This window comes from Eoetvoesiella sp. (assembly GCF_035555955.1).
Lineage (GTDB): Bacteria > Pseudomonadota > Gammaproteobacteria > Burkholderiales > Burkholderiaceae_B > Eoetvoesia.
Genome location: NZ_DATMGA010000051.1, coordinates 1 through 54,973, shown reverse-complemented (window position 1 = coordinate 54,973; position 54,973 = coordinate 1). Strand labels below are relative to the sequence as shown.

The 54,973-nt window shown below is 62.8% G+C and carries 50 protein-coding genes and 2 tRNA genes; 31 read left to right on the top strand and 21 right to left on the bottom strand.

From position 1 onward, the window contains the following. Positions 1-265 precede the first annotated feature (265 nt). The 3 genes from VNT00_RS12685 (at position 266) to fusA (ending at position 4,157) form a co-directional block, all read left to right on the top strand. A complete protein-coding gene (locus tag VNT00_RS12685; protein ID WP_325588002.1) occupies positions 266-1,189 on the top strand; it encodes an ABC transporter ATP-binding protein in 924 nt (307 codons plus the stop codon). Further along, entirely contained in the window at positions 1,186-1,947 is a 762-nt protein-coding gene (locus VNT00_RS12680) for an ABC transporter permease (protein ID WP_325588000.1), read from the top strand. Before VNT00_RS12685 ends, VNT00_RS12680 begins: the two co-directional genes overlap by 4 nt. Before the next feature lie 89 nt (positions 1,948-2,036). Beyond that, the gene (fusA, locus tag VNT00_RS12675; RefSeq protein ID WP_325588006.1) at positions 2,037-4,157 is read left to right on the top strand and encodes an elongation factor G; all 2,121 of its coding nucleotides are present in this window, start codon (positions 2,037-2,039) and stop codon (positions 4,155-4,157) included. A gap of 29 nt (positions 4,158-4,186) precedes the next feature. Here fusA and VNT00_RS12670 read toward each other — a convergent pair whose 3' ends face one another. Continuing rightward, entirely contained in the window at positions 4,187-4,669 is a 483-nt protein-coding gene (locus VNT00_RS12670) for a YajQ family cyclic di-GMP-binding protein (RefSeq protein ID WP_325587998.1), read from the bottom strand. A 146-nt stretch (positions 4,670-4,815) separates the two neighbouring features. Between VNT00_RS12670 and VNT00_RS12665 the strand changes: the two genes are divergently transcribed. After that, positions 4,816-6,036 carry an MFS transporter gene (locus VNT00_RS12665; protein ID WP_325587996.1) on the top strand — a complete coding sequence of 407 codons (1,221 nt, stop codon included), beginning with the start codon at positions 4,816-4,818 and terminating at the stop codon, positions 6,034-6,036. Positions 6,037-6,058: 22 nt separating this feature from the next. Here the strand turns inward: VNT00_RS12665 and VNT00_RS12660 are convergent, their stop codons facing one another. Then, on the bottom strand, positions 6,059-6,262 hold the full coding sequence (locus VNT00_RS12660; RefSeq protein WP_325587994.1) for a hypothetical protein: 204 nt from the start codon (positions 6,260-6,262) through the stop codon (positions 6,059-6,061). A 271-nt stretch (positions 6,263-6,533) separates the two neighbouring features. Here VNT00_RS12660 and VNT00_RS12655 point away from each other — a divergent pair, with 271 nt between their 5' ends. Together VNT00_RS12655 and VNT00_RS12650 are read left to right on the top strand one after the other, a co-directional pair. After that, complete coding sequence (locus VNT00_RS12655; RefSeq protein ID WP_325587992.1) at positions 6,534-6,950, top strand: RcnB family protein; 417 nt, start codon at positions 6,534-6,536, stop codon at positions 6,948-6,950. Positions 6,951-7,100: 150 nt separating this feature from the next. Further along, positions 7,101-7,763, top strand: coding sequence for a thiopurine S-methyltransferase (locus tag VNT00_RS12650; RefSeq protein ID WP_325587991.1), 663 nt, complete (start codon positions 7,101-7,103; stop codon positions 7,761-7,763). 98 nt (positions 7,764-7,861) lie between these two features. On the opposite strand, the gene VNT00_RS12645 is transcribed toward VNT00_RS12650, so the two are convergent. From VNT00_RS12645 to VNT00_RS12625, 5 genes are all read right to left on the bottom strand, one after another. After that, a complete protein-coding gene (locus tag VNT00_RS12645) occupies positions 7,862-8,353 on the bottom strand; it encodes a hypothetical protein (RefSeq protein ID WP_325587990.1) in 492 nt (163 codons plus the stop codon). A 261-nt stretch (positions 8,354-8,614) separates the two neighbouring features. Then, on the bottom strand, positions 8,615-8,779 hold the full coding sequence (locus VNT00_RS12640; RefSeq protein ID WP_325587988.1) for a hypothetical protein: 165 nt from the start codon (positions 8,777-8,779) through the stop codon (positions 8,615-8,617). A 15-nt stretch (positions 8,780-8,794) separates the two neighbouring features. Further along, positions 8,795-9,877 (bottom strand): YeeE/YedE family protein, encoded by a 1,083-nt coding sequence (locus VNT00_RS12635; protein WP_325587986.1) that lies wholly within the window; start codon positions 9,875-9,877, stop codon positions 8,795-8,797. Positions 9,878-9,959: 82 nt separating this feature from the next. Beyond that, positions 9,960-10,901 (bottom strand): sulfurtransferase, encoded by a 942-nt coding sequence (locus VNT00_RS12630; RefSeq protein ID WP_325587984.1) that lies wholly within the window; start codon positions 10,899-10,901, stop codon positions 9,960-9,962. A gap of 61 nt (positions 10,902-10,962) precedes the next feature. Next, a complete protein-coding gene (locus VNT00_RS12625) occupies positions 10,963-11,340 on the bottom strand; it encodes a DUF4870 family protein (RefSeq protein WP_325587982.1) in 378 nt (125 codons plus the stop codon). A gap of 262 nt (positions 11,341-11,602) precedes the next feature. On the opposite strand from VNT00_RS12625, the gene VNT00_RS12620 reads away from it, so the two are divergent. From VNT00_RS12620 to VNT00_RS12560, 13 genes are all read left to right on the top strand, one after another. Continuing rightward, complete coding sequence (locus tag VNT00_RS12620) at positions 11,603-12,613, top strand: sulfate ABC transporter substrate-binding protein (RefSeq protein WP_325587980.1); 1,011 nt, start codon at positions 11,603-11,605, stop codon at positions 12,611-12,613. 114 nt (positions 12,614-12,727) lie between these two features. Then, positions 12,728-13,594, top strand: a complete 867-nt coding sequence (gene cysT / locus VNT00_RS12615) for a sulfate ABC transporter permease subunit CysT (RefSeq protein WP_325587978.1) — start codon at positions 12,728-12,730, stop codon at positions 13,592-13,594. Then, positions 13,591-14,493 carry a sulfate ABC transporter permease subunit CysW gene (cysW, locus tag VNT00_RS12610; protein ID WP_325587976.1) on the top strand — a complete coding sequence of 301 codons (903 nt, stop codon included), beginning with the start codon at positions 13,591-13,593 and terminating at the stop codon, positions 14,491-14,493. Before cysT ends, cysW begins: the two co-directional genes overlap by 4 nt. Further along, positions 14,490-15,557: a sulfate/molybdate ABC transporter ATP-binding protein gene (locus VNT00_RS12605; protein ID WP_325587974.1), complete on the top strand. Its 1,068-nt coding sequence runs from the start codon at positions 14,490-14,492 to the stop codon at positions 15,555-15,557. Before cysW ends, VNT00_RS12605 begins: the two co-directional genes overlap by 4 nt. 7 nt (positions 15,558-15,564) lie before the next feature. Next, on the top strand, positions 15,565-16,500 hold the full coding sequence (locus VNT00_RS12600; RefSeq protein ID WP_325587972.1) for a CysB family HTH-type transcriptional regulator: 936 nt from the start codon (positions 15,565-15,567) through the stop codon (positions 16,498-16,500). A gap of 84 nt (positions 16,501-16,584) precedes the next feature. After that, entirely contained in the window at positions 16,585-16,974 is a 390-nt protein-coding gene (locus VNT00_RS12595) for a YbaN family protein (protein ID WP_325587970.1), read from the top strand. A 135-nt stretch (positions 16,975-17,109) separates the two neighbouring features. Next, positions 17,110-20,043, top strand: coding sequence for a monovalent cation/H+ antiporter subunit A (locus VNT00_RS12590; protein ID WP_325587968.1), 2,934 nt, complete (start codon positions 17,110-17,112; stop codon positions 20,041-20,043). Then, positions 20,043-20,387 (top strand): Na+/H+ antiporter subunit C, encoded by a 345-nt coding sequence (locus VNT00_RS12585; RefSeq protein WP_325587967.1) that lies wholly within the window; start codon positions 20,043-20,045, stop codon positions 20,385-20,387. The genes VNT00_RS12590 and VNT00_RS12585 overlap by 1 nt, the downstream gene beginning before the upstream one ends. Beyond that, complete coding sequence (locus VNT00_RS12580) at positions 20,384-22,015, top strand: monovalent cation/H+ antiporter subunit D (protein WP_325587964.1); 1,632 nt, start codon at positions 20,384-20,386, stop codon at positions 22,013-22,015. Before VNT00_RS12585 ends, VNT00_RS12580 begins: the two co-directional genes overlap by 4 nt. Beyond that, a complete protein-coding gene (locus VNT00_RS12575; RefSeq protein ID WP_325587962.1) occupies positions 22,012-22,497 on the top strand; it encodes a Na+/H+ antiporter subunit E in 486 nt (161 codons plus the stop codon). The genes VNT00_RS12580 and VNT00_RS12575 overlap by 4 nt, the downstream gene beginning before the upstream one ends. Beyond that, the gene (locus tag VNT00_RS12570; protein ID WP_325587960.1) at positions 22,494-22,775 is read left to right on the top strand and encodes a K+/H+ antiporter subunit F; all 282 of its coding nucleotides are present in this window, start codon (positions 22,494-22,496) and stop codon (positions 22,773-22,775) included. Before VNT00_RS12575 ends, VNT00_RS12570 begins: the two co-directional genes overlap by 4 nt. Further along, positions 22,772-23,095 (top strand): monovalent cation/H(+) antiporter subunit G, encoded by a 324-nt coding sequence (gene mnhG / locus VNT00_RS12565; protein ID WP_325587958.1) that lies wholly within the window; start codon positions 22,772-22,774, stop codon positions 23,093-23,095. Before VNT00_RS12570 ends, mnhG begins: the two co-directional genes overlap by 4 nt. Positions 23,096-23,215: 120 nt before the next feature. Beyond that, positions 23,216-23,620: a hypothetical protein gene (locus VNT00_RS12560; RefSeq protein WP_325587956.1), complete on the top strand. Its 405-nt coding sequence runs from the start codon at positions 23,216-23,218 to the stop codon at positions 23,618-23,620. A gap of 21 nt (positions 23,621-23,641) precedes the next feature. Here the strand turns inward: VNT00_RS12560 and VNT00_RS12555 are convergent, their stop codons facing one another. The 7 genes from VNT00_RS12555 to VNT00_RS12525 all read right to left on the bottom strand — a co-directional run bounded on the left by VNT00_RS12555 (position 23,642) and on the right by VNT00_RS12525 (position 30,522). Further along, positions 23,642-25,534: a potassium transporter Kup gene (locus VNT00_RS12555; RefSeq protein ID WP_325587954.1), complete on the bottom strand. Its 1,893-nt coding sequence runs from the start codon at positions 25,532-25,534 to the stop codon at positions 23,642-23,644. A gap of 10 nt (positions 25,535-25,544) precedes the next feature. Further along, positions 25,545-26,672 carry a sensor histidine kinase gene (locus tag VNT00_RS12550; RefSeq protein ID WP_325587952.1) on the bottom strand — a complete coding sequence of 376 codons (1,128 nt, stop codon included), beginning with the start codon at positions 26,670-26,672 and terminating at the stop codon, positions 25,545-25,547. A gap of 57 nt (positions 26,673-26,729) precedes the next feature. Beyond that, the gene (locus VNT00_RS12545) at positions 26,730-27,404 is read right to left on the bottom strand and encodes a response regulator transcription factor (protein WP_325587950.1); all 675 of its coding nucleotides are present in this window, start codon (positions 27,402-27,404) and stop codon (positions 26,730-26,732) included. A gap of 229 nt (positions 27,405-27,633) precedes the next feature. Beyond that, positions 27,634-28,128 carry an ExbD/TolR family protein gene (locus tag VNT00_RS12540; RefSeq protein ID WP_325587948.1) on the bottom strand — a complete coding sequence of 165 codons (495 nt, stop codon included), beginning with the start codon at positions 28,126-28,128 and terminating at the stop codon, positions 27,634-27,636. Between the two features lie 2 nt (positions 28,129-28,130). Further along, a complete protein-coding gene (locus VNT00_RS12535) occupies positions 28,131-29,027 on the bottom strand; it encodes a MotA/TolQ/ExbB proton channel family protein (protein ID WP_325587946.1) in 897 nt (298 codons plus the stop codon). 8 nt (positions 29,028-29,035) lie between these two features. Beyond that, on the bottom strand, positions 29,036-29,821 hold the full coding sequence (locus tag VNT00_RS12530) for an energy transducer TonB (RefSeq protein ID WP_325587944.1): 786 nt from the start codon (positions 29,819-29,821) through the stop codon (positions 29,036-29,038). 269 nt (positions 29,822-30,090) lie between these two features. Then, on the bottom strand, positions 30,091-30,522 hold the full coding sequence (locus VNT00_RS12525; protein ID WP_325587942.1) for a MarR family winged helix-turn-helix transcriptional regulator: 432 nt from the start codon (positions 30,520-30,522) through the stop codon (positions 30,091-30,093). Between the two features lie 249 nt (positions 30,523-30,771). Here VNT00_RS12525 and VNT00_RS12520 point away from each other — a divergent pair, with 249 nt between their 5' ends. After that, positions 30,772-32,622, top strand: coding sequence for a feruloyl-CoA synthase (locus tag VNT00_RS12520; protein WP_325587940.1), 1,851 nt, complete (start codon positions 30,772-30,774; stop codon positions 32,620-32,622). Between the two features lie 107 nt (positions 32,623-32,729). Further along, the gene (locus VNT00_RS12515; protein WP_325587938.1) at positions 32,730-33,869 is read left to right on the top strand and encodes an ABC transporter substrate-binding protein; all 1,140 of its coding nucleotides are present in this window, start codon (positions 32,730-32,732) and stop codon (positions 33,867-33,869) included. Between the two features lie 83 nt (positions 33,870-33,952). On the opposite strand, the gene VNT00_RS12510 is transcribed toward VNT00_RS12515, so the two are convergent. Further along, positions 33,953-34,756, bottom strand: a complete 804-nt coding sequence (locus VNT00_RS12510; RefSeq protein ID WP_325587936.1) for an SDR family NAD(P)-dependent oxidoreductase — start codon at positions 34,754-34,756, stop codon at positions 33,953-33,955. Between the two features lie 66 nt (positions 34,757-34,822). Next, positions 34,823-35,689 (bottom strand): pirin family protein, encoded by an 867-nt coding sequence (locus VNT00_RS12505; RefSeq protein WP_325587934.1) that lies wholly within the window; start codon positions 35,687-35,689, stop codon positions 34,823-34,825. Between the two features lie 154 nt (positions 35,690-35,843). On the opposite strand from VNT00_RS12505, the gene VNT00_RS12500 reads away from it, so the two are divergent. Next, complete coding sequence (locus tag VNT00_RS12500; protein WP_325587932.1) at positions 35,844-36,749, top strand: LysR family transcriptional regulator; 906 nt, start codon at positions 35,844-35,846, stop codon at positions 36,747-36,749. An 83-nt stretch (positions 36,750-36,832) separates the two neighbouring features. Here the strand turns inward: VNT00_RS12500 and VNT00_RS12495 are convergent. Then, positions 36,833-36,917 (bottom strand) — tRNA-Leu (locus tag VNT00_RS12495). 156 nt (positions 36,918-37,073) lie between these two features. Here VNT00_RS12495 and rnr point away from each other — a divergent pair. The 5 genes from rnr to VNT00_RS12470 all read left to right on the top strand — a co-directional run bounded on the left by rnr (position 37,074) and on the right by VNT00_RS12470 (position 42,690). Next, the gene (rnr, locus tag VNT00_RS12490) at positions 37,074-39,557 is read left to right on the top strand and encodes a ribonuclease R (RefSeq protein WP_414650932.1); all 2,484 of its coding nucleotides are present in this window, start codon (positions 37,074-37,076) and stop codon (positions 39,555-39,557) included. A gap of 139 nt (positions 39,558-39,696) precedes the next feature. Next, on the top strand, positions 39,697-40,446 hold the full coding sequence (gene rlmB, locus VNT00_RS12485) for a 23S rRNA (guanosine(2251)-2'-O)-methyltransferase RlmB (protein WP_325587930.1): 750 nt from the start codon (positions 39,697-39,699) through the stop codon (positions 40,444-40,446). Positions 40,447-40,557: 111 nt separating this feature from the next. After that, positions 40,558-41,796 (top strand): cystathionine gamma-synthase family protein, encoded by a 1,239-nt coding sequence (locus VNT00_RS12480; protein WP_325587928.1) that lies wholly within the window; start codon positions 40,558-40,560, stop codon positions 41,794-41,796. Between the two features lie 403 nt (positions 41,797-42,199). After that, positions 42,200-42,472 (top strand): HU family DNA-binding protein, encoded by a 273-nt coding sequence (locus VNT00_RS12475; RefSeq protein WP_113931454.1) that lies wholly within the window; start codon positions 42,200-42,202, stop codon positions 42,470-42,472. A gap of 142 nt (positions 42,473-42,614) precedes the next feature. Next, positions 42,615-42,690, top strand: a tRNA-Val gene (locus VNT00_RS12470). A gap of 77 nt (positions 42,691-42,767) precedes the next feature. Here the strand turns inward: VNT00_RS12470 and VNT00_RS12465 are convergent. Continuing rightward, entirely contained in the window at positions 42,768-43,193 is a 426-nt protein-coding gene (locus VNT00_RS12465) for a GNAT family N-acetyltransferase (protein ID WP_325587923.1), read from the bottom strand. A 19-nt stretch (positions 43,194-43,212) separates the two neighbouring features. Then, complete coding sequence (gene sugE, locus VNT00_RS12460; RefSeq protein ID WP_325587921.1) at positions 43,213-43,539, bottom strand: quaternary ammonium compound efflux SMR transporter SugE; 327 nt, start codon at positions 43,537-43,539, stop codon at positions 43,213-43,215. A gap of 244 nt (positions 43,540-43,783) precedes the next feature. Here sugE and VNT00_RS12455 point away from each other — a divergent pair, with 244 nt between their 5' ends. Next, positions 43,784-45,442, top strand: coding sequence for an FMN-binding glutamate synthase family protein (locus tag VNT00_RS12455; RefSeq protein ID WP_325587919.1), 1,659 nt, complete (start codon positions 43,784-43,786; stop codon positions 45,440-45,442). Between the two features lie 267 nt (positions 45,443-45,709). On the opposite strand, the gene VNT00_RS12450 is transcribed toward VNT00_RS12455, so the two are convergent. After that, the gene (locus VNT00_RS12450; protein ID WP_325587917.1) at positions 45,710-46,036 is read right to left on the bottom strand and encodes a YnfA family protein; all 327 of its coding nucleotides are present in this window, start codon (positions 46,034-46,036) and stop codon (positions 45,710-45,712) included. 226 nt (positions 46,037-46,262) lie between these two features. Between VNT00_RS12450 and VNT00_RS12445 the strand changes: the two genes are divergently transcribed. From VNT00_RS12445 to VNT00_RS12435, 3 genes are all read left to right on the top strand, one after another. After that, positions 46,263-46,652, top strand: a complete 390-nt coding sequence (locus VNT00_RS12445) for an RNA-binding S4 domain-containing protein (protein ID WP_325587915.1) — start codon at positions 46,263-46,265, stop codon at positions 46,650-46,652. A 202-nt stretch (positions 46,653-46,854) separates the two neighbouring features. Further along, positions 46,855-48,951 (top strand): putative bifunctional diguanylate cyclase/phosphodiesterase, encoded by a 2,097-nt coding sequence (locus VNT00_RS12440; protein ID WP_325587913.1) that lies wholly within the window; start codon positions 46,855-46,857, stop codon positions 48,949-48,951. Positions 48,952-49,003: 52 nt separating this feature from the next. Beyond that, a complete protein-coding gene (locus VNT00_RS12435; RefSeq protein ID WP_325587911.1) occupies positions 49,004-49,942 on the top strand; it encodes a GAF domain-containing DNA-binding protein in 939 nt (312 codons plus the stop codon). On the opposite strand, the gene VNT00_RS12430 is transcribed toward VNT00_RS12435, so the two are convergent. Continuing rightward, positions 49,933-54,973: autotransporter outer membrane beta-barrel domain-containing protein (locus VNT00_RS12430; RefSeq protein ID WP_325587909.1), on the bottom strand; the 5,041-nt coding region annotated here is incomplete at its 5' end. The two genes, VNT00_RS12435 and VNT00_RS12430, sit on opposite strands and share 10 nt — an antisense overlap.

The following is a 54,973-nucleotide window of genomic DNA, read 5'->3' as shown; positions in this document are numbered from 1 at the left end:
CCCGGCCCGCACAGCACCACGACCCGCCGCGCCCTCCAGCGCTCGCGCACGGCATCGGCAACCGCCAGCCCCGCCGCCTCCATCAGTGCAACCCCGGTAATCCCCTGGGACATGGCGGCCCGGTCGGCGGCCGCCATTTCGGCGGGCACCAGCAAAACACCCTTGTTCATCCCCATACTTGCCACGTCCTCTGTAAACTGCCACTATTTCGGTCAAAGCCAGGCGCCGGGCGCCAAAGACAAAGATATAGTAACGGACGCCGCACATGCCATCTGTCATTTCCGTATCCAATCTTTCCAAGACCTACGCCTCGGGGTTCGAGGCCCTCAAGAACATCAACCTGGACATCGAACGCGGCGAAATCTTCGCTCTGCTTGGTCCCAACGGCGCGGGCAAGACCACGCTCATCAGCATCATCTGCGGATTGGTCAACGCCAGCGGGGGCACAGTCGTCGCCAACGGGTATAACATCGTTACCAACTATCGCCAGGCCCGCGCCTGCATCGGCCTGGTTCCCCAGGAGCTCACCACCGACGCCTTCGAAACCGTGTGGAACACCGTCAGCTTCAGCCGCGGCCTGTTCGGCAAGCGCGCCGATCCCTCCCATATCGAAAAAACGCTCAAGGCGCTGTCGCTCTGGAACAAAAAGGACAACAAGCTCATCACCTTGTCGGGCGGCATGAAGCGCCGTGTCCTCATTGCCAAGGCCCTGTCGCACGAGCCGGACATCCTGTTCCTGGACGAGCCCACGGCGGGCGTCGACGTGGAACTGCGCAAAGACATGTGGGAGCTGGTGCGCTCGCTGCGCGCCGACGGCGTCACCGTCATCCTCACCACGCACTACATCGAAGAAGCCGAGGAAATGGCCGACCGCATCGGCATCATCAATCACGGCCAGATAATCCTGGTCGAAGAAAAAAAGGCGCTCATGCGCAAACTGGGCAAAAAGCAGCTGACCCTGCAATTGCCGGAGCCCCTGGCGCAGATCCCCGGGCAACTGGCGGGCTATGGCCTGGAGCTGTCCGAAGACCGCAAAGCGCTCACCTACACCTACGACATCCAGCAGCAGACCGACATCGCCGCCATGCTGGCCGAACTGCACAAGGGCGGCATCCGCTTCCAGGACCTGAGCACCCGCCAAAGCTCGCTGGAAGATATTTTCGTCGGCCTGCTCCGGGAGAAACCATGAACCTGCAAGCCATACGCGCCATCTACCTGTTCGAAATGGCCCGAGCCTGGCGCACGCTGATGCAAAGCCTCATCGCCCCGGTCATTTCCACCTCGCTGTATTTTGTCGTGTTCGGCGCCGCCATCGGCCACCGCATCACCGAGGTAAGCGGGGTCGGCTACGGCGCCTTCATCGTGCCCGGCCTGATCATGCTGTCCCTGCTGACCCACAGCATCTCCACCGCCTCGTTCGGCATCTATTTTCCGCGCTTTGCGGGAACCATCTACGAGGTGCTTTCAGCACCGGTCTCGTACGTGGAAATCCTGGCCAGCTACGTGGGCGCCGCCGCCACCAAATCGCTGATCCTGGCCCTCGTCATTCTGGGCACAGCCACCTTCTTCGTCCCGATGCGCATCGACCATCCTCTCTGGATGGTGCTGTTCCTGGTGCTTACGGCCATTACGTTCAGCCTATTCGGCTTCATCATCGGCATCTGGGCCGACAGCTTCGAAAAACTGCAGCTGGTGCCGTTGCTCATCGTCACGCCGCTGACCTTCCTGGGCGGCAGCTTCTACTCCATCGACATGCTGCCGCCCTTCTGGCAAAAAGTCACCCTGCTCAATCCGGTGGTCTACCTCATCAGCGGGTTCCGCTGGAGCTTCTACAGCATCGCCGACGTCAATGTCGCGGTCAGCCTGGCCATGACGCTGGCCTTCCTGCTGGCTTGCCTGGGCATCGTGGCCTGGATGTTCAAGACCGGATACCGCCTGCGGCCTTAAGCGCCGTCCCCCGGCACACGCCGTAGTGCGCCGGCCGCCTCGGGTGTAGACTTATGGCAACCCTGTTCCGCGCCTTCAGAGAGGTTGCCGTGGCCCGCAAAACACCTATCGAACGCTATCGCAATATCGGCATCAGCGCGCACATCGATGCCGGCAAAACCACAACCACCGAACGCATCCTGTTCTACTCGGGCGTCAACCACAAGCTGGGCGAAGTCCACGAGGGCATGGCCACCATGGACTGGATGGACCAGGAGCAAGAACGCGGCATCACCATTACCTCGGCCGCCACGACCTGCTTCTGGAAAGGCATGGCGGGCAACTACGACGAACACCGCATCAACATCATCGACACGCCGGGCCACGTCGACTTCACCATCGAGGTCGAACGCTCAATGCGGGTGCTGGACGGCGCCTGCATGGTCTACGACGCCGTGGGCGGCGTGCAGCCGCAGTCGGAAACCGTCTGGCGCCAGGCCAATAAATACCATGTGCCGCGCCTGGCCTTCGTCAACAAAATGGACAGGGTCGGCGCCGATTTCCTGCGCGTGGTCGAGCAGATCCGCCAGCGCCTCAAGGGCAACGCCGTGCCGGTGCAGCTTCCCATGGGCGCCGAAGACGACTTCCACGGCGTCATTGACCTGATCAAGATGAAAGCCATCCGGTGGGACGACGCCACCCAGGGCGTACATTTCGATTACATCGACATTCCCCCCGCGCTGCTCGAGGACGCCAACACATGGCGGGCGCGCATGCTCGAAGAAGCCGCCCAGGCCAACGACGAACTGCTGCAACAGTACCTGGAGGGCGCCGAGCTGAACGAAAACCAGATCAAACAGGGGCTGCGCCAGCGCACGCTGGCCGGCGAGATCGTCCCGGCCTTGTGCGGCAGCGCCTTCAAGAACCGCGGAGTGCAGGCGCTGCTCGACGCCATCATCGACTACCTGCCCTCGCCCGCCGACGTCCCGCCCGTGGCCGGCGTGGATGCGCACGACCGTCCGGCAACCCGCCGCGCCAGCGACGACGAGCATTTCAGCGCCCTGGCCTTCAAGATCATGACCGACCCCTTTGTCGGCCACCTTACCTTCTTTCGCGTGTACTCGGGCGTCATGACTTCCGGCCACGCGGTGCTCAACGCCACCAAGAACAAAAAGGAACGCATCGGGCGGCTGCTGCAGATGCATGCCAACCACCGCCTGGAGCTTCAGGAAGTGGATGCCGGCGACATCGCGGCCGCCGTGGGCCTCAAAGAGGTCACCACCGGCGACACACTGTCCGCCCCCGACCATCCCATCACCCTGGAGCGCATGGTTTTCCCCGAACCCGTCATCTCGCAGGCGGTCGAACCCAAAACCAAGGCCGACCAGGAAAAAATGTCGGTGGCGCTGCACCGGCTGGCCGAGGAAGATCCCTCCTTTCGCGTCGAGACCGACCCGGATTCGGGCCAGACCATTATCTCGGGCATGGGCGAGCTGCATCTGGAAGTGCTGATGGAACGCATGCGGCGCGAATTCGGCGTCGACGCCACGGTCGGCAAGCCCCAGGTGGCGTTCCGCGAAACCATACTCAAGACCTGCGAATCCTCGGAAGGCAAATTCATCAAGCAAACCGGCGGGCACGGCCAATACGGCCACGTGGTGCTTAAAATCGAACCCCAGCCGGCCGGCAAGGGCTTCGAGTTCGTGGATGCCATCAAGGGCGGCGTCATCCCGCGCGAATTCATCCCCGCCGTCGAAAAAGGCGTCATCGAAAGCCTGGGCGGCGGCGTGCTGGCGGGCTACCCCGTCGTGGACGTGAAAGTCACCCTGATTTTCGGCTCGTCGCACGACGTGGACTCCAACGAGCACGCCTATCGCATGGCGGCAGCCATCGCCTTCAAGGAAGGCTGCCGCAAGTCCGAGCCGATTCTGCTCGAACCCATCATGGCCGTCGAAGTCGAAACGCCCGAAGAGAAAATGGGCGACGTCATGGGCGATTTATCGTCCAGGCGCGGCAGCATACAAGGCATGGACGACCTGCCGGCGGACATGGGCAAGGCCATACGCGCCGAAGTCCCGCTGGTCGAGATGTTCGGCTACTCGACCGCGCTGCGTTCGCTGACCCAGGGCCGGGCCACCTACACCATGGAGTTCCAGCGCTACGCCCGCGCGCCCGACGCGCTGGCCGCCGCCATGACGCAGGCCCGCAGCCCCGCGCAAGCCGGGCGCTGACGCGTCCGGGGGAGAAAGCGGCAAGGGACTCAGTCGCGGAAATTATCGAACTGCAGGGGCAGGTCGACGTCGGTCTTGCGCAGCAAGGCGATGGCTGCCTGCAAGTCGTCGCGTTTCTTGCCGGTTACGCGCAGTTTTTCGCCGTTGATCTGCGACTCGACCTTGAGCTTGGCGGCCTTCAGCGCGGCAATGAGTTTTTTCGAAACAGCCTGCTCGATGCCCTGCCTGACCGTCACCTTCTGTTTGGCGCCGCCCAGGTTTTCGTTGGGCTCGGCCACGTCCAGGCAACGCACGTCGATGCCGCGCGCCGACAGACGGCCCCTCAGGATGTCCAGCATCTGCTTGAGCTGGAAGGCGCTGGGCGCCGACGACGTCACGACGAAATCGACAAGCTCGAACTTGGCGTCCGTACCCTTGAAATCGAAACGGGTGGCCAGTTCGCGGTTGGCCTGGTCGACGGCATTGGTCAGTTCATGTTTATCGACTTCGGAAACCACATCAAACGAAGGCATGGCTGATCATCCTTTATTAACGCACAAACAACGGTCGAGTGTACAACCATTCGGCGGAGCCGGCGCCTGGGGCCGCGGCAGGCGCCGCAATCGACAAGCACGAACGTAAATGCCAAAATACGAAATTCCTTGAAAAGCCGCAATACGTGCCAGCCAGCCAGAATTCGTTCAGTTTAAAAAAAATCGCCGTCGCGGCTTTCGGGCCTTCGCTGCTGTTCGGCATCAGCGAAGGGGCCATCTACCCCGTCATCGCGCTCAGCGCCCGGCAGCTTGGCGCATCGGTTGCCGCGTCGGCGGTCATCCTGGCGCTTATCGGCGTAGGCTCCCTGGTCAGCAATATCCCGGCCTCCCTGCTTACGGCCCGCCACGGCGAGCAGCGCGCCATGATCGGCGCCGCCGTTCTAAGCATCTTCGCCCTGCTGCTGTGCCTGTTCGCCCAGTCCGAATGGATGCTGGGCGCCGGCGTATTCATGATCGGCATGGCGCAGTCCGTCTACACACTGGCCAGGCAAACCTATCTGACCGAGGCCGTGCCCATCGCCATGCGCGCCAGGGCGCTTTCCACACTGGGCGGCGTCATGCGCATCGGCCTGTTCATCGGGCCCTTCCTGGCTGCCGGCGTCATGCACAGCATGGGCATACCCGGCGCGTACTGGACGGCCATCGTGGCCATGGCCGCCGCCGGCGCGCTGGCCAGCACACTACCGGATCTGGAGTCCCGCACGGCCGGCGCCGCCGCAAAACCGGGCGCACCGTCCGCCGCGCCCTATACCAAACCCCGGATCGGCCAGATCGCCAAAGCGCATCGCAAAACCTTTCTGACGCTGGGCGCGGGCTGCCTGCTGGTGTCCGCCCTGCGGGGCTGCCGCCAGACCGTCATTCCGCTTTGGGCCGCCCACATCGGGCTGGACGCCACCACGACGGCCGTCGTCTACGGCTGCATGGGCGCCATCGACATGCTGCTGTTCTACCCGGCCGGCCACATCATGGACCGCCGCGGCCGGCACTGGGTCGCCATGCCCTGCATGCTCATCATGGGCCTGTGCTTCGCCCTCATGCCACTCACCCACGGGCTATGGTGGTTCACCGCCGTCACCATGGTGCTGGGTTTCGGCAACGGAGTGGGATCGGGCATCATCATGACCATAGGCGCCGACTCGTCGCCGTCGGTGGGCCGCACCCAGTTCCTGGGCATTTGGCGCTTCATCGCCGACCTTGGAGCCAGCGGCGGCCCCCTGTTGATGTCGGCGATCGCGGCGATCCTGTCCCTGGGTGCCGGCATCGCGGCCATAGGCGGCCTGGGATTCGTCGCAGCCGCGGTTTTCTGGAAATGGCTGCCCCGAACGAACCCGGCCAAGAACCGCTGATGTGAATGCGGCGCTTAGCGCCCTAATTCAGGGCCGCCCTGGCGGCTTCTTCGGGCGTCAGGCCCTCGTAGAACATATCCGTAAACCATTCGGCCTGCTCTTCGATATGCTCTTGCGCCTCGTCCCGGGTCGCGCCTGCCTGCACGAACAGCTCTTCGACTTCGACGCACCACGCCAGCAGCGCCACCTCGTCGGGATCCTCTTGCGGTGTTTTCTTTTTAGCCATGATCCGGAGCTTCCCTTCAAATTGCCGATCAAATGGAACAAGCCTCCATCATAAAGCCTCCGGGAGCGTGGATGGTAGACACGATCCGTAACCTTAATGACCCGGATGCAATCAATTTGAAGCAGTTTCGGTGATTCAATTGGCTCATTCCGGCACGGCATTGTTCGTTGTCGCGTAACGCGGGCATCCCGCCGCGCGCCGGTGGTTGAACCGGGCCCGGCCGGCGCTTTGCCGGCCACGGAACCCGGTCAAACAGCAAGGAGCTTGATCCATGAAGAACAAGATTATCGGCTCAGCCATTCTGGCAGCCTGCACGGCGCTGGCAAGCACTGCGGTGCTCGCCCAGGACAATGGCCGCCACGACCAGAACTGGGATCGCGGCGGCCCCCCGCAACATCAGATGGACCGCAACGATCACGGCCGGCCAGGCCCTGGCCCTCAAGCCCACCGCGGCCCGCCTCCCCATGCGCCCGCGTACGGACGACGCGGCGCGGGCCCCCGGCACAATTTCTACAAAGGCGGGCGTTTGCCGGCGCAATACCGCAGGCATCCCTACATTATCGAAGACTGGCGTGTCCATCATCTTAGCGAGCCGCCCAGGGGCTACTACTGGGTCCAGGCCGGCAATGACTTCCTGCTTACCGCCATTGCCACGGGGCTCATTGCACAGGTCATCCTGAACAACTGAACGCCCCGCACGAAGCGGCCTTCGCAGTGAAGCCCCGGCCCAAGGGCCGGAGCTTCTCCACCACAACACGGGGGCGCTTTGGCGTGTGGTCAGGCGGCCGCTTCACCTACAATGGCTCCGGAGGGCACTTTTTGCCTTGGGAGCAAATCGATGGACGCGAATTTCTGGCTGGCTCGATGGCAGGAGGGGCGCACGGGGTTTCACCAGGACACGGTGATGCCGCTGCTGCAAAAGCACTGGTCATCGCTGTCCCTGGCCAGGGACAGCCGTGTCCTCGTGCCCCTTTGCGGCAAATCCCTGGACATGATCTGGCTGGCCGAGCAAGGCCACCGTGTTCTGGGCGTCGAGCTGTCGCCCCTGGCCGTCGAGCAGTTCTTCGATGAAAGCCGGCTGCGGCCCGAGGTGCACGAATCGCCCATGGGGCGCCGCCATATCGCCGGCAATATCGAGATCTTGTGCGGAGACATCTTCGGGCTGGACGCCGCCACACTGGCAACATGCGACGGCGTCTACGACCGGGCCGCCCTGATCGCCCTGCCGCGCGATATGCGCCCGGGATACGTCCAGCATGTCTACGCGCAGCTTCCGGCCCGCTATCGCGGGCTGCTTATTACACTGGACTATCCCCAGGAGTTGATGGACGGCCCGCCCTTTTCCGTGGACGATGCCGAAGTGCAGGCGCTGTTTGCGCCGCAGTCCAAGGCAAAGCTCGTGGAGCGCCGCGATATTCTCGCCGCCGAACCACGGTTCAAGCAGCGCGGCCTCGAACGGCTGGACACCGTGGTCTACGCACTGGACAAGGCCTTGGGTTAGCGCGCCATAAGCGCGAGCCCGCCAAACAGGGCCAACCAGGCGACGCACACCAAACGGTGAACGCAAACCCGGGCCGGCTCAAGCCGCAACGAAGCGATTTACTCCTGCAGGCCTTCCAGGCGCGTCATCAAGAGGTCGGCGTCTTCGTGGACCTGCAGGTCCAGCGGCGCCACGATGCCCTTCATGCGCAGGCCGATCCTGAATGCGGAGCTGGCGCAGTCGTCGGCCAGCGCGCTCAGGCGCTGCTGGACCTTCATGAGCGCCTCGGCATTGGCATAGGGCAGCAGCAGCCAAAGCATGTCTTCGCGGGTTCGCGTGCAGCGGTCAGCCTCGCGCACCATTTCAATGATGCGGCTGATCAGCGCGTCGGCGAGCTCGCGCTCCTGGTTGCGCAATGCCACGGGCATCGGGGCCGTGTGCCAGCTATAGTCCAGGCGCAGACAAAGCAGCGAAAAGGCCGGAGCGCCATAACGCCGGCTCATTTCCAGCAGCCAGTCCAGGGAATACCGGAAAGCATCCAGGCCAAGCACGCCCGGTGCTTCCAGGAATTCGGAAAAATCGCGCTCTGTTGGAGCTTTACCGCAATACATAACTCAGCTCCTGTGAAAGTCGCCTCGGGTCTAGGAAAACACGCTTCCCGTTGAATGATGGTGATAACGGCAATGGCGGCCAACCCTCTGAACCCGGCCGCCTTTGGGTGAAGGAACAAACGGCGGCGCTCAGGTCGTTACTATTGGTAAAACACGTAAGAGAATAACAGAGCATCAGGAAAATTAGCTTCCTGAGCGCGCTCATTTGCAAGCAGCCACGGCTGGAATCGGCGAATTATTGAAAAGTGTCGCATTCAAGCATCAAAATGTGGAGGCGCAGTGCCCCCCGGAAGGCGCCTGGCCCGAGCCGGCGGCAATGAGCGGAGGCTCCAGGCGCTGGTTGACGGGCGCGGAAACCGCCCAGTCCCAGGCAAAAAAGGCAATCAGCAGCGCCCAGAACACGGCAGCGAGCATCGGCTTTTTCATCGGTTTCCCCAAAAATCAATAGCCAAAATGGCGGCGTATGCGCAGCCCGAGCACGGAGCCGCAAAATGCCAGCGGCACCCAGATCCAGCCATGGACGCTGCCGGTTGAAATGCCGCTGACCATGGCGCCGATATTGCAGCCGAAAGCCAGACGTGAGCTATAGCCCAGCAGGAAGCCCGCGATAATGCCGACCGTCCATTGCCTGGCCGTCAGGCTTGCGGAAGCCGATGTCGACGCCTGGCCCGCCGCGATCCACAAAGCCCCCGCCAGAATGCCGATATTGGTTATGGAGGTGACGTCCAGGAAAACCGATTGCGACAGGGTCGTCAGGTTGACGGGCTGGCTCCAGAACGGGTTGGCGGCAGGGTCGAACACCCCTGTCGCCACGGCGATCTTGGCCACCCAAAGTCCGAAGCCGTAGACGACCCCCCAGGGCTGGCCGGCAATGGCCAGGTTCAAAACAGCCAGAAGCGCCAGCAGCACGGCGCCGATGAACAAACGCCGGTCGAACCAGGGCTTGGCCTTGCCGCACCACAGCCGTGCCGCCGCCCCCAGGATCGCCAGGCCAAGGCAAGTCAGGCCCAGCGCCTCCCAGGGCCCGAACCGCCCTACCAGCCCGACCGGAGCGACCGCGCCCAGAGTCAGCCATTGCTCGAGCTGAGCCGACCCAAGAAAACTGCCCAGGGCAAACACCGGCAATATCGCCATGTTGAGGGGAATGCCCAGCCCCGCCTTGTACAGGGTTCCCGAGCCGCAGCCGTCGGCCATCTGCATGGCCGCGCCGAACACGAAGGCGCCGACGACGAGGCTGATGCTGGGAGGACCCAGCGCCGCACCCAGATCATGCGGGAAAGCGGCAAGCAGAGGCATGGAGACCGCCGCCGCCAGGGCCATGAGAAACAATTGCGCCATGACGCCGCGCGGATCGCGCTGCTCGATGAGGCGGCGCCAGCCCGTGGTGAAGCCGAACCGGGCGCCGGCCAGCACGCCGCCCATGCCCACTCCCACCAGGAACAGGACAGCCTGGCGCATCGACACAAACCACACCAGGGCCAAGAAAAAGGCGGCCATCGCGGCCGCAAGAGAAGTTCGGTTCATGAGTTGTCTATTTATGGTCGGCGGGAAAAACCCGATCCGCGAGCTCAAGGCGCGGGCAAGGCCGCCATGCCCGCGCGGAGAATCAGGAAACCTTGCCGATCAGGTTCTTGAGGTCGTTGAGGATTTGCGAGCCGCGTCCCGGAACATTGTCCATGGGCAGCGCCTCGGGCGATTGCGTCCATTCGACCAGGGATGCCGGATAAAGCTTGACGTTTTTCTGGCCGACCACTTCGGACAGGGCGAACCAGTCGATGGCGGCCCAGTGCCCCGTATTGCAGAACGAAATGGTTTCATCGGCAGGCTTGGCCAGATCGCGGGCGGCGATTTTGCGGGCTTCCTCGGTGGACACGAAAATGGACGTGCCGGGCTTGAACCACCGATCGAACGAAAGGCTGACCGCCGTGTGTATGGTGCCGGGCACCTTGGCCGCCGGCGCCTTGACCTTGCCCTCGAAGAAATTGGCCGGACGCGCATCGATGAGCCGGGTCTGCGGATTGCCGATCTGGGCAGCAACCTGATCCTGCGTGGCGATGAGCGCCGTGTTCAGGACGGGCGTATAGCTGCTGGCGGCAACCTGCGGAACGGCCTGATTCTGGGGCAGGCCCGCATCGCTCCAGGCCTTGACGCCGCCGTTCAGAATGGAAAGATTGTTCAACCCCAGGTACTTGAGCGTCCAGTACACCCGCGCGGAAGCGCCGAAGTCGGTCGAGTCGGCGCCCGAGGACACTACGACCGCATGGCTGTCCTTGCCAAGGCCCAAGCGGCGCACCAAGGAGGTCAAGGCGTCGACTTGCGGCAGCTGGCCGGGATTGGTGGCCGGGCCGCGCCATTGCCCATATGGCGCGGACACCGCCCCGGGGATGTGATCGGCGCTGTAGTCCTGGGCAGGCCGGATATCGACGATGCGCACCGCCGGATCGGAGGCCAGGGCGTTGAGTTCGGCGGGAGTAAGCAAAGGCGCGGCAAAGCCCGCCGCGCTATAGACAAAGGCCGCGGCGGCGGCAAGGCTGGCAAGGAGTTTCATGGCGAACCACCTGAAAAAACAGAGGATTCCACCATTTTCTCATAACTCGGGAAGGCCGGAGCTACACCGCATACATGGGCTTGCCGTCGACAAGCCGCAGCCAGCCCTTGACGATGCGGTAGATGACCCAGATCAGGTTGGCGACAAGAATGAAATAGCCGATCACCGCGAAAAACAGCAACACGCCGATGATCGACCACAACAGACTGTACCAAAAGGTCCGGATCTGCCACTTGAAATGCGAGGCCAGCCAGGTGCCCTGAACATCGCCGCGCTTCACGTAATTGATGATGATGGCGACGATGGCGGTGACGCCCACGATGAACGCCACGGCCTGCAATCCGTATACGACCATGGTTATCGTCTTTGCCGATTTCAGTTTTTCGTCGTCAGGTCCCGGCGCCGCGGTGGTCGTGACGATTGTCGTATCTTCGTTCATTGTTAGATTTCCTTATGAAATGAATGGCCCCTGCATAGCCCCGCGCCATGATGCCACAGTCCCCAAAAAAGCAGGCGCCCGAATCCGCTCCTGGCCCCCGGCAAGGCGTTCGCTCCGCCCCATATGCGAAAAACGAATTAACAATCGTGAAACCATTCGTTTTCCTTGAGGCACCGGCTGGATAAGCTGAAGGCTCTGAAACTTTCAGTTCCAAGAAATTTCCGCGCACAGCGCTCGAACCACTGCTTCCAAGGTAACGCATATGTTGGCAAAAAAAATAGCACTATCCGCTTTGTTCCTGGCTTTCGCCGCCTCGCCCGCCGTTCATGCGGCGCAAATACAACTCTTGAACGTTTCCTATGACCCCACCCGCGAGCTGTACCAGGAATATAACAAGGTCTTCGCCAAGGAATGGAAAGCCAAGACCGGCGACGACGTCGTCATTCGGCAATCGCACGGCGGTTCGGGCAAGCAGGCGCGCACCGTCATCGACGGCATCTCGGCCGACGTCGTTACCCTGGCGCTGGCCTCCGACATCAACGCCATCGCGCAGCGTGGCCTCATCGACAAGAATTGGCAGGAACGCCTGCCTCACCATAGCTCGCCCTATACCTCGACCATCGTCTTCCTGGTGCGCAAGGGCAATCCCAAAGGCATCAAGGACTGGAACGACCTGACCAAGCCGGGCATCCAGATCATCACCCCCAATCCCAAGACCTCGGGCGGCGCTCGGTGGAACTTCCTGGCGGCCTGGGGCTATGCGCTCAAGCAGCCGGGCGGCAGCGTGGACAGCGCCAAGCAATTCGTCAGCCAGATCTACAAGCATGTGCCGGTGCTGGACTCCGGCGCACGGGGATCCACCACCACCTTCGTCGAGCGCGGCATCGGCGACGTGCTGCTGGCCTGGGAAAACGAAGCCTTCCTGGCCATCAAGGAACTGGGGCCGGACAAAGTGGAGATCGTCGTGCCGTCGGTCAGCATCCTGGCCGAACCGCCCGTGGCCCTGGTGGACAAGAACGTCGACAGGCACGGCACGCGCAAGGTGGCGCAAGCCTACCTGGACTACCTGTACAGCGATGCCGGCCAGGATATCGCAGCCAGGAACTACTATCGCCCGACCTCGGAAAAGATCGCCCAGAAATACGCTTCGCAATTCCCCAGGATCAAGTTGTTCACCATCGAGGACGTGGCCGGCCCCTGGAGCAAGGTGCAAAAGGAATTCTTTGGCGACGGCGGCATCTTCGACCAGATCTACATTCCCGGCAAGCGCTAGGCTGGCTTTATTTGATTTTCTTCTATGGACATAGGAAAAAAATCGTTCTCTTTATAACGACGCAATGCAACCATGCATGGGTTCCGTATCCGTTCCGACCCACCCAAGCCATTTATGACCGCCGCAACACTTCCCCTGCGCAGAAACCCGCCATTCCGGATCATGCCGGGGTTCAACATCACGTTGGGCTTTACCATTTTCTACCTGAGCCTCATCGTCCTGATTCCATTGGCGGCCATCTTCCTGAAGACCTTTTCGCTGAGCTGGGACGAATTCGTTCAGGCAGCCACCGCGCCCCGCGTCATGGCGTCGTACCGCCTGAGTTTCGGCGCGTCGCTGATCGCGGCGGCGGTCAACGTGGTGTTCGGCGGCATCGTGGCCTGGACGCTCGTGCGCTATGAGTTTCCCGGCAAGAAAATCATCGACGCCCTGGTCGACCTGCCCTTCGCTCTGCCCACGGCGGTCGCCGGCATTGCGCTGACGGCCCTCTATGCACCCAACGGCTGGCTGGGCAGCGGGCTGGAGCAACTGGGCATCAAGGTCGCCTTCACGCCGTTGGGCGTGGTCGTCGCGCTGACGTTCATCGGCCTGCCCTTCGTGGTTCGCACCGTCCAGCCGGTGCTGGAGGAGTTCGAGGCCGAATACGAAGAAGCGGCGGCCAGCCTGGGAGCAAGCCGCCTGCAGACTTTCGCGCACGTCATCTTTCCCGCCGTCATGCCATCGCTCATTACCGGCTTCGCCCTGGCTTTCGCCCGCGCGGCCGGCGAATACGGCTCGGTGATCTTCATCGCGGGCAATATGCCCATGGTGTCGGAAATCACGCCCCTGCTCATCGTCACCAAGCTCGAACAATACGACTATGCCGGCGCCACGGCCATCGCCATGGTCATGCTGCTGGTTTCATTCACCATGCTTTTCGCCATCAACCTGCTGCAGGCCTGGTCCCGCCGCCGCGGCCAACGCCTGCGCACGCAATCATGAACAGCACCGCCATCGCCCTGCCCATCGTCCTGGACAAACCCGCGCGGGTTCCATCGGCCACGACCGAGCCCGTCTGGGTCAAGGTCCTTCTGATGGGCGTCGCCCTGGCATTCCTGACCCTTTTTCTCTTCATTCCGCTGCTGGCCGTGTTCACGGAAGCCCTGCGCAAGGGCGTGGATGCCTACTTCGCCGCCATCACCGAACCCGACGCGCTATCGGCCATCAGGCTGACTTTGACGACCGCCGCCATCGCCGTGCCGCTGAACCTGGTATTCGGCGTGGCTGCCGCGTGGACGATCGCCAAGTTCGAGTTCCGCGGCAAGAACCTGCTGCTTACGCTCATCGACCTGCCCTTTTCGGTGTCGCCCATTATCTCGGGCCTGATCTACGTGCTGATCTTCGGCGCGCAGGGCTGGATAGGGCAATGGCTGATCGACCACGACATCCAGATCCTCTTCGCCGTGCCGGGCATCGTCCTGGCCACCGTCTTCGTCACTTTCCCGTTCGTGGCCCGCGAGCTCATTCCGCTCATGCAGTCGCAGGGCGTGGAGGAAGAAGAAGCCGCGCTGGTGCTGGGCGCCAACGGCTGGCAGACCTTCTGGAAGGTCACTTTGCCCAATATCAAGTGGGGCCTGCTGTACGGCGTCATTTTGTGCAACGCGCGCGCCATGGGCGAGTTCGGCGCCGTATCGGTGGTGTCGGGCCATATCCGCGGCGAAACCAACACCATGCCTCTGCACGTGGAAATCCTCTACAACGAATACAACTTTTCGGCCGCGTTCGCCGTCGCGTCGCTGCTTGCCCTGCTGGCCCTGGCCACGCTGGCCATCAAATCCTTCATCGAATGGCGCATCTATCGCGGCGCGCCCGAAGCCCTTCAAGGGGAGAACGCAGCATGAGCATTGAAGTCCGTCACATCAACAAGCGTTTCGGCGGTTTCACCGCCATCGACGACATATCGCTCAGCTTTCCCAACGGCGGCCTGACCGCCCTGCTGGGTCCCAGCGGCTGCGGCAAGACCACCCTGCTGCGCATCATCGCCGGCCTGGAGCAGGCCGATAGCGGCCAGGTGCTGCTGGACGGTGTGGACGCCTCGTCGCATCACGTGCGCGAGCGCCAGGTCGGCTTCGTCTTCCAGCACTACGTGCTTTTCAAGCACATGACGGTCTTCGAGAACATCGCCTTCGGCCTGCGCGTCAAGCCGCGCAGCACCCGGCCTTCGGAACAGGCCATCCGCGAACGCGTCACGCAATTGCTCAATCTGGTCCAGCTGGACTGGCTGGCCGACCAATACCCCTCCAGCCTGTCGGGCGGCCAGCGCCAGCGCATCGCCCTGGCCCGAGCCCTGGCGGTCGAGCCGCGCGTCCTGCTGCTGGACGAACCCTTCGGCGCCCTGGATGCCAAGGTGCGAAAAGAACTGCGCCGCTGGCTGCGCAGATTGCACGACGAGCTGAACGTCACCAGCATCTTCGTCACCCACGACCAGGAAGAAGCGCTTGAAGTGGCCGACCAGGTGGTCGTCATGAACAAAGGCCACGTCGAGCAAACCGGCGCGCCGGCCGAAGTCTACAACCATCCCGCATCGCCGTTCGTCTACGGCTTCCTGGGCAACGTCAACCTGTTCCGCGGCCGCATCCACCATGGCGTGCTGGAAGCGGGCTCGGCCTCGTTCCGCGTGCCCGATCACGCCCAGGTCGATGACGCCCAGGGCATCGGCTACGTCAGGCCGCACGACCTGGAAGTGCGGCGCTACCAGCCCGGCGGCGACGGCATCGCGGCCAGGCTGCGCCACGCCCACGCCATCGGCCCGCTGGCGCAGCTGGAGCTGGTGCGCGAAGACAACGACGAAGTCATCGAAGCCGTCATCTCGAACGAGCTGTTCCGGGAACAGGCTTTCAAGGAAGGCGAAAGCCTGTTGGTCAGCCCGCGCCAATTGCACGTCTTCGTCGAACAGGTCGGATAAGGCCTTCATGAACTTCCAGCAATTGCGCTCCATACGCGAGGCGGCCAAGCGCGGCTACAACCTGACCGAGGTGGCCAATGCCCTGTTCACCTCCCAACCGGGCGTAAGCCGGCAGATCCGCGAGCTGGAGGAAGAGCTGGAGGTCGACATCTTCGAACGCAACGGCAAGCGGCTGACCGGCCTGACTTCGCCGGGCAAGGAGATCCTGCCGATCATCGAACGCCTCCTGCTGGAGGCCGAGAACCTGAAAAAAGCCGGCCAGGACTACGCCCGCGAAACCCAGGGCACCCTGGCCGTGGCCACCACCCACACGCAGGCCCGCTATGCCCTGCCCCGCGCCGTCCAGGCCTTCCGCGAGAATTTCCCCGATGTGCGCATCGCCTTGCAGCAGAGCTCGCCCGAGCACATCGCCGACTGGGTCATCTCCGGCAAGGCCGACATCGGCATCGCCACCGAAGGCCTCAGCGAATTCGACGAGCTCGTGTCGTTCCGCAGCTACGAATGGACTCACGTCATTGTGGTGCCGCAAGGCCATCCTCTGCTGGCGCTCGACACGGTAAGCCTGCACGACCTGGCCGCCTACCCCATCATCACCTACGACAAGGGCTTTACCGGACGCAGCCATATCGATGAAGCCTTCGACAAAGCCCAGGTAGCCGCCGACATCGTGCTGACCGCCATGGATTCCGACGTCATCCAGCAGTACGTGGCGCTGGGCATGGGGGTCGGCCTTATCGCCTCCATGGCCATCGAACACCACAACACCCACCACCTGCACCCCATCCAGGCCACGCATCTGTTTCGCCCCAATATCGCCCGGATCGCCGTGCGGCGCGGCGCCTACCTGCGCTCGTACATGTACGACTTCATCCAGCAACTGGCGCCGCAATTGTCGCGCGAAGACATCCGCTCGGCGTTAAGCGACAATAACGGCAAAGGCTGACGGCACACCGCCCCGACACGGCGGGCCCGACGCCAAGGCCAGTACCGCGTCCGCGCGGGCCTCAACCCGATCCCGGCCTCACCCATGAAAGCATTCTTCATCATCGTCGGCACCCTCGCCGTCGCGCTTGCCATTGCCGGCGTATTCCTGCCGCTGCTGCCGACGACGCCGTTTCTGCTGCTGGCATCGGCCTGCTATATGCGCGGTTCGACGCGCCTGCATCGCTGGCTGACCAGCAACCGCCTGCTGGGCCCGTATATTGCGGCCATCGAAAACCGGTCGGGCATGCCGCGCCCGGCCAAGGTCGTGGCCTTGCTGCTGATGTGGGCGTCGCTTTCGTATTCCATTTACATTGTGCCGCCTGCCTGGGCCAAGGCTGGCCTGGCCGCAATGGGCGCGGCCATAAGCCTTTACATCGTGTTCGGCATCCCGACCATGAAGCCGCGAACGGACAAGGGCGCGCCGGATCGTTGACGGCGCGCTCGGCCATCGGCGCACAAATACCGCCAGAGCACGCCAACCTGCGCCTATTTATGCGGATTTCCCCCGGAACGGCGGGAAAAATATCGTATCATTGCAAGCACACCCGCCCTCCACAAACAAGACTCGATGCTGCTCATCCTCATTCTCGCACTGCCCTTTGCGGGCAGCCTGGTCGCTGCCCTGTTGCCGCAAAACGCGCGCAATCTCGAGGCATGGCTGGCGGGAACCGTGGCCCTGGGCAGCGCCGCGCTGGCCATCTCGCTCTACCCGTCCATCGCCGACGGCAGCGTCGTCCAGGTGGCGCGCCCGTGGATCCCCGCGGCGCTGGACATCAATTTCGTGCTGCGGCTCGACGGCTATGCCTGGCTGTTCACGCTCCTCATCACCCTCATGGGCGCGCTGATCGTCCTGTACGCGCGCTACTACCTGTCGCCCCAGGATCCCGCGCCGCGCTTCTTCTCGTTCTTCCTGCTGTTCATGGGCTCAATGCTTGGCGTCGTCATGTCGGGCAACCTGCTGCAACTGGTCGTGTTCTGGGAAATGACCAGCCTGTCGTCCTTCATGCTCATCGCCTATTGGCATCACCGCCTGGACGCGCGGCGCGGCGCGCGCATGGCCTTTACCATTACCGGCGCCGGCGGGCTGTGCCTGCTAGGCGGCGTGCTCATGCTGGGCCATATCGTCGGCAGCTACAACCTGGACACCGTTCTGGCTTCAGGCGACCTGGTTCGCAGCCACCCGTGGTATCCCACCATACTGGTGCTCATCGCCATCGCCGCGCTTACCAAAAGCGCGCAATTCCCCTTCCACGTCTGGCTGCCCAACGCCATGGCGGCGCCCACGCCGGTGTCCGCCTACCTGCATTCGGCCACTATGGTCAAGGCCGGCGTCTTCCTGCTGGCGCGCTTCTGGCCCGTGCTGGCCGGCACCGACGAATGGTTCTGGATCATCGGCGGGGCGGGGCTTTGCACGCTGGTGCTGGGCGCCTACGCGGCCATATTCCAGCGCGACATGAAAGGCGTGCTGGCGTACTCCACCATCAGCCACCTGGGCTTGATCACGCTTTTGCTGGGCCTGAACACCACGCTGGGGCTGGCCGCCGCCGTGTTCCACATGATGAACCACGCCACGTTCAAGGCCTCGCTTTTCATGGCCGCGGGCATCGTCGACCATGAAACCGGCACCCGGGACATGCAGCGCCTGTCGGGGCTTTCCAAGGCCATGCCCATCACCGCCACCCTGGCCATCGTGGCCGCCGCCGCCATGGCCGGCGTACCGCTGCTCAACGGCTTCCTCTCCAAGGAAATGTTCTTCGCCGAAACCGTCTTTCTCAGCGGCGATGCCTTCACCGAATTCGTGCTCCCGCTGGCCGCAGTGGTAGCCAGCGCCTTCAGCGTTACCTATTCGCTGCGCTTCATCTGCCAGGTGTTCTTCGGCCCTCCCGCCGCCGATCTTCCCCGAGCGCCGCACGAGCCCCCTTTCTGGATGCTGGTTCCGAGCGGCCTGCTGGTGCTTACCTGCCTGCTGGTCGGCATCCTGCCCAAATACACGCTGGGGCCTTATCTGCACTCCGCCGCCTTGTCCATACTGGGCGGCAGCACACCCCACTACGACCTGAAAGTCTGGCACGGCCTGAACCAGCCTCTCTTGATGAGCCTTACCGCGCTCGCCGGCGGCATCATCCTGTATGTCGTCCTGCTGCAGCGGCATCGCGAACACCCCGATAAAACCCCGCTCATCTATCGCCTGGACGGCCGCCGCAGTTTCGACGCCCTGCTCGAGGGCATCGACATCGCCAGCGCCTGGCTCCTGAACCGCGTCTATTCGCCGCGCCTGCAACGCCTGCTGCTTCTGACCGTAGTGGCCACATTCGCCGTGGCCGCGCTTCCCTTGCTGGGCGGCGGCTGGCTGAAGCCGGCATTGGCCACCCCGGCCAATTTCTTCCTCATCGTCCTGTGGCTGGCGGGCGGCGCCTGCGCCATTGGATCCGCCCACCAGGCCAAGTACCACCGACCCGCCTCACTGGCCCTGGCGGGCGGCGCGGGGCTGGCAACCGCCATCACGTTCGCCTGGTTCTCGGCGCCCGACCTGGCCCTTACCCAGTTGGCCGTCGAAGTCGTCACCACCGTCCTCATCCTTCTGGGGCTGCGCTGGCTGCCGCCCCGGGTCGAAAGCGACGACGCCATTACCTCGCCCACGGCGGCCCGCCGCTTGCGCGACCTCCTGGTGGCCGTTGCGGGCGGAGCGGGGCTGGCCATCCTGGCCTATGCGGTCCTGACTCGCCCCAGCCGCGGCGGCATCGCCGATTTCTTCATCAGGAACACCGTGCCCGAAGGCCACGGCGCCAATGCGGTAAACGTCATCCTGGTCGATTTCCGCGGCTTCGACACGCTGGGCGAGATCACTGTGCTGGCCATCGTGGCGCTGACCGTCTACGCCTTGCTGCGGCGCTTCCGGCCGCCACCCGAAACCATCACCCAGAACCCGCTGCGCCAGCAGCAAGGGGCCAACCCGGGCCGCCCCGCCCCGGCCGAACCCGACATCGACGCTCTGGTTCCGTACGGCATCATGCAGGTTCCGGCAATACTGCTGCGCTTCCTGCTTCCCATCGGCGCGCTCATCTCGCTGTACTTCCTGCTGCGCGGGCACAACCTGCCTGGCGGCGGCTTTGTCGGCGGCCTGGTCATGGCAACCTCCATCATCCTGCAGTACATGGTCGGGGGCGTAAGCTGGGTCGAATCGCGCCAGGGCATCCGGCCGCAATACTGGATCGCGCTCGGGCTGCTGGCCGCCGGCGGCGCTGCGATAGGCGCCTGGTGGAGCCTGCGTCCCCTGCTGTTCTCCATGGAGCTGGAACTGGCCGTGCCGGTCATCGGCCACATCCACCTCTCCAGTGTGCTGCTCTTCGACCTGGGCGTATACATGCTGGTCGTGGGCGCCACCGTCATCATGCTGGTGGCCCTGGCCCACCAGTCGCGCCGCTTCCGGCGCAAAGCCGCGCCCGCAGCCGCCCCCACGCCGCCGCCCGCCCCGCATGCCGCCCACGAGGGAGTGAACTAATGGAACTCATATTGTCGATTGCCATCGGCGTGCTTGCGGGTTCGGGCATCTGGCTGATTCTGCGTCCCCGCACCTTCCAGGTCATCATGGGCCTGTCCCTGCTGTCCTACGCCGTCAATCTGTTCATCTTCAGCATGGGACGTCTTCGCATCGGCGCCGCGCCCATCATCGACGCCGGCAAAGCCGCCGATCCGGCCCTGTATGCCGACCCCGTGCCGCAGGCGCTGGTGCTGACCGCCATCGTCATCGGCTTCGCCACCACCGCCTTGTTCCTGGTTGTGCTGCTGGCCGCGCGCGGCCTGGCGGGCAACGACCACGTGGACGGCAGGGAGGCCAATCTGTGATCGACTGGTCGGCCCATCTCCCCGTCCTGCCCATAATCATTCCCCTGCTGGCGGGGGCCTGCCAGCTTCTGCTCAAGGATTCGCGCCGGCGCGTGCGCATCGGCATCTCGCTTGCCTCGGTACTGGCGCAGTTGCTCGTCGCCGTCGAGCTGCTGCTCATCACCTCGGGCATACAGGCTTCGCCCTGGTTCGGCCACATCGCCGTCTACCTGTTGGGCGACTGGCCGGCGCCGTTCGGCATCGTCCTGGTGGCCGACCGGCTGGCCGCCATCATGCTCACCCTGAATGCGGTACTTGGCATCGCCACGCTCGTCTACGCCACCGCGCGCTGGGACCGCGCGGGCGTGCATTTCCATCCCTTGTTCCAGTTCTTGCTCATGGGAATCAACGGCGCCTTCCTTACCGGCGACCTGTTCAACCTCTTCGTGTTCTTCGAAGTCCTGCTGGCCGCCTCCTACGGCCTGATGCTGCATGGCTCGGGCGAGGCCCGGGTCACGGCCGGCCTGCACTACATCGTCACCAACCTCGTGGCCTCCTTCCTGCTGCTGATCGCCATGGCCCTCGTCTATGGCGTGACAGGCACCCTCAACATGGCCGACCTGGCCGTGCAGGCGGGACGCCTGGCCGGCCCCGACCGCATTCTGTTCGAGACCGCCGCCGCCATCCTGGGCATCGCCTTCCTCATCAAGGCCGCGGCATGGCCGCTCAACTTCTGGCTGCCCAATGCCTACGGCAGCGCCTGCGCGCCCGTGGCGGCGATCTTCGCCATCATGACCAAGGTCGGCATCTATGCGCTGCTGCGCCTGGGATCACTGCTGCTGCCCACCGGCGCGCCCGCCGCGTTCGGCGGCGAGTGGATGTTCTCGCTCGGCCTGGCGACCCTGATGTTCGGCATTATCGGCATGCTCGCCACCCAGCAGACCGAACGCCTCATCGGCTACTGCGTCATCAGTTCGTCGGGCACCCTGCTTACCGCCCTGGGCATGCCGGGCGTCACCGTGACCGGACCAGCCCTGTTCTACCTCATCAATTCAGTGCTGGCGCTGGGGGCCTTCTACCTGCTCATCGAGATGGTCGAGCGCACGCGCAGCTTCGGCGCCGACGTGCTGGCCATCAGCCTCGAGGCCTTCGAGCTTGACGATCCCGAATCCCCCGATCATTCCGACGACGTCGTGGGCGTCGCCCTCCCGGCCGCCATGGCCTTCCTGGGCATGGCTTTCATCGCCTGCAGCCTGCTGGTCATCGGCCTTCCCCCTCTTTCGGGTTTCGTCGCAAAATTCTCACTCTTGTCCGCCGCCCTGCAAACCTCCAGCACCGACTCGCCCTCGCTGGATACCTGGCTTCTGGTTGGCGCCATCCTGGCGTCGGGGCTGGCCGGCATCATCGCGCTTACCCGGGCCGGAATCCGCCTGTTCTGGAGCACCGAAGATTCCGTGACGCCGCGCCTGAGCATCAGCGAAGCCGCCCCGGTCGCCTTCCTCGTCCTGTGCTGCGTAGGCCTGGCCGTGTGGGCCGGGCCGGTACTGGCCTACCTGAACGACACGGCGCTGGCGCTGGACAATCCCCAGTCCTACATCCAGGCGGTTCTGCGTCAGCCCGCCCCGCTCCTGCCGGGGGGCGCGCCATGAAATCCATTCTCTACTGGCTCCTCATGCCGGCCCTGCTGCTCGTCATCTGGCTGCTGCTGAACGAAACCGTTTCCATCGACCATATCGTGCTCGGCTCCGTCCTGGCGCTGCTGCTGGCCTGGGCCGCCATGGCCCTGCGGCCTCTGCGCTCCACCCCAAAAAAGCCGCTTACCCTGATCCGGCTGCTGGCCAACGTCGTCGTCGACATCACGAAATCCAATGTCGCCGTGGCGCGCCTCATCTGGCTGGGCGCCGAATCGCACACCCCGGGCTTCATCCGCATTCCCATAGAACTGCGCGACCCGCACGGCCTGGCCGCGCTGGCCTGCATCATCACCTACACCCCAGGCACGGTCTGGGCCGGGTTCTCCGAACAGAAAGGCGTGCTGACGCTGCATGTGCTGGATCTCAAGGATGAAAACCACTGGATCCAGCTCATCAAGCGGCGCTACGAACAACCGTTAAAGGAAATATTCGAATGAATGCCGTACTTTACTGGGCGGGCATCTTCGCACTGGGCTGCTTCGCCCTGGCCCTGGGCTGCGCCACGCTGCGCCTGCTGCGCGGCCCCACCCCGCAGGACCGCGTGCTTGCGCTGGACACCATGTATATCAACGGCCTGCTCATCCTGCTAGTCCTGGGCATCCGGTTCGGCAGCAGCATCTATTTCGACATCGCCCTGCTCATCGGCCTGTTCGGCTTCGTGGGTTCGGCGGCTCTGGCAAAATTCCTGCTCAAAGGCGAGGTAATCGAACCATGACGACACTGCCACTCTGGGCTTCCATTCCTGCTTCCGTTCTGCTGGTGCTAAGCGGCATCCTCACCCTGACAGGCTCGGCCGGCCTCCTGCGCTTCAAGCGCTTTTATTCGCGCATGCATGCGCCCACGCTGGGCAACACCCTGGGCGTCGGGTTCGTGCTGCTGGCATCGATTCTGGTTTCCTCGGCCGTCGAGGGACACATCGTCATTCACCAATTGCTGATCACTTTTTTGCTAATCATTGTTTCGCCTGTAACCGCGATTTTGCTCATGCAGGCGGGTCTGCGGCGCGATGCGCGGCGGCCTGTGCCCGAAGAATAAGCAGCGAAAGCCGGACAGTTCAAGGCAAAACATTTTGTTACGAATGGGCGGCGGCATTCTTCTATACTGATTCATGACTGTTCCAATCCTCATGATTGCCACGTTTTCAAGGAAACGACCATGAATCGTCAAAAACATATCCTGCCCCGTTCCGCCTCCATCGTGCTGGCTCTGGGCCTTGGGCTGGCCTCGGCCTCGGCGCTGGCCGCCGGCAGCCACTCTACAAACAGCCCCGAAGCGCAATACCAGCGGGACATGGCCGCCTGCAAAGCCGGCCAAACCCAGGAAAGCAAGGCCACTTGCGAAAGAGAAGCCGGAGCCGCCCTGCAGGCCGCAAGGCATAACCAGCTTGTCAGCGACAGCAACAGCACCTACCAGGAAGACGCCACCCGCCGCTGCATGAGCCTGCCCGCCGGCCAGCGGCAAGACTGCATGACCCTCATGAGCGACCCCAACGCCACAACCAAGGGCAGCGTGAACGGCGGCGGAATCATACGGGAAACCACCATTACCATTCCCGGATAAGCCGCTGCGCCCCGTACGGCGTCACAACTCCAGCTGCATGCCCATTTCCACGACCCGGTTGGGCGGAATCTTGTAGAACCGCGTGCTGCGGCTGGCGTTGCGCGCCATGAAGGCGAACAGGCTGCGCCGCCACCGCATGCGGAACGGCAGCTTGCGCACCACGATGATGGTCTGGCGCGACAGGAAAAAAGAGGTTTGCATGGGCTCGAGATTGAGCTCGGGGTGTTCGTGCGCCAGCAGTTCCAGCAATTGCGGCACATTGGGCTCTTGCTTGAACCCCCATTTGGCCACCACCTGCCAGCTGCTGCGGCCCAGCCTTTCCAGCGTATAGCGCTCGTCGAACGACACATAGGGCACATCGGCGCTTTGCACGTTCAGGAACAAAACCTGCTCGTGCAGCACCTTGTTGTGCTTGAGATTGTGCAATAAGGCGGGGGGCACCGTATCGACGATCATGCTCATGAACACGGCGGTTCCGGGCACCCGCACGGGAGGGTATTGCTCGATGGCGTCGACGAAATCCTTGAGCGGCTGCTGATCGCCGGCCAGGGTCTGGTGCATTTTGTCGCGCCCCTGCTTCCAGGTCAGCATCAGGGTGAACAGGCCCAGGCCCACCACCAGCGGCAGCCAGCCGCCATCGACGATTTTCAGTGTATTGGACGAAAACAGCAAAATATCCAGCACCAGGAACACGCTCAGCAGCGCCATCCACAAACCGCGCTTTGCTCCCGTGCTGTGGCGCGGCAACACCGAGAACGCCAGCAGGGATGTCATCAGCATGGTGCCGGTTACCGCAAAACCGTAGGCATGGGCCAGGTTTTCGGATGACTTGAACCCCACCACCAGGACCAGCACGGCCAGGCACAGCAATTGATTGACCCTGGGCAGGTAGATCTGCCCCTCCTCCTTGGCCGAAGTATGCAGGATGACCATGCGCGGCCACAGGCCAAGCTGCACGGCCTGGCGGGTAACCGAGAACGCCCCCGAAATGACGGCCTGCGACGCCACGATGGTCGCCACCGTGGCCAGGCCAACCAGAGGGGCCAGCAGCCACCCTGGCGCCAGCAGGAAAAAGGGGTTGCGGATCGCAGAGGGATCGCCGAGCAGCAGCGCGCCCTGGCCAAAATAGCACAGTACCAGGGCGGGCAGCACCACGCCGAACCAAGCGCGCCGGATCGCCGGCCGCCCGTAATGCCCCATGTCGGCATACAGGGTTTCGGCGCCCGTCAGCGCCAGCACCACCGCCCCAAGCAGCAGGAAGGCCGTCCACGGGCCCTGCGCAATGAATTCCAGGGCCCACATGGGATTGAACGCCTGGATTATTTGTGGAGTCTGCACGATGCGGTAGGCTCCCAGGGCGCCAATGCTGAGGAACCACAGCAGCATGATGGGCCCGAACAGCTTTCCGATGGCGCCCGTGCCATGCGACTGCACCATGAACAGGCCAAAGATGATGACCACCGCCACGGGCACCACCCATGGATCCAGCGTGTGCGACACAATGCCTATGCCCTCTATCGCCGAAAGCACGGAAATGGCGGGAGTGATCATGCTATCGCCATAGAACAGGCTGGCTCCGATAAGTCCCAGAACGACCAGCACCCAGCGCTTGCGTCCCGAACGGCCGCGCGCGGCCAGTTCCATCAGCGCCAGCGTGCCGCCTTCGCCGCGGTTGTCGGCGCGCAGAATCAAGGTCACGTACTTGAGCGACACCACCAGCATCAGCATCCAGAACAGCAGCGAAAGCACGCCCATGATGTGCGACGGATCCAGCACGGAAAAACCGCTGAGCGATGCTCGTATGGTGTAAAGCGGGCTGGTTCCGATGTCGCCGTACACGACGCCGAGCGCTCCGACCAGCACAGCCACCCCCGGCGGTCCCGCTTGTTTCACGTCGTTCTGTTCTGTTGTCATGATGGGCTGTCTATCCTTCGTGCCTCGTCAGGTTGGCCCCTTTGCGGGGCCCTGGAAATACGATGTTGATCCGGGTGCCGGCAAACTCGGGACGGCTCGCCAGCCGCCACCAGGCGCCATGCGCCAGGGCGATTTCACGGACAATGGCCAGCCCCAGCCCCGAACCGCCCGCGGTTGCCCGGGGGGAACGGTAGAACGCCTCGAAAACCCGGTCGCGGTCGTCGGCGTCGATGCCCCGCCCGTCGTCCTCGACCATCAGCGAAGGCGGCGTGGCGCCGACCTGGATGCGGATGTAGGTGGCCCCGGCTCCGTAGCGCAATGCATTATCGATGAGGTTGCTCAACATTTCCTCGAGCAGCAGCGGGTCGGCATCGACCCACACGGCGTCGTCGGGCGCCGACAATTGCAGGTCGACGTGCCCGGCCCGTGCGGCGGGAATCCATTCCGAAGCGCTCAGGCGCGCCCATTCGGCCAGGTCCAGCCTTTGAAAGCTGTCCTGGGGACGAACCGACGAATCGGCTCGCGCCAGCACCAGCAACTGCTGCCCAAGCCGTATCATGCGGTCGGTGACCGACTTGATCCGTTCGGCGCGCTCTCGCACGTCGGTGGGCAGATTGCCGGCCAGCATCAGCTCGGACTCCAGCTTGAGTCCGCTCAGCGGCGTTCTGATCTGATGCGCCGCATGGCCGATGAAGCGCTTTTGCGCCTGCATCGAATCGTCAAGCCGGATCAGCAGGTCGTTGATGCGGGTCACGACGGGCGTGATCTCGGTGGTCAGGCCGGCTACGCTGACCGGCTGCAGATCGTCGATGGAGCGCTGGTTGATTTCGTCCGACAAGCGATTGATGGACCGCAGGCCCGAACGCACGCCGGCGATCAGCACGCCGGCGATCAGCAAAACCAGCAGGACCTGGCTGAGCAGCAGCACCCAGAAAATATCGTGGAGCACCCAGACGGACAGGTTGATGCGGCTGGTCACGACCCACGTCACGATAAGGTCCAGGGCGATCAGGATCAGAACGGGAGGAACCAGGCGCAAGATGAGATGGCGCGCCAGGGAGCCCGGCTGCAGCAATGCAGCCAATCGGGCATGAGGAGCCAGCTTTCCGGCGGCGGGCCGCACCGAGGGAGATGTCATGGGAGCCGTATCCGGATCGCCCGGATATCACTGCGATACCCGCGCATCTTGAAAATGCTACGCGGCACTTTCGACGTCGAGCAGATAGCCGAACCCGCGCACGGTCTGTATGCCCGCACCGGTGCCTTCGAGGCGCTTGCGCAGGCGGTAGACGTAGACTTCGACGGCGTTCTCGCTGAAATCGGCGTCCCATGCCGACAGCGAATTGACGATCTGGCGTTTGGTAACCACGCGCCCGGCCCGGCCCATGAGCATTTCAAGCACGGACAGTTCGCGCACTGACAGCGCCAGGCGCTGCCCGTTGACGCGCACCTCGCGGCCCACGCTGTCGAACACCAGCGGCCCGGCTTCGAGCAGCGGCTGCACCTGGCCTGCGCGGCGCCGGGCGAACGCCCTTACCCGGGCGGCCAGTTCGGCCAGCTCGAAGGGCTTGGTGACGTAGTCGTCGGCGCCCGCATCCAGGCCCGCCACCCGGTCTTCCACCCCGTCGCGCGCCGTCAGGATGAGAACGGGAACCTGCTGGCCTTGGGCGCGCAACTGCCGCAAGACATCGAGCCCGCTCATGCTGGGCAGGTTCAGGTCCAGCAGCAGGAGATCGTAGGTTTGTCCGGTGACGGCGCCAAGCACCGGCTCGCCGTCCTGCAGCCAATCGACGGCATACCCCTGCCCCATCAGGAATTCCTGCAAGGCATGGCCCAAAGTCGTATCGTCTTCAATAACTAGTACTCGCATGCCGTGATTCTATATCGAACCGGCCGCTTTGAATAATGCCGGGTGGCTTAAACGGATGCGGGGTTACAAAGCTGACGAAAGCCTGACCAAAATGAAAGATGAAAGGTGTCTCGGGCGCGGGCGTTCGGACGGTAGAAAACAAATCCCCGCCGCCTTGGGGGCGGTCGGGGATGGAAGCTTGAATCAGGCAACCGGCTTGCCAGGTTTGCCTGGCGAGCCTGAGCTGCCGCTACGGCTTGACGGCGGGATTAACGCCTGTAGCGGGAGCATTGCCGCCTGCAGCCGGGGGATTGCCGCCAGCGGCGGCGTGTTCGCCGGGGCGGGTGATGAAGCCCAGCTTCTTCAGGCCCGCAGCCTTGGCGCTGCTCATGATCTGGGCCAGAATTTCGTAGCGCGTGTTCAGGTCGGCGCGGATGCGCAATTCGGGCTGAGGGTCTTTGCCGGATTCGGCGGCGAAACGCTGCTGCAGATTTTCCATGAGCACCGGCTGCTCGTCCCAGAACAGCTGCCCCGCCTCATTGACGGCAAGGTCGATGACCTGCGGCTTCATTTCGACCGGCTGGGCGGTGGCCTGCGGCAGATTGATCTTGATGGAGTGGCTGAGCAGCGGCGCCGTGATGATGAAAATGACCAGCAGCACCAGCATGACGTCGATCAACGGCACCATGTTGATCTCGGACATGGTGTGGTTGTCACCCTTGTTGTCGAAGCTTCCGAAAGCCATGATCAGTCCTTTTTGCCCGCCGCCAGCGAAATGCCGCGCATATTGGATCTGGATTCGATGGCCTGCCCGGTGGACAGGAAGGTGAACAGATCGTGCGCGAAGGCATCGAGCTGCGCCAGGTAGACGCGATTGTTGCGCACGAAGGCGTTGTAGGCCAGCACGGCGGGAATGGCCACCGCCAGGCCCAGGCCGGTCATGATCAGGGCTTCGCCCACGGGGCCGGCGATGCGGTTGATGTTGACGCCATCGGAAAGGCCGATGCCGATCAGGGCATGGTAAACGCCCCAAACCGTGCCGAACAGACCGATGAACGGCGCGGTGGAACCGATGGAGGCCAGCACGGTAAGCCCGTTCTCGAGCTTGGCGGTTTCCTCGTCGATGACCTTGCGGATGATGCGGGTGACGAAAGCGCTGGTCGAGCCCTTTTCCTCGAGCTTTATGGCGCCGTACTTGGCATGGTGGTTGCGGGCATGGATGGCATGACTGGCCACGTGCGCAAACGGCTCGGTCGCACCGTGCGTGGCGATTTCGTTTTCAACCTGCTCGAGCGAGCTGGCCGCCCAGAACTGGTTCAGGAAGCGGCGCGAATGCCGGTGAGTGCGCAGATTGCTGAACGACTTGACGAAGATCAGATACCAGCTGATCAGGGACATGAGCAGCAGAATGCCGAACAGGCTCTTGCCCACGATATCGCTTTGTGCGATGAAGTGGGTAATACCGCTTTCCGTCGTGATGGTGGCGGCCGGAGCCAAAGCCGGCGCAGCAGCAGCAGCAGCAGCAGCAGCCGGGGCGGCCGCACTGCCCAGCGCGGCGGCTGCGGGCGCTGCCGACTGCGCATCGGATGCCGCCTGGCCTACTTGCGCAATGATATGCAATGCGCTGTTTACGAGATCGAACATGGTGGTTCCTATAAAACGAAATCAAATGGGATGTCGGCCAGTGCGGGATAGGCAATGCCGTTTTCGGTATATGGCTTGAACTTCGCGGTGCGCGCCGCTTTCAGCGCCGACTCGTCCAGGCGCGGATAGCCCGACGAGGTGCGCAGCGTAGCCTTGGCGACGGAGCCTTGCGGCGAAATCAGCACCCGGACCACAACCCGGCCCGCTTCGCCCCGGCGCTGGGAAAGCCGGGGATATTCGGGACTGGGGCGCTGCCCAAGATAATCGACGCGCCCGATGAGCCGCGGCGTGTTGGGGTCGCGCGGCGCGGTCGGCGCCTTGGGCGCAGCTACCGTCGCGGCGGCGCCGCTGGGCGGCGCGGGCGGAGTGTCCGGCTTGGGAGTTTCGTGGCGCTTGACGACCGGCTTGGGCCGGGGCTTGGGCTTCGGTTTGGGCTTGGGCGGTTCAGTGATCGTCTCGGGATCGGGCTCTTTGACGACCGGCTCGGGCTCGGGCTCCGGAGTGGGCTCTTCGACGGGATCGGGCTCCACCTGAGGTTCGGGCTCGGGGGGCGGAGGCTCCTCGACAGGTTCCGGAGGCGTAGCCTGCGGTTCAGGCTCGGGCGCCGTATCGACAACCTCGGGCCCTATTTCGACGAACTGGATTTCGTCCGATTGGGGCATCGAGATATCGGGCTTGACCGGGGCGGCAATAATGGCGCCGATGACGGCCAGGTGCACCCCTATTACGCAAACAGCGGCTGCAAGCTTGATTTGTACAGAGCGGGATTTAGGGTAAAGACGAAGATGCAGCATGCGTCCAACGGCAAAAAGTTCATTAATCCAGACGAAAGGATGCTCTGCATAGCCTGCGCGAGCAGTGCATCCCTATAACGGCACGCACTCCCGGAACGCGTTCAGGCCACCCCTTGAATGGTTTCAACCACGACAGACCGCTACATTATCAGAAATGCGAACCATTCGCAATAATATTTATCATTAATTATTGAGCGAGCGCGCATCACGACGCAGAAGCTCTGGCCCCCGGGCCGGGATTCTCCACAAGAAGACAGGGCTGGCAGACCCTAAAGCGTCAGTATGCTCAGTCCGCGCACCATGGTCTTCAGTTGCGCATACAAGGCCCCATGCTCGGCCTCGCCGATCTCGGCCAGCATGGCGGCCTCCACCTCGACGACCGCCGCGTCGCATTTCTTCAATAGGTTCAGGCCTTCGGGCGTCAGGCCGATTTGAATGATGCGTCCGTGGGTCGAAGGCGCTTTCCGGGCAATCCAGCCTCGCTGTTCCATGGTCTTGACCATTTCGTTGGCAGACTGGGGAGAGACCATCGACCGCTCGGCCAATTGCGCATTGGAAAGCTGGCCGTGCTTGCGGAATACGGACAGCGCCGTGTACTGCGCCGCGGTAATCCCCATTGGAGCAATGCTGTCGCGTATGCGACGGCTCAGCATATGGTCGAGCCGCCCGATTAAATAGGCAATGCCGCTTGGTTTGTCCACTCGTAACTCCTTTGGCTATTCATTCTGCCGCCTGGCTAATTCTACTTGCCAGTCGATTTTTCTCGGTGTAGTATAAGCTAAGTATCAGGTAAGTTGATAATCACTGCTCCAAAAAAACGTGGCGCATATTGCCCGCGCTACAAACCGCGGCAAAAAATCAACAATCCCGAAAGCGGTGATCCCACGCGCCTGATTGCCAGAAGAATAATGTTGCAACGCCTTTGCGGGCAAAGAATTCAGAGAGACAAAATGACAGCACAACCCCGTTATCGCAGCGTGGCAATTGGTGCCCTGCCTGTCGAGGCAACACCCGGCGAAAACGGCCAAGTCCATGTAAGAACGCCTGTGCCTCTGCAGGATTACCCACGCCGCCTCACCGACCGCCTGCACTACTGGGCCAAACAGACCCCCGACCGCAGCTATATCGCCAAGCGCGACGAATCCGGCGAATGGCGCCACATCACCTATGCGCAAGCGCTCGACATGGCGCGCCACATCGGCCAGGCTCTGCTCGACCGCGGGCTGTCGCCCGAGCGGCCGGTGCTGATGCTCTCCGAAAACGACCTGGAGCACGCACTTCTTGCCTTGGGCTGCCAATATGTCGGTGTGCCCTATTCACCGGTATCTCCCGCCTATTCGCTGGTTTCCAAGGATTTCGACAAGCTGCGCCATGTGGTGCAGGTACTGACCCCGGGCCTGGTCTTCGTTTCCGACGCGCAAAAATACGCGGCGGCCGTCGCCGCCACGATCGATGACAGCGTCGAGTACGTCGCCACGCGCGGCTCGGCGCCTCAGCGTGCCAGCACCACGTTCGAATCGCTGCTGGCAACACCGGTCACCGATGCCGTGGATGCGGCCTACGAGGCCACCAGCCCCGACACCATCGTCAAGTTCCTGTTCACCTCGGGCTCCACCTCGCTGCCCAAGGCGGTCATCAACACGCAGCGCATGCTGTGCAGCAATCTGCAAATGATTCTGCAGGTCTGGCCCTTCCTGGCCGAAGAGCCGCCCATCCTGGTCGACTGGCTGCCCTGGAACCACACTTTCGGAGGCAACCACAACCTGGGGCAGATCCTGTTCAACGGCGGCACGCTCTACATCGACGACGGCAAGCCCACCGAACAGGGCATGGCCATCACCCTGCGCAATCTGCGCGAGATCTCCCCCACTCTGTATTTCAACGTGCCCATAGGCTGGGAAAAAATCGCCAATGCGCTCGAAACGGACGAAACCCTGCGCACCAGCTTCTATCGCCGGCTGAAAATGCAGTTCTATGCCGGCGCGGCCCTGGCCCAGCCGGTCTGGGACAAACTGCACGCCACGGCCGAGAAAGCCTGCGGCGAACGCATCATCATGACGACCGGCCTGGGCATGACCGAGACTTCGCCCTCCGCCATGTTCGTGCTCGAGGAAAGAGCGCTGGCCGGGCAAATAGGCGTACCGCTGCCCGGCATGGACCTGAAGCTCATCCCCAACGGCGACAAGATCGAGGTTCGCTATCGCGGCCCCAACGTCACGCCCGGATACTGGCGGGCCCCCGACAAAACGGCCGAGGCCTTCGACGAAGACGGCTACTTTTGTTCGGGCGATGCCGTGAAATGGCTGGATCCTGACAATCCCAACCGTGGCTTCGTGTTCGACGGGCGCGTTGCCGAAGACTTCAAGCTCGACACCGGAACCTGGGTCAGCGTGGGCTATCTGCGCACCCTGATATGCCGCGAGGGCGCACCTTATCTGCAGGACTGCGTCATTACCGGCCACGACCGCCGCGAGGTCGGCATGCTCATCGTGCCCAATATGCCTTTGTGCCGCAAGCTGTCGGGTCTGGACGACGACGCCCCGGACCATGAGGTGCTCGCCTCCGCCGCCGTACGCCGATTCTTCCAGGACCTGACCGACCGCCTGCATCGGCAAGGCACGGGCAGTGCCACCCGCATTGCGCGCGCGCTGATCCTCACTCGGCCCCCTTCGCTGGATCTGGGCGAAATCACCGACAAAGGCTCCATCAATCAACGGGCTGTGCTTACCCACCGCCAGGACCAGGTCGAAGCTTTGTACGACGGCACGGATCCGGCCGTCATCATCCCCGCAAATAGATGAAGAACCGGGCAGGCGAAATCCTGCCCACTTCCGTCGGGCGGGCAATCCTGCGCCCAACCGGCAATACAAAAGCAATTCAAAGCAGTTCACAACAGAGGAGATTGAGAATGAAGAAAGTATTCCACGCAACCCTGCTGGCCGCCGCACTGGGTCTGGCCGCTACGCAAGCCAACGCGGACATCACCATCGGCGTCGATCTGTCGCTGACCGGCCCCGCTTCCGGCCTTGGCATTCCCGTCAACAGCGGCTTTGCGCTGTGGCCCGACAACATCGCCGGCGAGAAAGTCAAATTCATCACCCTGGACGACGCCAGCGACCCGGCCAAGGCCCAAAAAAACGCGCAACGCCTGATCAGCGAAGACCATGTCGACGTCATCATCGGCTCCAGCACCACCACCCCGGCCATCGCCATGGGCGAGGTCGCCGCCGAAGGCAAGACCGTGCAGTTGGCAGCCGCGCCTGCCGAGTTCCCCGAAGGCAAAGGCACATGGACCTTCCGCTTGCCCCAATCCACGGCGGTCATGGCCGGCGGTGTCATCAACCACATGAAGAAACACGGCGTAAAAAGCTTTGCCTTCATCGGCTATAACGATGCCTACGGCGAAAGCTGGCTGCGCGAGCTGACCAATCTGGCCAAAGCCAACGGCATCAAGGTGACCGATGTCGAGCGCTACGCGCGAGCCGACACCAGCGTCACGGCGCAGGCCCTCAAAGCCATCGCCTCCAAGCCCGACGCCATCCTCATCGTCGCCTCGGGCAGCGGCTCCGCCATGCCTCATACCACGGTCGTCGAGCGCGGTTTCAAAGGCAAAATCTACCAAACGCACAGCGCCGCCTCAAAAGACCTGATCCGTTTGGGCGGCAAGGCCGTGGAAGGCTCGTTCGTGGTATCGGGCCTGGCCGTGTATCCTGAAGGCTTGCCCGACACCCACCCCTCCAAGAAGCTGGCGGTGGACTTCGTCAACGCCTACGAAAAGAAATACGGCCCCGGGTCGCGCAGCCAGTTCGCCGCCCACGCTTACGACGCTTACATCATCCTGAGCCACGTCGTTCCCATGGCGCTCAAAAAGGGCAAGCCCGGCACACAAGAATTCCGCACGGCCCTCAAAGACGCCCTGGAAACCTACGGCAGCATTCCGGTCACCCAAGGTGTCCTCACCTACACCAAGACCGACCACTTCGGTTTCGACAACAAGGCCCAGATGATGCTTACCATCAAGAACGGCAAGTTCGTCGCCGCCGACTAAAAGCGCCGGTCCGCGTTCCGGCAGGCATTTCCCTTGCCGGAACCGGAACGCAGCGGGCGCAGCACCGCCCGCTCACAGCGCCTTCAACGCGCATTCACGGTAAGCCCGCCATCCAGCGCAATCTTCGCGCCATTGACGTAAGCGCCGCGATCCGATGCCAGAAAGGCCGCCATGTCGCCGATCTCTTCCACCTTGGCCAGGCGCCCGGCCAAAATCCCCTTGTCCCGGCAAAACCCGCTCAGCCACTGCTCTTTCGTCTTGCCCTCTGCCTTGGCCATGTTCTGGGCCCAGACTTCCCGCCACTCGGTCAGGACGACGCCGGGCACGATGGTATTGACCTTGATGCCCTCCTTGCCCAGATCGGCCGCCAGGTAGCCCGCCATGTGCATCAGCGCCGCGTTGTTCAAGCCGTAGGTCAAAGCCGGCATCCAGGCCATCGCGCCCGAGGCGCCGGCAATATTCAGGATGCGGCCGGTGCCGTCGCGAGCCAGCAAGGGCAGGAACTCGCGTATCACGCGCAAAGCGCCAAGCGTCTTGATCTGCACCTGGCCCAGCCAGTCCGCATCGTCCCAGGTAATTTCCCTGTCCTGGCGCTTGATGGCCTCGCCCGCGTTATTGACTACGATATGAACGGTCGGGAAATGCGCCCTTACCGCCTCGGCCGCGGCACGTACAGAATCATGCTGCGTGACGTCGCAAGCCAGGGGCAGCGCCTGCACACCGAACTGCGCCGCAATATCCCGGGCAACGGCCCGAAGTCCGTCCAGCCCCCGCGCCAGCAGCACGACGTCGACGCCCTCCGCGGCCAGTGCGCGGGCAACACCTTTGCCCACGCCCTTGCTCGCTCCCGTCACCACGGCAACACGTCCTTTCAGTCCTAAATCCATGTCCATCTCCTCAAAGAGCGGCCCGCACCGGGCCCGCAAATATCCGCCGCGCCCGAAACGGTCCAGCTAGCCAGGCATAGCCCCGAACCGGCCGCTGTTGAAATCGTCGATCGCCTGCTCTATTTGCCGCTGGCTGTTCATGACGAACGGCCCATAGCCCACGATGGGCTCGTCTATCGGTTCTCCGCAAAGCAGCAAGACGACGGCATCGCCATTGGCTTCCAGAACGAGGCTTTGGCCGGCCCGATCCAGCACGGCCATCTGCGCCTCGCGGACGATGGCGCTGTCGTTCACCTGCACGGTGCCGTGCAGGACCACCAGCGCCGCCGCCCAGCCGTCGGGCAACTCAAAGGTGCTGAACCCGCCCTGCTTCAACCGCAAGTCCCAGACGTTCATCGGCGTAAAGGTATGCGTCGGGCCCGTGCGGCCGTCGAATTCGCCAGCGATGATCCGCGCGACGCCCGCGTCGTCCGGCAAGGCAACGGCAGGAATTTCGCGATCAAGAATGGCCTGGTAGCCGGGAGCCGTCATCTTGTCCTTCTCGGGCAGATTCACCCAAAGCTGCACCATTTCAAGCGGGCCGCCCGACTGGCAGAACGCCGGCGAGTGAAACTCCTCGTGCAGTATGCCCGAGCCCGCCGTCATCCATTGCACGTCGCCGGGACGTATCACCCCGCCCTTGCCGGTCGAATCACGATGCGCTACCTCGCCCTTGTAGACGATGGTCACCGTCTCGAACCCGCGGTGCGGATGCTGGCCCACCCCGCGCGGCTTGCCTGCCGGCGCGAAATCCTGCGGGCCGGCATAGTCGAGCAGCAAAAAGGGGCTGAGCTGCCTGCCGTGGCTGCCGTAGGAAAACAAGGAACGCACGGGAAAGCCATCGCCAACCCAATGAGCGCGCGGAGCGCTATAAACACCCAGAATCTTTTTCATGCCATCTCCTGCAGGCCGACCAATTGGTCCATGGGATTAAGCATAATCGCGGGACGGACCCGCGAGTAGCGTGCTAAATTAGCTCGCAGAGTCCCATTCAGGGAACGATGAAACCGGGACACTTGCCGACGCCACAGAGGAAGCCGTAGCCGCCATGCAGGACCTGAACGACCTCTACTACTTCGTCCAAGCCGTGAATCACGGAGGCTTCGCACCGGCAGGCCGGGCGTTGAATATTCCCAAGTCCAAGCTCAGCCGGCGCATCGCCTTGCTGGAAGAGCGCCTGGGGGTTCGATTGATCCAGCGTTCGACGCGCCACTTTTCCATGACGGAGGTCGGGCGCAGCTTCTACGAGCACTGCAATGCCATGCTCGTGGAAGCCGAAGCGGCGCAAGAGGTGGTCGACGCCACACGCGCCGAACCACGCGGCGTGATTCGCATGAGCTGTCCGGTTGCGCTGCTGCATGTGCATGTGGGCGGAATGCTGGCCGAATTCATGAATCGCCACCCCCAGATCACGGTGCATCTGGAGGCCACCAACCGCCGCGTCGACGTCGTGGGCGAGGCCCTGGACCTGGCAATCCGCGTGCGCCCGCCGCCATTCCAGGACAGCGACCTCGTGATGCGCGTGCTGGCCGACCGAGGGCAATGCCTGACGGCCAGCTCGGCCCTGGTCCAACGCCTGGGCATGCCGGCGTCTCCGGCAGACCTGGAAGGCTGGCCCAGCCTCGGGCTCGGAACACCGCATCAAACCTATACCTGGCCGCTGCATGGGCCGGACGGCGTCCAGGCCGTCATCCACCACACTCCCCGGCTCGTGACGACGGACATGATTGCGCTACGCAACGCGGCAATAGCTGGCGTGGGCATCGTGCAACTGCCCCTGCTCATGGTGCAAAACCATCTGGCCGAGGGAGCGCTGCTCAAGATACTGCCCGAATGGACGCCGCGGCGCGAGATCATCCACGCCGTGTTCCCCACCCGGCGCGGCCTGCTTCCCTCGGTGCGGGCTCTGGTGGACCACCTTGCGGAAAGCTTCGCCGCCATCGACGAGGAATAGCTTCAGGCAATAAAAAAGCCCGCTGCCGAGCGGGCTTTTTTCAACTGCTAGGGAGCTTTGGTAGTAGCTCCCTGAAAATAGGGTGGTGCCCAGAAGAGGACTCGAACCTCCACACCTTGCGGCACATGGACCTGAACCATGCGCGTCTACCAATTCCGCCATCTGGGCACAATGAGAGTATGCTAATGTACTGCCTTGCGCATTTACTGGGATTTAACCCCGGGGACTGAACCCAACAACTAACTGTTCAACAACCCTTTAAAACGCTGCTGTCTCTCAAAGAGAAAAGAATTATACACTATTTTATTTACAAGGGAAGTCTTCTTGACCAAACGATCTAAAAACAAGAAAGAATCCGGCGAAGACGAGTCAAAAAACTCGTCAACAGGTTCACAAGCAAGTGCTCCCGCTGGTTCGCCAGCACTGCCTCCCGACTTCGATCCCGCGGTGCCAAGCCGGGAAGCCATTCTTCAAGTGTTGCGAAACTCCGACAAGCCGCTTGCTCCCGAAGCGCTGGCCAAGGCCCTGGGCGCCCGGGTTCCGCTTTCTGTCGGTTATGAACGGCGCATTGGCGCCATGGAACGCGACGGCCAAATAACACGCACGCCCAAAGGCGAGCTGGCCATCGCCAGCAAATCGGAATTCATCGCCGGGCGCGTGCAGGGACATCGCGACGGCTTCGGCTTTTTGGTGCGCGACGACGGCGGCCCCGACCTGTTTCTTTCGCCGCGCGAAATGCTCAAGGTGCTGCACGGCGACCGCGTGCTGGCCAAGCCCGACGGCGAATACCGGGGCAAGCCCGAGGCCGCCATTGTCGAGGTGGTCGAGCGCCGCACCAATAAACTGGTGGGCCGCTTTCTGCGCGAGCGCGGGGCATACATCGTTGCGCCGGAAGACCAGCGCATCAAGCACGATATCCTCATTCCGGCGAGCGATACCGGCGGCGCCGAGCATGGGCAGGTAGTAACTGTTGAAATCGTGCAGCAGCCCACCCGGCATACCCAGCCCCTGGGCAAAGTCGTGGAGGTGCTCGGTGAAATCGATGATCCAGGAATGGAAATCGAAATCGCCGTGCGCAAGTTCGACGTGCCGCTCGACTTTTCCGACGCCACGCTCAAGCAGGCAGCGCAAATTCCGGCTACCGTCAAAAAGACGGAGTTCAAGGGGCGCATCGATTTGCGCGACCTGCCCTTCGTTACCATCGACGGTGAAGATGCACGCGATTTCGACGATGCGGTTTTTTGCCTGCCCATAGACCTGGGCACTGAAAAGCGCAAACGGCCGGGCTGGCGCCTGCTGGTCGCTATTGCCGATGTCAGCCATTACGTAAAGCCGGGCGAACCCCTGGACGACGATGCACTGGAGCGCGGCACCAGCGTCTATTTTCCGCGCCGCGTCATTCCCATGCTGCCCGAGGCCCTGTCCAATGGCATCTGCTCACTGAATCCCGATGTCGACCGGCTGGTGCTGGTATGCGACATGGTCATTCCGGCCAATGGCGCCAAGGCGGGCACGGTAACCGCCTATCAGTTCTACGACGCGGTCATCCATTCGCATGCGCGTACCACATATACCGACGTGTGGGCGGCCCTGCAGCAGCCCACGGGGCCGGCGGCGCAGGCCATGTCTTCGGTATACCCGCATGTGCGGGACCTGTACGAGCTGTTCCAGTTGCTGTCGGGCTCGCGCGTCAAGCGCGGAGCCATCGATTTCGATACGGTGGAAACCAAGATCATCTGCAACCCGCTGGGGCGCATTGAAAAAATCGTTCCGTACGAGCGCAACGACGCGCACAAGCTGATCGAAGAATGCATGCTGGCCGCCAATACCTGCGCGGCCGACTTCATGAAGCGCAACAAGCGCATCGGCCTATACCGCGTGCACGAGGGTCCCACACCGGAAAAGCTCAAGGCCTTGCGCGACTATCTGCGAAACCTGGGGCTCACCCTGGGCGGCGGCGACGAGCCAACCACACACGACTATGCGCGCCTCATCCAGGAAACACGCGGTCGTCCCGATCACGAAGTATTGCAGACCATGTGCTTGCGCTCCATGCAGCAGGCGCTTTACAGCCCGGAAGAATCCGGACACTTCGGCCTGGCCTACGAGCACTACGCGCATTTCACGTCGCCCATACGGCGCTATCCGGATCTGCTCACGCATCGCGTCATCAAGTCAATCATAAAGGGCCAGCGCTATGTGCCCGCCATCGACGATGTGTCGTCGGTGGCCGCCTTGCCGCGTGGCGAGCGCGAGCACGCCATCTGGGAAAAACTGGGCCTGATGCTGTCCGCCTGCGAACGGCGGGCCGACGATGCGTCGCGCGACGTTGAGGCGTGGCTCAAGTGCTGGTTCGTCAAGGAGCACGTGGGCGAGGTGTTCAGCGGCCGGGTGACGGGGGTAGCGACCTTCGGCATTTTCATTACGCTGGATACCTTGTTCGTGGAAGGCATGGTGCATGTTTCCGAACTGGGCTCCGACTATTTCCAATACAGCGAATCCCTGCATGAGCTGCGCGGCGAGCGAACGGGCATCCGCTACCGCCTGACCGACGCCGTGCAGGTTCAGGTGGCACGGGTCGATCTCGAGGCCCGCCGCATCGAGTTTCGCCTGGTCAAGGGCACGACGTTCAAGGCCTTGAACAAGGCGGCCAAAGAATCGGGCGAGCCTGTCCGGAAAGTCAAACGGGCGGCGCCGGCCAAGCCTGCGGCGCTCAAGGGCACGACTTCGCGCGAGCGCCGCGCCGAGGCCAAGCGCAGCACGCGGCAGCCTCCCGCGGGCAAGAAGTCGACGCGCGCGCGCCATTAGTCATTATCCAAGCAGGAACCCGCTGCGGCCTGGCATGCTGCGGCATGTTCCTGATTGGCGCAGCGTGGGCCGGACTTGGCGGGGCGAACTGTGCGAAAATTATTCCGGCCGCCATTTCGGCCGTCATTGAAGGAATATTATGCCGTCCCACCAGGTTTTGGCAGGCTTTCACGCCGTAACGGCGCGTCTGCGCCACGCGCCATCGTCCATCAAAGAGCTCTATTTCGAGGCGTCCCGCCGCGACAAGCGCATGCAGTCGCTGATAGACCTGGCCCAGGCAGCCAATGTACGAACTCATCCTGTCCCGGCCGACAGGCTCGATGGGCTGGCGCGCGGCACCCGGCACCAGGGCGTGGTGGCTCTGGCCGACGAAAACCAGTTGGCGGTCGACATCGACGAAGTCCTGGATATGCTCGAAGACAAAGGGCAAACGCCCTTGCTGCTGATTCTGGACGGTGTTACCGACCCGCACAATCTTGGCGCCTGCCTGCGCACGGCCGACGCGGCGGGGGTGCATGCGGTGATCGCCCCGCGCGACCGCGCCGTGGGTCTCAACAGCACGGTACAGCGGGTGGCTTGCGGCGCCGCCGAAACCGTGCCCTACATCATGGTTACGAACCTGGCCCGCAGCATGCGCCAACTGAAAGAGCGCGACGTCTGGCTGGTGGGCACCGACGACCAAGCAAGCGGCACCATGTATTCCGTGGATGCGCGCCGCCCCATGGCCTGGGTCATGGGCGCCGAGGGCGAGGGCATGCGGCGCCTGACGCGTGAAACTTGCGATGAACTCGTCAACATTCCCATGACGGGCTCGGTCGAAAGCCTGAACGTGAGCGTCGCCAGCGCCGTGTGCCTGTACGAATCGGTGCGCCAGCGCGCCAGCGGCTAGGCTTGCGCGGCCCGATATATTTGCTTACACGGCCCGCGCCAGTTCGAAGCGAGGGCCTTCGAGCCCGCGATGTGCAGGCTCCGCCCTTCCAACCTGATTTCGTATATTGTCATGACCAACAACAGCAGCAATGGTTTTACAACCAGCATTCTTCACGCCGACAGGCGCTCATCGGTAGAGCACGGCGCCATCCACAAGCCCCTGCATCCATCCTCCGAATATGCGTATGCCGACTCGCGCGAGTTGGCGGCGGTGTTCCAGGGCAAGGCGGGCTTTACCTATGCACGCCAGGGCACTCCCACGACCAACGCGCTGGAAGCCAAGATCACGCACATGGAAGGCGGCATCGGCACGGTTTCCTTTGCGACCGGCATGGCGGCCCTCAATGCCGTGTTCTTTACCCTGTTGCGCAAGGGCGACCACCTCATCGCCAGCCAGTACATTTTCGGCAACACCAATAGCCTGCTCGGCACGCTGGCCGGCCTGGGCGTGGAGGTGACGTTCGTCGACGCCACCGACGCGGCCAATGTGAAGGCGGCATGGCGTCCCGAAACCCGCATGGTCTTCGTCGAGTCCATTGCGAACCCGGGAACGCAGATCGCCGACCTCCTGGGTATCGGGCAGTGGTGCACGGAAAAGCACCTGGTATATGTGGTCGACAGCACCTTGTCCACCCCCTGGCTTTGCCGGGGCATCGACGTGCAGGCCAGCCTGGTGGTCAACTCCTTGTCCAAGTATATTGGCGGCCACGGCCATGCCCTGGGCGGCGCGGTTACCAACACGGGCCTGTACGACTGGTCGGACTACGACATCATCGCCCAGCCGTACCGCAAGGGACCGCCGCAAACCTGGGGGCTGACACAGATCAAGAAAAAGGGGCTGCGGGACATGGGAGGCACCTTGTCGGCCGATTCCGCGCACCGCATTTCCGTCGGCTCCGAAACGCTGGCCCTGCGCATGGAGAGGGCCTGCTCCAATGCTCTGCAGTTGTCCAACTATCTGTCGGCGCATCCCAAGGTCTCGGCCGTGCATTATCCTGGCCTGGCCAGCCACGCCCAGCATCAACGCGCCGATCAGCTGTTCCAGCATCGTTTCGGTTCCCTGATGGGCGTGGAGCTGGTCGACGGCATCGATGTCTTCGAGTTCCTGAACCGCCTGGACGTGCTGATTCTGGCCACCCACCTTGGCGACACGCGAACCCTGGTCCTGCCCGTGGCGCATACTATCTATTATGAGATGGGCGCCGAACGGCGCGCGCAGATGGGCATCGCCGACAGTCTGCTGCGGGTATCGGTGGGCATCGAGGACATCGAAGACCTTATCGAGGATTTCCGGCAGGCCCTTGGCTAGGCCCCATCCTGTTCAACCCTGTGCAGCAGCCCGGCAAAACCGCCGGGGCGTCGGCCGGGCAAAGCTGAACATGATCTGGTATTTTTTTGCAACTTGCGGCGTAAATGCAGCGGCGTGTGGCGTGGCTGTGGCCTGGAAACACATTCATGGCGCGCTGCGAAAGTTAAAATTTGAAAAAAGTCAGCAACCGTGCGGGTTTTGGACGATTTTCGCTTGACAGCTGTGTGTTTCAAAGGCTTAATACGCGTTAGTCGTGTTGTTGTGTGCAGCTACTTGCCGGCTTGCATCCGGCGCGTGTCTCCACATTGATTTCGAGTAGTAAAAAATGGCACCTAGGGTGCTGCTTTTTTTGATCAGTTGTCAGGCGTTGCCTGGCTATAATAATTTTTAGGGGTAATCCTTAATGAACAAAACAGAGCTCATCGAACACATCTCCACCAAAGCCGATCTTTCCAAAGCCGACGCCGGCCGCGCCCTTGAGGCTTTCATCGGCGCCGTCAAGACCACGCTCAAGAAAAAGGGCTCGGTCACCCTGGTCGGTTTCGGCACGTTTGCCGTTTCCGAGCGCGCCGCCCGCACCGGCCGCAACCCCCGCACCGGCGAAGCCATCAAAATCAAGAAAGCCAAGGTGCCCAAGTTCCGTCCCGGCAAGGCACTGAAAGACGCCGTCAACTAAACAATGCCTTATTTGCGCGGGTAAATATAGTCCGCTATAATTTGCCCCGCGTTTTGCAAGAAGTGAAGTAGCCCCAAAGCTTTGTAAACACGGTGGTTTCAAGCCGCCGCATTACAGGCTTGGTGTCAGCCAAGGCTGAAAGGGGTGCTTAGCTCAGTTGGTAGAGCGGCGCCCTTACAAGGCGTAGGTCACAGGTTCGACCCCTGTAGCACCCACCAAACTTTTTGCATCATTAAAAAAACCACTCGAATTGAATCGGGTGGTTTTTTTATTTCTGCTTGGCATCGCCCCGGCGCTACAACACGCGCCGCATCGTAATATGCTCGATGCCCGCATCCATGTAGGTGCCGCCTTCGGCGACAAAACCATGGGCGGCATAGAAGGCCCGGGCGTGGCATTGGGCCGACAGCACCGCGTGGCCATGGCCGCGCCGCCGCGCTTCGTCAACCAGGGCAAGCAGCATGGCCGACCCCACCCCCCGCCCGCGCCAGGGCCGAAGCACCGCCATGCGCCCGATATGGCCGTCGCCCAGCAAGCGGCCGGTGCCCACGGCAATGCCACGGCCGTCGCTGGCCAGCACGTGAATCGCGCGGGCGTCCTCGTCGTCCAGTTCTTCCTCGAGCGGCACGTTCTGCTCGTTCACAAAGACTTCAAAGCGTACTGCGCCGGCCTGACGGCCGATTTCGTCCCAGCCCGCCAACTTGATCGAATAGTTTTCCATGCTTGAATCCAAAGCCGATTCAACTGCTAAGCTTCAGCCCGATGATTCCGATCACAATGAAGCCCATGCTGAGCAATCTGGCGAAGGTGGCGGCTTCGCCCAATAAAAGTATGCCCAGCGCCACGGTGCCGACCGCCCCGATGCCCACCCATACCGCGTAGGCGGTGCCCACGGGCAGGTATTTCAGTGCCAGGCCCAGCAAGGCGACGCTAACGACCATGCTGACCACAGTGCCCGCGGTCGGCCAGAATCGGGTGAAACCCTCGGTATACTTGAGGCCGATGGCCCAGCCCACCTCGAACAGGCCGGCCACAACCAGAACAACCCACGAGAACGACGCAGACATTGCTTGCTCCAGAAAACATGGGGTCGTCCCCGTTGCTCGGCAAAACAGCGGGGTCGTCCCCGCCGCCGATGAAAGAAGTACCAGTTTAACCGTTTGACGCGCTGCAATAAAGGCGAGCCCGAACGGCGCCAGGCCGGCGGCCGATCAAGCCTTGCAACAGGCACCCAGCACGCCCGCATGCGTCCAAGCCGTAAGCAGGGAAATTGCTTCCGGCATGAAAATACCAGGCATGACAAGGAATCCTATGACTCGACTGCTAACCCGACACACCGCCTTCTACATCGTCATTGCAGGAACCATACTGTTTCTTGCCCTTTCCGTCTTCCTCAGCGCCTGGTGGCTGCCGCCGGCGCTCGTCTGCCTGGCCCTCGTCGTGCTGGGCATCATCGATCTTGCGCAAACCCGCCATGCCATACGCCGCAACTATCCGGTCATCGGGAATCTGCGCTATTTCTTCGAATTCATCCGCCCCGAGATCCGCCAGTATTTCTTCGAGGACGATACGCAGCAACTCCCCTTTTCGCGCGCCAACCGCTCCTTGGTGTACCAGCGCGCCAAGCAGGAAATCGACAAGAGGCCCTTCGGCACGCAAGGCGACGTCTACGGCAATGAATACGAATGGATCAACCATTCCATGAGCCCGACACACCCCGAAAACAGCGATTTCCGCATTACCGTGGGCGGGCCCGACTGTACCCGGCCCTATTCACTGTCGGTCTTCAATATTTCGGCGATGAGTTTCGGTGCGCTGTCCGCCAACGCCGTGCTTGCCCTGAACAAAGGCGCGGCCATGGGCAATTTCGCGCACGACACCGGCGAAGGCGGCATCAGCCTGTATCACCTTGAACACGGCGGCGATCTCATCTGGAACATCGGCTCGGGCTATTTCGGCTGCCGCGACAAGGACGGCCGCTTCTCGGAAGAAGCCTTTACCCGGCGCGCCCGGCACGACAGCGTCAAGATGATAGAAATCAAGCTGTCGCAAGGCGCCAAGCCCGGCCATGGCGGCATACTTCCGGCCGCTAAAGTAACGCCCGAGATCGCGCGGGCACGCGACGTGCCGCCCTGGACGGAATGCGATTCGCCCTCCACCCACAGCGCCTTCAACACGCCGGTCGAACTCATGCAGTTCGTGGCGCGGCTGCGGGAGCTCTCCGGTGGTAAGCCCACGGGCTTCAAGCTGTGCGTGGGCCACCCATGGGAATGGTTCGCCATTGCCAAGGCCATGCTCAAGACCGGCATTACCCCGGATTTCATCGTTGTGGATGGCGCCGAAGGCGGCACGGGCGCCGCGCCCATCGAATTCGTCGACCACGTGGGCACGCCCCTGCGCGAAGGGCTGCGCCTGGTGCACAACACCCTGGTCGGCATCGGCCTGCGCGAAAAAATAAAGCTGGGCGCATCCGGGAAAATCATCAGCGCGTTCGACATGGCCCGCATCATGGCCCTGGGCGCCGACTGGTGCAATGCCGCCCGCGGCTTCATGTTCGCGGTCGGCTGCGTACAGGCCCAGGTCTGCCATACCGGACGCTGTCCCACCGGCGTCACGACGCAAGACCCAAAGCGCCAGGCCGCGCTCGTGGTCGAGGACAAATGCGTGCGCGTCAAGAACTTCCATCACAATACCTTGCAGGCCCTTTCGGAACTGCTGGGGGCCGCCGGCCTGACGCACCCCGACGAACTGCGCCCGCACCATATCGCCCGCCGCATATCGGGCAGCGAAGTGCGTGTTCTTTCCGCCCTGTTCCCCGACCTGCAAAAAGGCGAGCTGCTCGAAGGCAAGTTCCGGCAGACCATTTTCCGCGTCAGTTGGCCCATGGCCCAGGCTGAATCCTTCTCCCCTTTGTACAGCCTGAGCGCAGCCTTGTCGGGCCACGGTCCCACCCCGGTTCCAGAAGCTTGATCTGCAGTTAAATTTAATAACAATTTTTTCCGGCAGGCGAAGGGCGGATTGGTAGTAATCCTAGTTGGCCCGAAGCCCGACTCGAACTATCGTTACCTTACTGCCACACGAGCAGTACAACTGCCCTCGAGGCAGTTCCCATACACCACGTCATCGTAGGTGTCCACTGCCCCAGCGGCAGCAAGGCCCCGCCAAAAGGCGGGGCCTTTCAGTTTTCGCAACGCAATATCCGCACCCTGCCAGCCTGTAGTTCTATATGCGCCTGCCTCATGAAGGCTGCAAGGCAATCACCGCCATGCCGGCCAGGGCAAGCGCCGCCCCCGAGACATCCCAGCGCGTCAAGGGCACTCCATCGACAACCCGCAGCCAGATCAAGGCGGCCACGATATACATGCCGCCATAAGACGCATATGTCCTGCCCGCCGCGGACGGATGCAAAGTCAGCAGCCATGCGAAAAGCGCCAGGGAAACGGCGGCGGGCAAAAGCAGCCACAAGCTGCCTCCCTGCTTCAGGACCAGCCATGGCAAGTAACAGCCGACAATTTCGGCCAAGGCGGTAAGCGCAAACAAGACACTCAGACGCAACAATTCCAATTTCCAGCCTCCATCCAGATAATCCGGATTCTGCCACAATGCCGCAAACCATCTTGCAGATCGCTACCGGCCAAGACGGCATGCCGTGACACTGCAGCAAACGTAAAAACCGACGCACGGGGTTGGCAGGATTAGAATTGCACTATTCCTATATATTCCACGCACACCTCTTCCCGCGCCCTCATGAATATCGTCACATTCCCCACCCCATTCTGCAAGCATCGCCATGCCTGAACAGATCCGGCTGGACAAATGGCTTTGGGCGGCTAGGTTTTTCAAGACCCGCAGCCTGTGCGCCCAGGAAATCGGCAAAGGGCGAATACTGCTGAACCGGCAATTGCCCAAGGCGTCGCGCGAAGTAAAGCCGGGCGACCTGGTGGAGATACGCCGGGGCGACGCCACCGTCACGGTAATCGTCCAGGCGGTCAGCAACGTCCGGGGTCCGGCGCAGGCCGCGCAGCAGCTCTATACAGAAACCCCCGAAAGCATCGCTGCGCGCGAACGCGCCGCGGAACTGCGCAGGCTGGCTCCCGAACCCGCTCGGGACCTCGATGCCGGCCGCCCCACCAAACGGGACCGGCGCGCCATCGAGCGCCTGCGCGGCAGCGGCCAATAAAAAGCCGCCGAATTCAAGTATTCACCCACGATGCCGTTATAGCCGGTGACAGCTGCATGACCTTGCCTTCGCCGTATATATATTTAGACATATAATGTCGAGTTCCGCAAACACTTGCCCAGTATCATTCTTCTCCCACCCATACCCTGCAATGCACCGCTCCCCGGGCTATCCATCACTTTCATAAAGACGCGAAACCACAATGCTCGCCACCAGCTACAGCAGCTCATTTGTTCTGGTCTCGATCTTCGTCGCCATATTGGCCTCATATACGGCCCTGGACATGGCGGGACGCATCACCAAGACATCAGGGCGCGCGGCGCGGCTGTGGCTGGCCGGAGGCGCCTGCGCCATGGGCGTGGGCATCTGGTCCATGCATTTTGTCGGCATGCTCGCGCTGAGCCTGCCGATTCCCCTGGGCTACGACCCGACGATCACCATGCTCTCCCTGTTGATCGCCATCGCCTCGTCGGCATTCGCTCTGTGGATAGCCTGCCAGGCAACCTTGCCCTGGCGCCGCCTCGCCGTCGGCGCGCTGCTGATGGGCATGGGGATTTCCGGCATGCACTACTCTGGCATGGCGGCCCTGCGCATGGAACCGGGCATCCAGTACATACCTTCCCTGTTTCTGTTGTCCATTGCAGTCTCGATGGTGATATCGGGCGTGGCGCTATGGATAGCGTTCAGGCTGCAACGGCATTCCATGCATATTCGAAGGCTGCGTGCCATCGCCGCTTGCGTCATGGGATTGAGCATCGTCGGCATGCACTACATTGGCATGGCCGCCGCCGAATTCCCGGCGGGTTCGATTTGCGGCGCGGCAGGCACCGGCATCGAGATCGGCTGGCTGGGGCTGGTCGTCGTCGTCGCAACGCTTAGCGTGCTCACGATGGCGCTGACCATCTCGCTGCTGGATCAACGCCTGGAATCCAGGACCACCGTCCTGGCAAGCTCGCTGGCCCAGGCCAACAAGGAACTCACCTATCTGGCGCTGCACGACAACCTGACCAAGCTGCCCAACCGCCTATTGCTGGAAGACCGGCTGGAGCGCGCCATGGAGGGGACCAGTGACGAATCCCCCCATTTCGCCCTGATGTTCATGGATCTGGACGGCTTCAAGGCCATCAACGACGGCTACGGCCACCATGTCGGCGACCTGCTTCTCGTCGAGATCGCCAACCGCATCAAGCACAGCATCCGCGCGCAAGACACCATCGCCCGCGTAGGCGGGGACGAGTTCGTCCTGCTGGCCAACGTTTCCGAGCCTTCCGATGCCGCTTCGCTGGCCGACAAGGTCGCCATCGCCATCCGCATACCGTTCTCCATTGCCGGCCGGGATCTGCGCGTATCGACCAGCATCGGGATAGCCATGTATCCGGGCGACGGCTCCACCGAGCACGAACTGCTGGCCAACGCCGATGCCGCGATGTATCACGCCAAGACCCTGGGACGCGACACCTACTGCTTCTTCGAGGCATCCATGAACGCCAATGTCCACAGGCAGCTGCAACTGACACTGGATCTGCGGCTGGCGCTGGAACGCGACGAGCTGGTGCTCCACTATCAACCCAAATTCATCGCGCCTCATGGCCCGATTACCGGCGTCGAGGCGCTGGTGCGCTGGGCTCACCCCGTTCACGGATTGATTCCTCCGGATGAGTTCATTCCGCTTGCGGAAAAAACCGGACTCATCGTGCCCATCGGCACCTGGGTGCTGAACGAGGCCTGCCGCCAGCTCAAGGTGTGGCACGAAGCGGGCTTCGATACGCTGGTCATTTCCGTGAACCTGTCGGCCCATCAGTTCCGCGACGAGGCGCTCGTCCAGACTGTCGGCGAAGCTCTGGCGAAACACGATGTCGAGCCGCGCTACCTGACGCTCGAGGTCACCGAGTCCACGGCCATGCACGACGTCGAGGCGAGCCTGCGCATCCTGCAGGAGCTGGACAATATGGGCGTGCGCATTTCCATCGACGATTTCGGCACCGGCTACTCCAGCCTCCTGCACCTCAAGCGCCTGCCCGCCAGCGAACTGAAGATCGATCGGGGCTTCGTCAACGACCTGGCCAGCGGCACCGAAGATGCCGCCATCGTCTCGGCCATCATTGCCCTGGGCCAGGCGCTGGACCTGGATATCGTCGCCGAGGGCGTGGAAACCGATACGCAGCAAGGGTTTCTGACCGACCTGGGATGCGATGCGCTGCAAGGCTTCCTGCTTGGCCGTCCCGTGCCCGCCGAGAACCTGAAGGAAGCCCTGGTGCAGGACAAGGAACGCTTCGGCCAAGCGGCAAACCGAAGCTGAGGATGCTACATCCGATATAGGCAGTAGCCGTAAGAAGCAGCAGGAGTCGCGCATGCAGAACGCAAGTCAATACACGATTTACACCGCAACCGACCTTGAACCCGGCTCATTCGGCAACTGGATCTATCACTGCGCCATGAGCCTGCTCACATACCCGGTCGACGAAGCGATTGCGGAACAACTGGCCTTCATGGGCAAGACCGCCGATGCCGACCGTGCATGGATGCTTGAATACCGCCCGGACATGCTGCGCTTTTGCAATACCTATGAATGGTGTCGGGGCCAGACCAAACCATTCGTGACCGAACTCCAGGACGTTCCGACGACCTTGATCGCCTGGCTGCACCGGCACATGGTGAAAGGGCATGCCGTGGCCGTGCACGATGTCAACGACTTGCCGCGCAACGCGCGGGCCATCCAGGCCGAATTCCAGCGCCAGGGAAACAAAAGCGTCCTGAGCGTGCCGATATTCCATGAAGAAAAGCTGCGCGGCATCATCGGCTTCGACGCCACCACCCGTCACAGAACCTGGTCTTGCGGCGAAGTCGGCGCGCTGTTCCAGTGCGCGGGCCTGGTCGGGCAGGCAAAGTACCGGAACCAGCGCAACCACGGCAGCACCGCGTACGAAAGCTCGGCGCCCCTTGTCTACCTCAGCATGCGCGGCGTGGTTCGGGGCGTCTCGCCCGAAACAATCGTCGGCGTGCGCTCGGCTGGAAACTATAGCGAGATATGGCTCGAGAACGGATCAATGGTGCTCGACTCGCGCACGCTTGGAATGTGGTCGACCCTGCTGCCGGGGCAGTTCTTTTTCCGGGTGCATAGAACAGCCATCGTGAATGCGCTGCATATCGTCGCGGTCGACCGAAGAAGCCACGACAAGTGGCTGATCGAAATGCGGTCGGTGGCCAATGCCTGGCCGGTGTCGCGTTCGTACCGGAAGAGCCTGCGCGAGCGCATGGGAATCTGGCCCCGATCGACGGATCAAAAATGATAGGCCGCGCGCAGGGTAAATGATTGATCCCTGTATTGCCCATTGACGCGCAATGAATACTCCGTCTTCAGCTCCAGCCCCTTGGGCGTGACATACTCCAGGCCGGCCGACAGATTCGCGTACGTCTTGGGCATGCCCGACCTCAACGAGAACGGCTCCGAGCCCAGGCTGCTCAACTCCATGGTGGTTACGACGTCTCCGCTATTCAAAAAGCTTGCTCCACCCGCCAGGTAGGCGCGCAGCGTCGAGCCGCTGGCAAGATTCCTGCGCCCGCCAATCTCCAGCATGGGCGAAACCATGTACGACGTGGTGTCGTTGCCGTGAACCTTCAGGTCGAACAGGCCGGAGCCCTCTTCCTGATAGCCGTTCTGGCGAATATGGTTCACATCGAAGTCGACATAGGGGCGCAGGTACCAGGACGGCCGGCTGACCTCATAGGCAAGCCGCAGCCGGCCTGCCAGAAAGGATGATTTCGGCGTGCTTTTCGCCACCCCGTCAAGGGTGCTGCGCGACATCCGGCTCTGTTCCATGCCGCCATACACGGCAAGCGCGGCCTGCCATGGCGCACGGTTGTATTTGAGGGCAAGACCGCCCGAGAATGTGTCGCTATGGTTCGACACACTGGAGGACGAGGTGGTTTCACCATACGCATAGCCTAGCGCCCCGCCCAAAAACCAGTTGTGCGATATTTCGCGCTGTGCACCGATCGTCACTGTTTTCTGGCGGACCCGATAGCCTTCGTCATCCGCCGTCGTATCGCGCGCGATCCAGTTCGCCTCCAGGCGCGCCCAGGTGCAATCGCCTTCCCGCAGCATGGTGCTTTCCCCGACAAACCCTGGGCAGCTCATCATGCGATTCATCGAAGCGTAGGATGCCTGCATCTGATTGCTGGCGCGGGCGAACTGGCCATCATGGGCAATGCTGTTCAGGGCATCCCGATATTGGTCCTGCGTCTGGACGCCGGTGAGCTTGTCGAATGCCGGGCCGGTGCTTGCATCGCCCCGGTTCCATAGCTCCTGCAGCGAACGGGCGATATTTGCACGATCCGCGCTAAGCGCAAACACCGAAGGCGTAAAATCGGCATCGACCGAAATCAGCGGATCGCGCCAGGCCTGGGGACCATTGTTCTTCAGCATGTAACGGAATAAGGGGGAGTCGCCTTCGGCAACCGGCACGCTGGTTTGCGGTGTATCGAAATGCGCTATGCCCAGCCAGATGTTTTTCACGGGATTGTGCAGCACAGGCCGAACCGTGCCGGCGAAAACCGACGCCCCGGACACCGAAACAAAATCGCTATTGTGGTTGGAAAAACCAAGATCCGGCCGGTAGGCGCCCGTATTGTTCAGCGTGCCGGTAATCCGCGTCGTCACATAGGCGCCAGGCCCGCCGGGATTGAGCACGCCGCCATTGTTCAGATCGCCCTGGAACCGCAACCCGCTGTACAAGCTCCCCCCCGCCTCGTTGTTGAAAACGCTGCCGCTTCCCATGAGCACGTCGCCCGCCACGGTTCCAGTATTGGTGACGACCGTGTGCCCAAGGGCGTCGATCGCCGTCTTTGCCTGGATGACGCCGGCATTGGCGATGGTCGTGCTTGCCAGGGGAGACACCGCCAGGATGGCCGTTCCGGACGAAAGATCGGCGCCCAGAAGCGCCTTCGACGCCAGATCGATCGTGATGGGCCGCCCGCCTCCGTTGGCGCCATTACTGACGGCTACGAGGGCGGGAGTATCTGCGCCGCTGGCCACGACCTTGGCGGCCTGTCCAATAGCGATGGAAATCGGTCCGCCATAGGCCAGGTGATTGTCGGGCGTGCCGTATTGATAAAGCGTACCGTCCTTGAACACGCCTCCACCGCCAATGCTCATCGCCAGGATGGCCGGAGCATTCGCGCCTGTAGTCTGGACGGTTCCCCCGGCCCCGACGGAAACATCGATGGCGCCGCCGTTGCCATCGCCGGCGGTCAGCCCCGCCTGTTGTATGAGATTTGCCGTGTAATGCGCGGACGACTGGTCGCCCGTGAGCCCCCCGCCACCGCCAACGCTCTGGGCGAGAATACCGCTGGCGCCTGCCCCCGACGTCGCCACCGTGCCGGAGATGGAAAGGTTGACCGCGCCGCCATCGCCACCGGCGGCCTCGGCCCCCAACGGCTTCAAGGTTGTCAGATTGGGCTGGATCGTCAGCCCGGCGATGCCTCCCCCTCCGCCAACGCTCTGCGCCACGATGCCGTGCGCATCGACCCCCGACGTCGAAATGCTGCCGTTCGCGTCCTGGGTTACGGAAACGTTTCCTCCCGCCGTGTTCATCCGCGAGGTGGATCCAAAGGCAATGTCCGCGGCATTCGTGGCAGGCGCCGTCGAATCGTCAATCGCGGCATAGCCGCCGCCACCGCCCACGCTTTGCGCGAGAACGCCGAAAGAAAGCACGCCCTCCGTAGCGATGCTGCCGCCCGAGTTGGAGACCGCCACATTGCCGCCGTTGCCGGCGCTGGGCAGGGCCGACACACCGTCCTCTCCTCCCGAGCTGCCCAGCAGGATGTCGGTGCTCTCCAGGGATGCGCTGGACGACACGATGGCCACTCCGCCGCCGCCCCCGACGCTTTGCGCGAATATGCCGGGGGAAAGCGATCCGCGCGTCGCGATGCCGCCGCTATTGTTGTTCACGCTTACCGCGCCGCCGCTCACCTGCGCAAAGTCGAACGCGCCGGGCAAATCCCATTTGAACTCGCCCCCCAAGGTGAGGTTCAGTGTGGCGGTCTGCTCCACATGGGCAAGGCTGCCATTGTGCAGGCTGAGCACGCCAAGGCCGCCGCTGCCACCCACGCTTTGCGCCATGATGCCCGCCGAGCTGGGCGCATGGGTCATGATCACGCCCCCATGGGTCACGGTCACCGAGCCTCCCGTGCTTGTCGTCTCTCCTGCGGCCTGGCTGCCTGTGGCGCCCAGCTTCATGGTCGAATCGAAATGGGTCCAGAGAAACATGGGCTGGCTGACCGACGACACGCCCCCGCCCCCGCCTACGCTCTGGGCGAGGATGCCGGGCGCCTGATAGCCCTGTGTGCTGATCCGGCTGGTCGAGGCACTGGTATCGACCGCGACCACCCCGCCAATACCGCTCGAACCATCCACGCCCCCGTCATTCACATTGATGGCGGAGCTGAAGGCAGAGCGGCCCCCAGTGTCAAGAAGCTTGATGACGTAGGTAATCTTGTCGATGATTTCAGCGCTTTTGCTGCCCGCTGCCTGCTCTACCGCGTTTTCCAGGTCCTGGCCGCTGGCGACGCTCCGCCCACCGCCCCCGCCTACACTTTGCGCCAGGATCCCTATCGAACCGTCGCCCAGCGTCGAGATCGTGCCTGTATTCAGGACAGTACTTGGGTCCGACGACGAGCCGCCTCCGGAACCAGCCGCGCCGCCGTTTCCCCCAGTCTGGTGCGTGATGGCGGTTTGCGGCAGCAAAAGAACAGCGCCGCGGGATATGGGCGCCGCAGCATGGATCAATGCATCGATGCTGGAAAACAGGCTGGAGACCCCGCTCGAATCGATCATCCCCGCATTGCCGCCGCCTCCGCCTATGCTCTGCGCAACGATGCCGGGTGCGAAGTCTCCCGCCGTCGCGATGAAGCCGTCGTTGCGCACGTTGAATGAAGCGGCATTGCCGCCAACGCCGCCGTCGCCACCCGTCGTAACTCCGACGGACAGATCGATGGCTTTGCTGACTTCCAGCTCCGGGCCGCTTTCCAGCCAATCCGCCACCTTGTCGAGCAAGTCGGGCAGGTCCGATGCCGAGCCAAGGATGTCATTGAAGGAATCGGCATCATGCGTCTGGACAATGCCGCCGTTGCCGCCTCCCGCCCCGATGCTCTGCGCGAGAATGCCGGCCGACCCCGTGCCCAGGGTGGTAACGGAGCCTGTACCGGAATTATCGACTTTGACGTACCCGCCATTGCCACCTAACCCTCCCTGGCCGCCGTGGCGAAGACTGAACTGCAAATTGATCAGTGAACTGCCGATCGTCGACGACTTGACCGGGGCCAGTACGCCCCCGCCGTTGCCTCCGCCTCCGCCTATGCTCTGTGCCACCAGACCTTTGCTTTGCTCGGCCTCTGTGCTGACGGCTCCGCCATTCACAAGCGTGACCATACCGCCATCGCCGCCACGTTGCCCCGAGCCTCCATTGCTGATGGCGAGCGCGACAGTTCCGCTTGGGTTGTCCCCGGTCGGCGGCGCGATCGTGACGGTGCGCGAATTGGCCAGGCCGCCATTGCCTCCGCCGCCCCCGATGCTTTGCGCCAACACCCCGTTGCTATGTGCGCCAAGCGTCCAGATGATTCCCGGGCTGGTCTGCGTGAACGAAACGGAGGAGCCCGAACCACCGCCGCCTCCTTGTCCGCCATTGCTCAGCGTAACATTCAGCCCGACGCCAACGCCGACCGCGGAGGCCGACCCGGCGCTGCCGCCGCCGCCACCTACGCTCTGCAGCACTACCCCCGAAGAATTTCCCGCGCTGGTATAAATGCCGCCATCCGAAGAAAACTGAAGCTCGCCGCCATTGCCACCCGCCCCGCCGTTGCCGCCGATGGCGATGGACGTGATCACTCCGGTGGCATTCGCGTCTCCGCCAAAGCCACCTCCACCGCCAATGCTTTGCAGCGACACCGCCGCGCTGTTGTCACCCAACGTAGCGATGCCGCCCGTATTGCTCATGATGATGCGGCCTCCGGTGCCCCCGGCGCCGCCGCGGCCTCCGCCCACAGCCATGATGCCGTTGGTGGTTTCCGCCAGTCCGCCCCCGCCGCCCGCACTGCTGGCGAGCACGGCGGCCGCATCGTTGCCCGCCGTAGCGATGTCGCCGGCGTTGGTAATGGTGATGGCCTGATCGGCCTGGGCGCCCGGGCCGCCGTCCCCGCCGCGCCCGAATGCGCCGCCGCCTCCGCCCTCGCCGCCTTCTCCGCCGAGCACATTCGCTACAATGCCTTTGGCGCCCACGGTGTCGCTCGAACCCGTCTTGATGGCCCCGGTATTGGTGATGGAC

Excerpts from the sequence above, each read along its gene's own strand:
- VNT00_RS12680 (WP_325588000.1), top strand. The coding sequence starts at position 1,186 with ATGAACCTGCAAGCCATACGCGCCATCTACCTGTTCGAAATGGCCCGA.
- VNT00_RS12530 (WP_325587944.1), bottom strand. The coding sequence starts at position 29,821 with ATGCTGCATCTTCGTCTTTACCCTAAATCCCGCTCTGTACAAATCAAG.
- VNT00_RS12475 (WP_113931454.1), top strand. The coding sequence starts at position 42,200 with ATGAACAAAACAGAGCTCATCGAACACATCTCCACCAAAGCCGATCTT.
- VNT00_RS12660 (WP_325587994.1), bottom strand. The coding sequence starts at position 6,262 with ATGGCTAAAAAGAAAACACCGCAAGAGGATCCCGACGAGGTGGCGCTG.
- VNT00_RS12480 (WP_325587928.1), top strand. The coding sequence starts at position 40,558 with ATGACCAACAACAGCAGCAATGGTTTTACAACCAGCATTCTTCACGCC.
- rlmB (WP_325587930.1), top strand. The coding sequence starts at position 39,697 with ATGCCGTCCCACCAGGTTTTGGCAGGCTTTCACGCCGTAACGGCGCGT.
- VNT00_RS12540 (WP_325587948.1), bottom strand. The coding sequence starts at position 28,128 with ATGGCTTTCGGAAGCTTCGACAACAAGGGTGACAACCACACCATGTCC.
- VNT00_RS12505 (WP_325587934.1), bottom strand. The coding sequence starts at position 35,689 with ATGAAAAAGATTCTGGGTGTTTATAGCGCTCCGCGCGCTCATTGGGTT.
- VNT00_RS12445 (WP_325587915.1), top strand. The coding sequence starts at position 46,263 with ATGCCTGAACAGATCCGGCTGGACAAATGGCTTTGGGCGGCTAGGTTT.
- VNT00_RS12635 (WP_325587986.1), bottom strand. The coding sequence starts at position 9,877 with ATGAACCGAACTTCTCTTGCGGCCGCGATGGCCGCCTTTTTCTTGGCC.
- VNT00_RS12515 (WP_325587938.1), top strand. The coding sequence starts at position 32,730 with ATGAAGAAAGTATTCCACGCAACCCTGCTGGCCGCCGCACTGGGTCTG.
- cysT (WP_325587978.1), top strand. The coding sequence starts at position 12,728 with ATGACCGCCGCAACACTTCCCCTGCGCAGAAACCCGCCATTCCGGATC.
- VNT00_RS12590 (WP_325587968.1), top strand. The coding sequence starts at position 17,110 with ATGCTGCTCATCCTCATTCTCGCACTGCCCTTTGCGGGCAGCCTGGTC.
- VNT00_RS12620 (WP_325587980.1), top strand. The coding sequence starts at position 11,603 with ATGTTGGCAAAAAAAATAGCACTATCCGCTTTGTTCCTGGCTTTCGCC.
- VNT00_RS12465 (WP_325587923.1), bottom strand. The coding sequence starts at position 43,193 with ATGGAAAACTATTCGATCAAGTTGGCGGGCTGGGACGAAATCGGCCGT.
- VNT00_RS12570 (WP_325587960.1), top strand. The coding sequence starts at position 22,494 with ATGAATGCCGTACTTTACTGGGCGGGCATCTTCGCACTGGGCTGCTTC.
- VNT00_RS12520 (WP_325587940.1), top strand. The coding sequence starts at position 30,772 with ATGACAGCACAACCCCGTTATCGCAGCGTGGCAATTGGTGCCCTGCCT.
- VNT00_RS12575 (WP_325587962.1), top strand. The coding sequence starts at position 22,012 with ATGAAATCCATTCTCTACTGGCTCCTCATGCCGGCCCTGCTGCTCGTC.
- VNT00_RS12510 (WP_325587936.1), bottom strand. The coding sequence starts at position 34,756 with ATGGATTTAGGACTGAAAGGACGTGTTGCCGTGGTGACGGGAGCGAGC.
- VNT00_RS12440 (WP_325587913.1), top strand. The coding sequence starts at position 46,855 with ATGCTCGCCACCAGCTACAGCAGCTCATTTGTTCTGGTCTCGATCTTC.
- VNT00_RS12650 (WP_325587991.1), top strand. The coding sequence starts at position 7,101 with ATGGACGCGAATTTCTGGCTGGCTCGATGGCAGGAGGGGCGCACGGGG.
- VNT00_RS12640 (WP_325587988.1), bottom strand. The coding sequence starts at position 8,779 with ATGAAAAAGCCGATGCTCGCTGCCGTGTTCTGGGCGCTGCTGATTGCC.
- VNT00_RS12545 (WP_325587950.1), bottom strand. The coding sequence starts at position 27,404 with ATGCGAGTACTAGTTATTGAAGACGATACGACTTTGGGCCATGCCTTG.
- VNT00_RS12560 (WP_325587956.1), top strand. The coding sequence starts at position 23,216 with ATGAATCGTCAAAAACATATCCTGCCCCGTTCCGCCTCCATCGTGCTG.
- VNT00_RS12555 (WP_325587954.1), bottom strand. The coding sequence starts at position 25,534 with ATGACAACAGAACAGAACGACGTGAAACAAGCGGGACCGCCGGGGGTG.
- mnhG (WP_325587958.1), top strand. The coding sequence starts at position 22,772 with ATGACGACACTGCCACTCTGGGCTTCCATTCCTGCTTCCGTTCTGCTG.
- VNT00_RS12630 (WP_325587984.1), bottom strand. The coding sequence starts at position 10,901 with ATGAAACTCCTTGCCAGCCTTGCCGCCGCCGCGGCCTTTGTCTATAGC.
- VNT00_RS12595 (WP_325587970.1), top strand. The coding sequence starts at position 16,585 with ATGAAAGCATTCTTCATCATCGTCGGCACCCTCGCCGTCGCGCTTGCC.
- VNT00_RS12500 (WP_325587932.1), top strand. The coding sequence starts at position 35,844 with ATGCAGGACCTGAACGACCTCTACTACTTCGTCCAAGCCGTGAATCAC.
- VNT00_RS12645 (WP_325587990.1), bottom strand. The coding sequence starts at position 8,353 with ATGTATTGCGGTAAAGCTCCAACAGAGCGCGATTTTTCCGAATTCCTG.
- VNT00_RS12585 (WP_325587967.1), top strand. The coding sequence starts at position 20,043 with ATGGAACTCATATTGTCGATTGCCATCGGCGTGCTTGCGGGTTCGGGC.
- VNT00_RS12600 (WP_325587972.1), top strand. The coding sequence starts at position 15,565 with ATGAACTTCCAGCAATTGCGCTCCATACGCGAGGCGGCCAAGCGCGGC.
- VNT00_RS12455 (WP_325587919.1), top strand. The coding sequence starts at position 43,784 with ATGACTCGACTGCTAACCCGACACACCGCCTTCTACATCGTCATTGCA.
- VNT00_RS12625 (WP_325587982.1), bottom strand. The coding sequence starts at position 11,340 with ATGAACGAAGATACGACAATCGTCACGACCACCGCGGCGCCGGGACCT.
- VNT00_RS12535 (WP_325587946.1), bottom strand. The coding sequence starts at position 29,027 with ATGTTCGATCTCGTAAACAGCGCATTGCATATCATTGCGCAAGTAGGC.
- VNT00_RS12550 (WP_325587952.1), bottom strand. The coding sequence starts at position 26,672 with ATGACATCTCCCTCGGTGCGGCCCGCCGCCGGAAAGCTGGCTCCTCAT.
- sugE (WP_325587921.1), bottom strand. The coding sequence starts at position 43,539 with ATGTCTGCGTCGTTCTCGTGGGTTGTTCTGGTTGTGGCCGGCCTGTTC.
- VNT00_RS12685 (WP_325588002.1), top strand. The coding sequence starts at position 266 with ATGCCATCTGTCATTTCCGTATCCAATCTTTCCAAGACCTACGCCTCG.
- VNT00_RS12435 (WP_325587911.1), top strand. The coding sequence starts at position 49,004 with ATGCAGAACGCAAGTCAATACACGATTTACACCGCAACCGACCTTGAA.
- VNT00_RS12670 (WP_325587998.1), bottom strand. The coding sequence starts at position 4,669 with ATGCCTTCGTTTGATGTGGTTTCCGAAGTCGATAAACATGAACTGACC.
- VNT00_RS12605 (WP_325587974.1), top strand. The coding sequence starts at position 14,490 with ATGAGCATTGAAGTCCGTCACATCAACAAGCGTTTCGGCGGTTTCACC.
- cysW (WP_325587976.1), top strand. The coding sequence starts at position 13,591 with ATGAACAGCACCGCCATCGCCCTGCCCATCGTCCTGGACAAACCCGCG.
- VNT00_RS12655 (WP_325587992.1), top strand. The coding sequence starts at position 6,534 with ATGAAGAACAAGATTATCGGCTCAGCCATTCTGGCAGCCTGCACGGCG.